Raw genomic sequence first — 42630 nt, 5'->3', positions numbered from 1 at the left:
CGTCCTTAGCTCAGCTGGATAGAGTACCTGGCTACGAACCAGGCGGTCGGAGGTTCGAATCCTCCAGGACGCGCCATTTACTGAAAAAGCCTCGCAATTGCGAGGCTTTTTTGTATCTGGACATCTAGAACTATAACCTGAGTCGTTAGAGGCGATGCCCTTCTTTTCCAAAAGCGAATATGTGCTTATCTAAGCAATTTGGAATAAAGTTTCTGCTGTAGTTTGTGAATCCATCCTTACTATCTCTCCTGTATATTGATTTCCGTTTCTTTCACTTCAATTGTTTAAATGTAACTTCTTTGTTTTTTATTTGTTTGTTAATTGTTATTAAATGACATCCTTTTGTTTTTATTGGCTTTTATGTGTAAATCTCGATTTGGTTTTGAAATCCAAATCGCAGTTTTTATTTATGTCCTCCTTTACTCTGTTCGTAAGGAGATAGCAGATTCGCAGTAATTATTTTGTCATGAACTGTGATCTGGGTAGTGAATAAATAATCATTTATCAGGATTATTACAAACCTTCCTTAAACAAAATTGACAAAATTTAACCAATCGAGATAATCCATTGGTCGGGATTTGACGCTATTAAAGTCCTGCACGTTGTCAGGATGACAAAGAAAGGAAGCAACATGACTAATATAGGAAGCCTGCTAGTAGATGCGGCCACCCTGATGCTAACGGGGATGGCGGTCGTATTTATTTTCCTCACTATTCTTGTTTATCTCGTTCGGCTAATGTCGAAATTGGTACCAGAAGAACTACCAGAGCCGATCGCAGCACCAAAAACAAATACTAATATTCAATCAACCTCTTCAGCTGTTAGTCCACAAGTAGTGGCGGCGATCTCGGCTGCGATTCATAAACATCGCGCCTCATTCGCGAAGTAGCCGAACCAGGATTAAAAAGGAGTTTAAGAGCATGTCTAAACCACTAGCTATTACAGATGTGGTCCTTCGTGATGCCCATCAATCACTATTTGCTACGCGTATGCGTATTGAGGATATGCTGCCTATCGCAGCTGAGTTGGATAAGGTTGGTTACTGGTCTCTAGAGACTTGGGGTGGCGCAACGTTTGATTCTTGTATTCGATTCTTAGGGGAAGATCCTTGGGAGCGTTTACGTGAGCTGAAAAAAGCGATGCCCAATACGCCAATGCAAATGCTACTGCGTGGTCAAAACCTTTTAGGATACCGCCATTATGCCGACGACGTAGTAGAGAAGTTCGTTGAACGCGCGCATGCTAACGGTATGGACGTGTTCCGTATCTTTGATGCAATGAATGACGTGCGAAACTTCCAGAAGGCCGTTAAAGCAACGGTCGATGTTGGCGCACATGCTCAAGGTACGCTGTCTTACACAACAAGCCCTGTGCATAACGCAGACACTTGGGTTGACTTGGCAAAACGCCTAGAGGATTTAGGTTGTCATTCACTGTGTATTAAAGATATGTCTGGCTTACTCAAGCCTTATGAAGCGGAAGAGCTTATCACGCGTATCAAAGCATCTTGTGATGTGCCATTAGCACTTCATTGTCACGCGACGACAGGCTTGTCTACTGCGACAGCGGTAAAAGCAGTTGAAGCTGGTATTGATATTCTCGATACAGCGATTTCTTCAATGAGTTGTACCTATGGTCACACACCGACTGAAACGGTAGTCGCGATGCTAGAAGGAACCGAGCGAGATACGAATTTGAAGCTCGAGCAACTAGAACCTATCGCCGCGTATTTCCGTGAAGTACGTAAGAAGTACGCGAAGTGGGAAGGTCAGTTGAAAGGTGTAGACTCTCGCATCCTGATTGCTCAAGTGCCTGGCGGCATGCTGACTAACATGGAAGGCCAGTTGAAAGAACAGGGCGCGGCGGATCGCATTGATGAAGTCTTAGAAGAGATCCCTCGTGTTCGCGAAGATCTTGGTTTCATTCCATTGGTGACTCCAACTTCGCAGATCGTCGGAACGCAAGCGGTGATTAACGTGCTTACTGGCGAACGCTATAAGAGCATTACTAAGGAAACTGCTGGTCTATTGAAAGGCGAATACGGTCAAGCGCCAGCCGAGTTAAATGCAGAGCTGCAAGCTAAAGTACTTGATGGCAAAGAGCCTATTACTTGTCGTCCTGCCGATTTGCTTGAGCCTGAAATGGAGACGCTTACTGTTGATCTGATGGAGAAAGCGAAATCAGAAGGTATTAAGCTAGCAAGTGAGCGTGTTGATGATGTACTTACTTATGCGCTTTTCCCTCAAGTTGGTCTCAAGTTCCTTAAGAATCGTGACAACCCAGAAGCATTTGAACCTGCACCAACGCTAGAAGCCGCGAAGCCTGCCGTACCTGCGGCGCAACCAGCAACTGGCGGCGTAGAAACTTATAGCGTACGTGTTGACGGACAGGTGTATGAGGTGGAAGTTGGTCCTCAAGGCGAGCTAACCTCTGTCGCTCCTTCTGCGGCGCCTGCAAAATCGACGGCACCTAGCGCACCTTCTAGCGCATCTGCTGAAGCGGTGCCTGCTCCTCTTGCCGGTAACATCTTTAAAGTGAATGTTCAGCCTGGCGCTGAAGTGGCTGAAGGCGATGTACTACTGATTCTTGAAGCAATGAAGATGGAAACAGAAGTGCGTGCGGCGCGTGGTGGTGTGGTTCAAGAGTTGAACGTTAAAGAAGGCGATGCTGTCACAGTAGGTGCGCCTCTGTTGAGCCTGGCGTAAGGGAGTATCATGGACGGATTGTTAACCCTTTGGGCAGAAACAGGGATCGCTAACTTCGAGTTCGGCCAAATCTGTATGATGCTGGTTGGTTGTACCTTGCTGTTTTTGGCAATCAAAAAAGGCTTTGAGCCTTTACTGTTATTGCCGATTGGTTTTGGTGCTATCTTGGCGAATATTCCAAATGCTGGCTTTACTGAGCCTGGCGGCTTGCTCTACTACGTTTACTACATTGGGATTGAATCGGGTGTGTTCCCGTTGTTGATCTTCATGGGTGTGGGTGCGATGACCGACTTTGGTGCTTTGATCGCAAACCCAAAAACGTTGTGGCTAGGTGCGGCAGCTCAGTTTGGTATTTTTGCGACACTGTTTGGCGCTATTTTGCTCAACTATGTACCTGGTATGGAGTTCTCCATGGCGGATGCATCGTCTATCGCTATCATCGGTGGTGCGGATGGCCCAACGGCGATTTTCTTAGCAAGTAAGTTATCACCAGACCTGCTTGGTGCGATTGCTGTAGCCGCGTACAGCTACATGGCTTTAGTGCCAATCATTCAGCCGCCAATCATGAAGGCGCTAACCACTAAGGAAGAACGTGAGATTCAAATGGCGCAACTGCGTCACGTGGGTAAATGGGAAAAGGTATTGTTCCCGATGGCAGTATTACTCATGACGATTCTTTTCCTACCTTCAGCAACGCCTCTTGTCGGTATGTTCTGTCTTGGTAACTTAATGCGTGAAGCGGGTGTGGTCGATCGTCTATCGAAAACCGCACAAAATGAGCTGATCAACATCGTGACGATCTTCTTGGGCTTAGGGGTTGGCTCGAAGCTGCAAGCGGATCAATTCCTGAACTTAGAAACATTAGGCATTCTAGGGCTTGGTGCGGTTGCGTTTAGTATTGGCACGGGTGCTGGTGTGCTAATGGCTAAGTTGCTGAACAAGTTCTCAAAAGAAGACATCAACCCACTTATTGGTGCGGCCGGCGTTTCTGCGGTACCAATGGCCGCGCGTGTGGTGAACAAGGTCGGCTTACAAGCTAACCCGCAAAACTTCTTGTTGATGCATGCGATGGGACCAAACGTTGCAGGAGTATTGGGATCAGCGGTTGCCGCTGGTATCTTGCTAGCACTTGTCGGCTAGTCATTACCGAAAATGGAATGATCAACCAATTTACAAAATCACGATTAACTTCGGTTAACAAAATGGTTTATAGTCAAAGGGATGCTTTCGCATCCCTTTTTGTTTTCTTGCAGGGAATGGTTTATGGAACACAAACAGATCGTTATCACTGAATTTGGTGATGCCAACGTACTCGCGATTCAACATGCTTCTACACCATCACCACAGCCTGGTGAAGTCTTAGTAAAAGTCGCTTTTTCAGGCGTAAATCCTATTGATGTTAAAACTCGAGCCGGACTCGGTTGGGCAGCTGCGCAGAACAAGGATAATTTACCTTGGGTACCAGGTTACGACATCTCAGGAAAAGTCGTGTCCAGTGGAGAGGGAGCGTCGCGTTTTAATGATGGTGATGAGGTGGCTGGATTTATCGGTTTCCCAGTCCGAGGCGGTGGGTACAGTCAGTACGTATGTGTTCCAGAAGCTGAGTTAAGTCATGTTCCCAGTTCAGTTACTTTAGAGGCAGCAGCAGCATTACCGTTGGCGGGACAAACTGCGGCACAAGCTCTCAGTAAGGCTAATGTGACTGAAAACGATCGCGTACTTATCCTCGCAGGAGCCGGTGGCGTTGGACACCTAGCGGTACAAATCGCGGTCGCGACTAAAGCGGAAGTCTTTACAACCTGCAGTGAACGAAATTTAGACTACCTGGCTACCCTTGGCGCTCACGCAGTGAACTATCAATTTGCACCAGTGTCAGAACGTGTTGAAGACGTTGATGTTTTGATTGATTTAGTAGGTGGAGATGCCGCGTTAGATGCGCTTAAATGCCTGAAAGACGGTGCGAGAGTCATCACCGTTCCAACCATCACGGCTGAGCTGATTTGTGAAAAAGCCAAACTCCTAGGCTTTGAGGCTAACGGCATGTTGGTTGAGCCAGATCCAGCGCAATTAGATACCTTGTTGTACATGGTTGGCGTTGGTTTACTGAAGACTGAAATTCAACAGGTTTATCCGATGAGTGATGTGATTGCTGCTCACCAGCAAGTTGAATCAGGAAGAACCAGAGGCAAGGTGTTGCTTGATATGACATGCTAGAAGCATTTAATACGAGCTTTGAAAGTTTAGCGCTTTGGTTTTCAGATTCAGCATTATGGGTGCTTTTCATGACCGGTTTTCTCAGTGCCACTTTGTTACCTGGTGGTTCTGAGGCGGGCTTAGTTGCCACTCTCTCATTAAATCAATATTCCGTTTCGTCAATTATTATGGTCGCCACTATCGGCAATACGCTTGGTGGCTTAACAAATTATTGGCTTGGCTTGTGGATTCCCAACAAAGCGCAAGAAGAAAAGCACGGTCATACCGCATTAAAGTGGCTGTCAAAGTATGGCTATTGGGGATTGTTTTTTAGCTGGTTACCTGTGATTGGAGACCCGCTGTGTTTAGCCGCAGGGTGGCTGAGAATGAAGTTTCTGCCTTGCGTGATTTTAATATTTTTAGGAAAGGCTGCTAGGTATAGCTTACTTGCGGCCATCTATCTCGGATTATTTTAAGGAAAGTACATGAAGATGTTTTGGGTTGGCGCGTGTTCACTTTTGGTGATCACGGGCTGTGCATCAAATACGCCAGTTTCATCACTGCCGAAAGGGGTAACTTTCGTCGAGTCATCGAAAGCGGAAGAAGGCAAAGTTAAGATTCCATACCAAAAGTATAAACTCGATAATGGTTTAACGGTGATCTTAGCTCCTGAAGATTCTGACCCATTGGTCCATGTGGATGTGACTTACCATGTTGGTTCAGCTCGTGAAGAAGTGGGTAAGTCTGGTTTTGCGCATTTCTTTGAGCACATGATGTTCCAAGGTTCAGAGAACGTTGGTGACCAAGAGCACTTCAGAATCATCACAGAGGCTGGAGGTACGTTAAATGGTACGACAAACCGTGATCGTACTAACTACTTTGAAACTGTCCCGGCTAACCAGCTAGAGAAAATGCTGTGGTTAGAGTCTGACCGTATGGGCTTTTTGCTGGATGCGGTTTCTCAACGCAAATTTGAAATTCAGCGTTCTACTGTAAAAAATGAGCGAGCTCAGCGTTACGATAATCGTCCTTATGGCTTAATTTGGGAGCGCATGTCTGAAGCGCTATATCCTGAAGGTCATCCATATTCGTGGCAAACCATTGGTTATGTTGAAGATCTTGACCGTGTTGATGTGAACGACCTCAAAGCGTTTTTCTTGCGTTGGTATGGCCCAAACAATGCGACTATCACTATCGGTGGGGACTTAGACGTTGAACAAACTCTTGAGTGGGTAAATAAGTACTTCGGTTCGATTCCTCGTGGGCCAGAGGTTGAAAATGCGCCGAAACAACCTGCAAAACTGCAAGAAGACAAATACATCACGCTAGAAGATCGCATTCAACAACCGATGGTGATGATCGCGTGGCCAACAACTTACAACGGCGAAGAAAGCCAAGCGTCTCTCGATACGCTATCTGAAGTGCTAGGTGGCGGTACAAACAGCGTGCTCTACCAAGACTTAGTCAAGACTCAAAAAGCCGTCGATGCGGGCTCATTCCATGACTGTGCAGAACTGGCGTGTAACTTTTACGTTTATGCAATGGGTGACTCTGGGGACAAAGGCGACCTATCAAAACTGTACGACGAGCTTTTACAGTCACTCAATCAGTTTGCTGAAAAAGGCGTGACAGAAGATCGCCTTGAACAATTGAAGGGTAAGGCGGAAGCGGATGCTATCTTTGCATTAGAAAGCGTTAAAGGCAAAGTAACGCAGTTGGCTTCCAACGAGACATTTTTCGGCGATCCTGATCGTCTTGAGCAACAGCTTGAGCAGATCCGCGCAGTGACACCTGCATCGGTAGAAAAAGCGTATACGGATTTTATCCAAGGTAAGAACAAAGTGACCCTAAGCGTGGTACCAAAAGGAAAAACTGACCTTGTCGTAAAACCAGCGACCTTTGTGACGCCAAAACGTACGCTACCAGAATACGAGAAGATCACTGATGATCAATTGGCGTATCGTCGTGCGACCGATAACTTCGATCGCTCTGTGCAACCGCCTGTAGGGGAGCCAGTGAAAGCGACGATGCCTGAGTTGTACGAGCTTCATTTTAATAATGGCTCGGAGTTGCTTGGCGCGGTTAGCGATGAAACACCAACGGTCATGATGCAGTTTAGTTTACCTGCGGGAACACGTTTTGTTGAAAAGGGCAAAGAAGGTCTTGCCCAATTGACCGCCGCAATGTTGCAAGAAGGCACAACGAAACGTAGTGTCGAAGAGATTCAAGCTGAGCTCGATAAACTAGGTAGTGTCATCTCCGTGAATGCAACGGGCTACACAACAAACATCAGCGTTTCTGCTTTAGAAAAGAACTTAGAGCCGACGTTGAAAATTGTCGAAGAGATGTTGCTGTCTCCTGCATTCAAGCAAGCAGACTTTGAGCGTGTGAAGATGCAAGCGCTAGAAGGTCTTGTGTATGAGCACCAAAATCCAAGCTGGATGGCATCACAAGCGAGTCGCCAAGTGCTCTATGGAGACTCTGTTTTTGCTCGACCAAAAGACGGCACGCAAGCAGGGGTAAGTGCACTAACGTTGGATGATGTCCGTGAATTCTACTCGAAGCATTACACGCCACAAAGTGCGCAAATCGTCGTTGTTGGTGACATTGAACAACAGGAAATTGAACAGCAGCTGACGTTCTGGAAAAACTGGCAGGATGAAGCTGCGCCATTGTATGCGCCGCAAAGCATCGCTGCATTAGGTGAGCAAAAGATCCATCTTGTTGATAAACCAGGAGCCCCGCAAAGTGTGGTCATGATGGTTCGTCAGGGTATGCCTTACGATGCAACGGGCGATTTTTACCTAAGCCAACTGGCAAACTTCAACTTAGCAGGGAACTTCAATAGCCGCATTAACCAAAACCTACGTGAAGACAAGGGTTACACATACGGCGCTTACGGTTACTTCTCTGGAAATCCAGAAACTGGCTCGGTTGTTTTCACCGCGCAAGTACGAGCGGATGCAACGGTTGCTTCTATCATTGAGATGGAAAATGAGCTAAATGAATACTCGCAGTCAGGAATTACTGATGAAGAGATGAAATTTATGCGTCAAGCGGTCGGTCAAAAAGATGCACTGAAATATGAAACGCCAACACAAAAAGCGGAACTCATTAGTGATATTCTTAAGTACAACCTCGATCAAGATTACTTGCAGCAAAGAAACGCTATCGTAGAAAAAGTTGATAAGCAGACTTTGAATGCACTGGCTCAAAAGTGGTTTGATCCAAATGACTATCAAATTATCGTCGTTGGTGATGCTAAATCACTGCGTCCTCAATTAGAAAAGTTGGGGAAAGACGTAGAAGAGCTTGAAATCATTCGATAGAGTACACATTTAATAGCGGAGAAACGTTTCTCCGCTATTCATCTAGATAAGCGACTTTTCGTGGGTTATTTATCTAGATGCATTAAATATCAATAACTTAGCTTACGCTTGTCCTTTGTGACAAGTGTCCTGCTCCCAATATAAGCGAACCTCATTTTGACTGATTTTGCTGCGCGACTAAAAAAAGTTGCATCAAACCCCGAAGTATTTAAGCAGTTTGGACGCGGTGTTGAGCGAGAAACTTTGCGCTATCGTCAGGATGGACATCTAGCAACAACACCTCATCCAGAGGGGTTAGGCTCAGCGTTCACAAACCAATGGATCACGACTGATTTTTCTGAATCATTGTTAGAGTTCATTACTCCTGTGTCACATGAAATTCCAGAACTGATGGCACAACTGAAAGATATCCATCACTTCACGCAGACAAAAATGGGTGAAGAAAAGATGTGGCCTCTTTCTATGCCATGTTATGTTGGCTCGGAAGAGGATATTCAGCTTGCTCAGTACGGCTCTTCGAATGCAGCAAAAATGAAAACCCTGTACCGAGAAGGTCTAAAACGCCGCTATGGCTGCCTGATGCAAATCATTTCAGGTGTGCATTTTAACTTCTCGTTCCCTGAGACATTTTGGGACGCGCTTTACGGAGAGCAAGATGAACAAGCCCGCCAAGATGCTAAGTCTGATGCCTACTTTGCGCTGATCCGTAACTATTACCGTTTTGGTTGGATGATTCCGTATTTCTTCGGCGCATCGCCAGCGTTATGCGGCTCTTTTATTCAAGGTCGTGAAACCGATCTGCCATTCGAAAAAATTGGCGGCACTTTGTATTTGCCGAAATCGACGTCTTTGCGTTTGAGCGATCTGGGCTACACCAATAGTGCGCAAAGTGTACTGAAAATTGGCTTTAACAGCGTTGATCAGTATCTGGATGGTTTGAGCGATGCGATTCGTCACCCATCAGAAGAGTTTGCGAAAATAGGCGTCAAAGTGGACGGTGAATACCGCCAGCTTAATTCCAATATTTTACAAATTGAGAACGAGCTATACGCTCCAATTCGCCCGAAACGCGTGTCGAAAAGTGGTGAGAAGCCTTCAGATGCGTTACGACGCGGTGGGGTTGAGTACATTGAAGTTCGCTCTCTAGACGTTAACCCATTCAGCGCAGTGGGGTTGGATGAAGAGCAAGTACGATTCCTTGATCTCTTCCTGACTTGGGCGGCCTTGTCAGACTCGGATCCAATGGACAACTGTGAATTAGAGTGTTGGCGCGACAACTGGAACAAAGTCATTGTTTCTGGTCGTGAAAAAGGGCTAATGCTTCAAATTGGTTGCCAAGGTGAACGTCTATCTCTGCAAGATTGGGCGTATCGAGTGTTTGTCGAGCTGCGTCAGATAGCACAGCAAATGGATATGGCTGCTGGTGGCAGTGCATACCAAGATGTGTGTAATAAACTCGAGACATGGATTGATAACCCAGAACTAACGATTTCAGGTCAACTTTTAGAGCTGACGAAAGAGCTTGGTGGGTTAGGTAAAGTCGGCTGTGCGCTTGGCATGAAGTACCGCGAGGAAAATCTAGCTCACGGTTATCAGTACTACTCACAAGATACGATGGAAACGGAAGTGGCGTCGTCAGTAGAAAAGCAAAAGCAAGCGGAACAAAGTGACACGCTATCTTTTGATGATTTTTTGGAAGATTACTTTGCTTATCTGAAGCAGTAGTGAATAGGTAAAGGTTGGGTGGGATTGAACATTAAACCGTTAGTAGTATCGGTACTCGGAAGCATGTTACTTGCAGGTTGTGCCACGGCACCGCCAAAGCAGCAGAATAATTTATGTGAGATATTTCGAGAGAAATCCGGCTGGTATGATGATGCCAAAGATATGGAAGAAAAGTGGGGAACCCCCATTCATGTCGCTATGGCTATCATTAAACAAGAAAGCAGCTTTCGGCACGATGCGAAACCACCCAAAGACTATTTATTGGGATTTATCCCTTGGGGACGAGTTAGCAGTGCGTATGGTTACGCTCAAGCTCAAGATCCTGCTTGGGAAGATTTCCAAGATGCGACGGGTCAGGGCGGTTCTCGTACCAACTTTGATGATTCAATGATGTTTGTCGGTTGGTATACTCACGAAACGAGGCGCCAACTAGGGATTTCGTTATGGGACCCATACAGTCAATATCTGGCTTATCATGAAGGTCGAGGTGGGTACAAGCGAGGTACTTATAAGCGAAAGCCTAGTTTGATCAAAGTCGCTCGACGTGTTGAACAAACTGCAAAAACTTATGGCTGGCAGCTGAAGCAATGTCGTCAGGAATTGGAAGACAACAGCAGCTGGTTCTTTTAACCCACAGCCTGTTTATGTGCTGAAGGGATGAATGACATTTATCCAGTACCGAGAGGTATTGGAGTTACAATCAGGAGAGATGTAATGCCTTTACTCGATAGTTTTACCGTGGACCACACTCGCATGAATGCACCGGCAGTGCGAGTGGCGAAGACCATGCAGACCCCAAAAGGGGACACGATTACTGTCTTCGATTTACGCTTTACCGCGCCAAACAAAGACATCCTTTCTGAAAAAGGTATTCATACACTAGAGCACCTTTATGCAGGCTTTATGCGCAATCACCTAAACAGCGATTCTGTTGAGATCATCGATATTTCGCCTATGGGTTGCCGCACCGGCTTTTACATGAGCCTGATTGGCACTCCATCAGAGCAGCAAGTAGCGGATGCTTGGATTGCGGCCATGGAAGACGTACTAAAGGTAGAAAGCCAGAACAAGATCCCTGAACTCAACGAATACCAATGTGGCACGGCAGCGATGCACTCTTTAGAAGAAGCACAACAGATCGCGAAGAGCATTTTGGATGCTGGTGTATCGGTGAACAAAAATGATGAACTTGCTTTGCCTGAATCGATGCTAAAAGAGCTGCGCATCGACTAGTTGCTAAAAACTTATCAAGAAGCATATTTATCCAGAACTAAAAAGAGCCTGACATGATCAGGCTCTTTTCTTTTTATTTCTTATCGTGAGTTTTTCTCATCGTGATTTGTAGATAGGGGCTATTTTTTCTTTTTAGGATAAACACGAACGAGCTTGATGCGGTTTTCTTCAATCTCAACAAGCTCCATTGGATGACCAGCCACTCTCACGCTTAAATGGCTCTCTGGAATATCTTCCAGGTGCTCCAAAATAAGACCGTTTAACGTTCTTGGGCCATCCGTTGGTAAGTCCCATTTCAGGCCTTTGTTGATATCTCGGATATTGGTGCTGCCTTCAATGAGGAAGCTTCCGTCACCTTGAGGACTGATTTCATCAGAAAGGCTTGGAGAAATCGAGGTCGTGAATTCGCCAATGATCTCTTCCAGAATATCTTCCAATGTCACCAAGCCAATAATGTCGCCATACTCATCAACAATCAGACCAATACGCTGTTTGTTGCGTTGGAACTTTAACATTTGCACGTTTAGTGGCGTACCTTCCGGGATGTAATAGACTTCATCCGCAGCACGTAATAGCGTCTCTTTATTGAACTCGTTTTTTTCCAGCATCAGGCGGTAAGCTTCACGCAGGCGCAGCATGCCAACCACTTCATCAATTTGGTCACGATAAAAAACAATGCGTCCATGTGGTGAGTGGGTAAGCTGACGAACGATGGATTTCCAGTCATCATTAATATCGATACCGGTAATCTCATTACGTGGCACCATGATGTCGTTCACAGTGACGTGCTCAAGATCCAAAATAGACACCAACATGTCTTGGTGTCGGCGAGGGATCAAGCCGCCAGCTTCGTTTACTACGGTACGCAGCTCATCGGAACTAAGATGGTCTTCTACTGAGTGATCGGCTTTTACGCCAAGTAAACGAATAAAGCCATTCGTAATAAAGTTAACGAGCATCACCAAAGGCGATAGTAACTTCATCAATATGGTCAGTAGGATACTGCTCGCGTAAGACACGCGTTCAGGGTACAGCGCTGCAATTGTTTTTGGGGTAACTTCAGCAAAAACCAATACAACCATAGTCAGTGCACCGGTTGCGATAGCGACACCTAAATCACCATACAAACGCATACCAATAATGGTCGCGATGGCGGACGCGAGAATATTAACGAGGTTGTTGCCGATAAGAATAAGACCAATCAAACGATCTGGACGGTCTAATAGCCTTTCGACTCGCTTAGCGCCTTTATGCCCATTTTTGGCTAAGTGCTTTAAGCGATAACGGTTCAGAGACATCATCCCTGTTTCTGAGCCGGAAAAGTAACCTGATATGACGATAAGACACGCGAGTAGCGCAAACAAGATACCCGTAGAGATGTCGTCCAAAACGTTGCTGTTCCTTGTAAGTATTGGGTTATATAACGGTTGAGTAAGTCCGTTAAGTCAAAGGGTTAGGGCGTACTGTATTTTATCTAGCCTAAAATATAAAGGATAGGAGCCCTAGAGCTCCTTAATTCAAGATGATTTCTTTCACAAAGCGACTGCCAAAATACGCCAGAGTTAACAGCGTTGCCCCTGCGACAGCGAACCAAGTAACTTTTCTACCACGCCAACCTTTTTGATAATGACCCCAAAGCAGTATTGAGTACACAATCCAAGCGATGAAAGAAAGAATGCCTTTATGCGCTTTACCTTGAGCAAACATATCCTGCACAAAGACAAAGCCAGTAATGAGCGTGCCAGTTAACAATAAGTTACCGATCAAAATGATTTTGAATAGCTGACGCTCTACCATTAATAAAGGCGGCAGGTTTGGGTTAATCGCCAAAGATTTTTTTGTTTTCAGTTTGTGATCCAACCAAGCCAGCTGAAGTGCGTAGAGTGCACCGATAGTTAAAGTTGCGTATGAGAACAGCGCAAAAGAAATGTGAATGAGTAGCTTAGGGTCATTCTCTAGGTGCTTGATAAACGTGCTTGGCAAAAATGTGGCAGCAGATAAATTGATGGCAGCAAAGCTATAAACGACAGGCAATAAAAACCACAACCGATTTTTCAACATAGCAAGGCTCATGACCAGAGAAATAATAAAACTGATCAAAGAGGCTACGTTGAGAATACTAAGGTTTTGACCTGCACCATCAAAAATCAGATCACTCAAAATCCACGCATGAAAAACAAGCGCACAGGCAGCACTAGCAAACACTGTTTTTGCTTTGATTCCTGACTGCTGTGAGAGTCCGGGTATGATGGTCGCAATCGCCAAAACATAAAGTATGGCGGCCGCGATGGCTATTAAGCTATCCATGAATCCTAAATATTATTGTGCACAATGAGGAAATTATACCTTGCATTACACTTTGGGGCTACGTTATATCCGACATCAATCGTGAGAGATGAGATATTGAAATTAATAAGTTACCGCACCATATAGAAATAGAGACAAGAATAGAGCAGCGGTACGGGTATGACTCAGACCTTGGCTAATGTATACTCACACTAATTAATCGCCATTTTAGCGAAGAGACAAAGATGTTTGAGAATTTAACGGATCGATTATCCAAAACGCTGAAAAATATCAGTGGCAAAGGTCGTCTGACCGAAGACAACATTAAAGAGACCCTACGTGAAGTACGAATGGCCTTACTTGAAGCTGACGTTGCGCTTCCGGTTGTTCGTGAATTTGTTAACCGCGTTAAAGAAAAAGCGGTAGGTGTAGAAGTTTCTAAATCTCTGACTCCAGGTCAGGAATTTATCAAGATCGTTCAAACAGAACTTGAAGCCGTAATGGGTGAGTCGAATGAGGCGCTAAACCTTGCCGCTCAACCACCTGCTGTGCTTCTTATGGCAGGTCTACAAGGTGCGGGTAAAACCACATCGGTAGGTAAGCTATCTAAGCTTTTAAAAGAACGTGACAAGAAGAAAGTCTTGGTTGTGTCTGCCGACGTTTACCGCCCTGCGGCAATCAAGCAGCTTGAAACGCTGGCATCAGACATCGGTGTTGACTTCTTCCCATCATCACCAGACCAGAAGCCTATTGATATCGCCAATGCAGCGATTGACCATGCGAAGAAAAAATTCTACGACGTATTGATTGTCGATACCGCAGGTCGCTTGGCGATTGATGAAGAGATGATGGGGGAGATCAAAGATCTTCACGCAGCTATCAACCCAGTAGAAACGCTATTTGTTGTTGACGCTATGACGGGTCAAGACGCAGCAAATACAGCAAAAGCCTTTGGCGATGCGCTACCTCTTACCGGTGTAGTTCTAACTAAAGTTGATGGTGATGCTCGTGGTGGTGCGGCACTGTCAGTACGCCATGTAACGGGCAAACCAATCAAATTCTTGGGTGTCGGTGAAAAAACTGACGCGCTAGAACCGTTCCATCCAGATCGTGTTGCTTCACGTATTCTTGGTATGGGTGACGTTCTGTCTTTAATTGAAGACCTACAACGCAACGTTGACCAAGAAAAAGCAGAAAAGCTGGCGAAGAAGTTCAAAGAGAAGAAAGGTTTCGACCTTGAAGATTTCCGTGAACAGCTAGGCCAGATGCAAAACATGGGCGGCATGATGGGCATGATGGATAAGCTTCCTGGCATGTCTCAGCTACCAGACAATGTGAAAGACAAAGTCGATGACAAGATGTTCAAGCAGATGGAAGCGATCATCAGCTCCATGACAATGAAAGAACGTCAACGCCCAGAGATTATCAAAGGCTCACGCAAGAAACGTATTGCGGCTGGTTCTGGTGTGCAGGTTCAAGACGTAAACCGCTTACTAAAACAGTTCACCCAAATGCAGAAGATGATGAAAAAGATGCAAAAAGGTGGCATGAAAGGCATGATGCGCAACATGCAAGGTATGATGGGCGGCATGGGTGGAGGCGGTGGCTTCAACCCATTTGGTCGTTAATTAATCGATCACGCATAGATTCAGGGTGTTAGGTACGTCACAAACTTTAAATTCAATTTATGTTGGTGAAAAAGTAACTAAACTCCTTGCATTGCTCCGGGAGAAGAGTAAAATTCCGGAGCTTTATTTTGGCACGAGACCCCAAACTATTTAATTTCTTGAATGGTTTTTGGGGTTAATTTTATTTTTGAGAAAGCAAAGAGGACGACATGGTAACCATTCGTTTGGCACGTCACGGCGCTAAAAAGCGTCCATTTTATCAAATCGTAGTAGCGGACAGCCGCAACGCTGCAACTGGCCGTTTCATCGAGAAAGTTGGTTTCTTCAACCCAACTGCTAAAGGTCAAGAAGAAGGTCTACGTCTAGACCTAGACCGCGTTAACCACTGGGTTGGTCAAGGCGCGTCTGTATCTGACCGCGTTGCTAAGCTAGTTAAAGACGCTCAAAAAGCGGCTTAATTTTTTACTTGAAAAGTAGAAACTAGTTTATGTCGATGAAAGGTAAAGAAACAATGAGCAACGAAAAGATTGTTGTAGGCAAGTTTGGTGCTACTTACGGCATTCGAGGTTGGCTTAAGGTTTTTTCCTACACAGACAATGCTGAAAGCATTTTCGATTACAGCCCTTGGTATATTAACCAAAAGGGCAAGTGGGTTGAGTACAAAGTAGAAAGCTGGAAGCGCCATAACAAAGGTATGGTGGCTAAGCTGGAAGGCATGGATGTTCGTGAAGACGCGCATCTAATGACGAACTTTGAAATTGCTATTGACCCTGCGGTACTGCCTGAATTGTCAGAAGATGAGTTCTACTGGCGCGAATTGTTTGGGATGCAAGTTGTAACCACTAAAGGTTACGATCTAGGTGTCGTTACTGACATGCTAGAAACTGGCTCAAACGATGTTCTGGTTGTTAAAGCAAATCTTAAAGATGCTTTCGGGCAGAAGGAACGATTAATCCCGTTCCTTGAAGAGCAAGTGATCATTAATGTTGATCGCGAAGCTCAACGGATCGAAGTTGACTGGGATCCTGGATTCTAATCTCCAAAATTACAGAGCGAGATAAACATGTGGGTTGGCGTTATTAGCCTTTTTCCTGAAATGTTCCGTTCTGTTACTGATTTTGGAGTAACAGGTCAAGCGGTTAAAAAAGGTCTTTTGTCGATTGAGACTTGGAATCCTAGAGATTTTACTCACGACAAACATCGCACTGTCGATGACCGACCTTACGGTGGTGGCCCTGGTATGTTAATGATGGTTCAGCCTTTGCGCGATGCCATTCATACCGCGAAAGCAGCCTCACCGGGCAAGACGAAAATCATCTACCTTTCTCCTCAAGGTCGCAAGCTCGACCAGAAAGGAGTGGAAGAACTGGCAACGAATGAGAACTTGCTTCTGATTTGTGGTCGTTATGAAGGGGTAGATGAGCGCATCATTCAATCTGAAGTCGACGAAGAATGGTCGATTGGTGATTTTGTGATGACGGGTGGTGAGATACCAGCCATGACGTTAATCGACTCTGTCTCTCGGTTTGTTCCGGGTGTACTAGGGGATTTCGCGTCAGCAGAAGAAGATTCTTTTGCAAATGGCTTGTTAGATTGCCCTCACTATACGCGTCCAGAAGTATTGGATGACAAAGAGGTACCAGCGGTACTGATGTCAGGCAATCACAAGGACATTCGTCAATGGCGACTAAAACAGTCGCTGGGCCGAACTTGGCTTAGAAGACCAGAGCTCCTGGAAAACCTAGCTCTGACTGACGAACAGGAACAATTACTTGCTGAGTTCATTAGTGAACATAACGCAAAGTAACCTAATTTATTTAGTATCAGTTTATTCTAGGAATTTAAAAAATGAGTAACATCATCAAAGCTCTTGAAGAAGAGCAAATGAAATCAGACCTACCTAAATTTGCACCAGGTGACACTGTTGTAGTTCAAGTTAAGGTAAAAGAAGGTGACCGTGAGCGTCTACAGGCTTTCGAAGGCGTCGTAATCGCAATCCGTAACCGTGGTCTACACTCTGCTTTCACTGTACGTAAGATCTCTAACGGTGAAGGTGTTGAGCGTACGTTCCAAACACACTCTCCAATCGTTGATAGCATCGAAGTTAAACGCCGTGGTGCAGTACGTCGTGCCAAGTTGTACTACCTACGTGAGCGTTCTGGTAAGTCTGCTCGTATCAAAGAGAAACTTGCTAAGAAGTAATGCTATAACTAGCGTTCTCATCTTAAACGGAGTCCTTTTAGGGCTCCGTTTTTTTATTTGTGTAATTAGCTTGCTCGTTTCTTTTCACCCGACCTGTACTGTCGATGCTCATGCACTGGCATACTCTCCATGATTCCGCCTTGCTCGAATAAAAATAGCTTTGCTAGATCATCAAAATAGTCAGAGTTGAAAAGAGGGGAATGAATACCGATTGCAGACCGCAATGGTTAAAATTCATCATTCTGGACAGCGACGAAGGAGCGTGATTCAGATTCCCCAAGAAGGAGCCTAGGATATTCCTTTACCCTAGTGCCTCAATTAATACTGGTCTTCAGACCAGCCATCACTGTCGGACATATCAGGGGCGCCTGGGATGGTGTTTTCTTCATCTGCCCATTCACCAAAATCAATCATTTGGCATTGTTTACTGCAGAAAGGGCGATGAGGACTTTGTTCTCCCCATTCTACGTCGGCGCCACACTGTGGGCATTGAACGATGGTAATTTTAGACATAGTTGAGCGTCCCATTACTAATTGGTGTTAAAGGGTAGTATACCTAAATGAATTCAAGATGGCTTATTCAACGCGCTATTGCTGCTACGAAATTTTATCCAATATAAGCGTAATAAAGCGTTATAAGCGTAATAAAGCGTTGAATTTTAGATTGTGGGGGAGGCTTAGTGTCGTCTTAGCTGCACACAGCAAGTTCAAACTCAATATCTTGTGTGCACGCTTGACCGTTTTCAAACGACATAAACTTGATCGCAAAGCGGTTTTTATGGCCAGAAATCATAGGATAAACGCCATATTCCATTGGGATGTGGAGCCTTAGAATATTGGCTTCATCAGCGTCACTTTGGAAGAAACCCGCGCGACCGATTTGAGCTTTGAAATGTCCGGTCTCTCTGGTGAGTTTCAACCATAGCGAAAGCGCATCAGATAAGGGCTTTAAGCTTACTTGCCACTGCTGTGCATCATGCTTTTTACGTTCAATGGGTAGGTGAAGCCAGTAATGTAACGCTGGCAAATCAAAACAACATGAACCACCCGGTAGATTAAAGCGTTGGCGGATAGAGCTTAAGAAGCGATCTTCTTTTAGTGCTTGACCAAAACGCTCTGCACCCATCAGTTGGCTATGAACGACATCTATCTCTTGTAGTAGGGTATTTAATGCGTCTTGATCGACGCCATCAACATTTAGCCAATGGCGGTACGACAGTCGTTGTTTCTCTAAATCTTTGGCCAGTTCACTTTTCAGCTGGATCTGTTCGAAAATTTCAACCATATCGAATAACGCACGGAAAAACAGTTGGTACTGGTGATTTTCGCTAAACCCAGAGGCCAAGTGAGCCTGACGCAGCAGAGACTCCACTCTTAGATAAATACGAGTTTTCTCATTTAACGGATGTTCAAATTTGTGCGTGGTCATCGACATAAGCCTTTGTGAGTTTCGTTCCTATTTTCGCAGATTTTTCTTACACATGGCTAGGTACTTTTCGTGCAAATCTGTGATTTGAAGCAAAAGATCTGGGTCACTTGGATTATTCTTAACCACATCGTCTGCAAGCGCGAGTCTTTGCTCTCTTGATGCTTGAGAGGCAAGGATAGCGCGAGCTTGTTCTTCACTCACATTGTCTCGTTTCATCGTGCGAGATATCTGTGTATTCGGTTCTACATCGACGACAAGAACTCGATCACACAAACTGTCTAGCTTGTTTTCTACGAGCAACGGCACCACAAGTAACGCATACTCTGAGGTGACTTGCTGCAAATCTTCGATCATCTTTTCACGAATTATTGGGTGCAACAGTGCGTTGAGCCATGCTTTTTCATCTGAGTTTGAAAAGATTTTTTCTCTCAGCTTTGCGCGATCTAAAGTTTGGTCTTCACGAACGATATTGTGACCAAAGTGTTCAATAATCGCGTTTAGTCCGGGAGTACCTGGCTCGACAACTTCTCTTGCTACAATGTCGGCATCGACGATATCGATTTTAAATTGTTGTTTGAACAGATTCGCGACGGTTGTTTTACCGCTAGCGATACCACCTGTTAAACCAATAACCAAAGCCATTTACACTCCTAGAACTGAAGTAAAGTACCAGTTTAAAATCTGGTCGCCCCAAATTAAGCTTATCCAACCAGCAATTGCTAAGTAAGGACCGAAAGGAAAAGCTTTTTCAATTCCCTGTTTTTGCAAGCGTAGTTGAATGATGCCAAATACGATGCCAACCACAGAAGAAAGTAGAATGATCATCGGCAGTGACTGCCAGCCCAGCCAAGCCCCTAGTGCTGCTAGTAGTTTAAAATCACCATATCCCATTCCTTCTTTACCAGTAAGTAGCTTAAAGCCCCAGTAAACGGACCAGAGACATAGGTAACCAGCAATAGCACCAATGACAGAATCTTGTAGAGTAACAGGACTTATTTCGACTAATGCTAAGGCAATGCCAGCCCAAGTTAATGGTAATGTTAATTGGTCAGGTAACAACATAGTATCGAGATCGATAAATGTTGCGGCGATTAAGATAAAAGTGAAAAAGAGTAGGGCAACGGTAAAGTAACTAAAACCAAAGTGGTAAGCGACAAAGCCTGAGCAGAACGCAGTGAGCAGTTCAATCAGTGGATAGCGTGCGCTAATGGCTGTCTGACAGTTGTGGCATTTGCCTTTTAAAAGCAGCCAGCTAATCACAGGGATGTTGTCTCGAATACGTATCGGCGTTGCGCACTTCTGACAGGAGGAGCGTGGGACGCTCAACGTCAGCACTTCTTTAGGAGGTTCTATTTTGTATTCAGGAAATGACTCGGCACATTCGCGTCGCCATTCTAGTTCCATGATTTTAGGTAGTCGATAAATAACCACATTGAGGAAGCTACCCACGATCAGACCGAAGATGGTGGCAAACACAACGAATAGCCAAGGGTAGTACTGGAATACTTCCATATTTGTCTCTTGAGCGATGAGTGAAATCAGCAAGATGCTGTTTTAAAGGAGTTAACAGCTCATTCTAGCCCAATACACTCATTAAGTTAAAGATTGGCAAGTACATTGCTGTCACTAATCCGCCAACAACGATGCCTAAAAAAACGATAATTAGCGGCTCTAGAATTTTACTAAGGTTGTCGACGGTGTTATCGACTTCAAACTCGTAGATCGTTGCAACTTTATTGAGCATATCGTCAAGTCGACCAGACTCTTCACCGATCATGACCATTTGTAACACTAATTCAGGGAACACATTACAGTTACGCATGGCAACATACATTGGCATACCTGCGGCGGTATCACGGTAAACTTCTTCTATGGCGAGTTGATAGTGTAAGTTTCCTGAGGTTTTTGATGTGGTTTTTAAACTGGTTAGAATTGGAATACCCGCTGTAAAGCTTGTGGCGAGTGTTCGACTAAATTTGGCGATAGCGGCTTTTGATAATACAGGGCCAAGAACAGGAAATTTAAGCACAGAGCGATTGAGCATTAAGCGAAAAGAATCTGAACGCTTAGAGAGGATTCTCGCCGAGATGAATAGACTGATAGAGCCTAGTGCTATAAATGGGCTCCAGTTTTGTGTCCAGGCGGAAAGATCTAATACTTGCCTGGTAAACCAAGGTAAGTCAGCACCAAAACCAACAAACATTTTTTCAAACTCGGGAATGACTTTGGTGAGCATGATAAACGAGACGCCTAACGCTACTAGCACTACCATGGCTGGGTAAATCAAGGCTTTGATCACTTTCGCACGGAGTTGTTCATTTTTTTCTCGGTAGGTGGCTAAGCGCTCGAATACTTCTGCTAAGTTACCGGATTGCTCACCTGTGGCGATAAGGTCGGTATAGAGTGGGTCAAAGTGTTCACTTGCAGTGCGCATGGCTTTTGACATGGGCGTCCCCGCTTCAACGGCGCGTGTCACACTCATCAAAATGGATTTCATCTCTGCTTTTTTGTGATTTTCTGATACCAATTTTAAAGCCTGAACTAAGGGGACACCGGTTATCAACATCGTCGAAATTTGCCGGGTAAACACCGTGATGTCTCTGCCTTTCACGCGATGGCTGAGTTTAGTGAGAAACGAGATACTGCTTTTCTTTAACTTCTTGATCTTGATGTGCTGTGCGTCTAGACGCTCGCGTACTTCAATTTCCGTCATCGCGAGGGTTTGTCCAGACGTCTTTTTGCCTGAACTGTTGATGCCTTTCCAGCGGAAGTTTTTAAGTTGTGGTGTAGTGGTTTTCATAGAGGTGACTGCTGATTAAAGGATTAAAAATAAAGTACGCGCTGTAGTTCACTAAAACTTGTGATTCCTTGTTTGAGTTTTTCTATGCCCGACATTTGTAACGTGCTCATGCCGTTTGCGATGGCTAGTTTTTCTAACTCATGCACTGATGCGCCTTTTATAAGCGCTTCGGAAAGAAATTCATCAAAGCGCATCACTTCATAAATCCCCGTTCGGCCGGAATAACCATGGGTACACTCATTGCATCCATCGGGATTGGCTTTAAAAATGTTGTCGCTTGCTTGAATTCCGAGATGTTGTAGCTGAACGGTAAGCTCTTGCGACTGTTTGCAGTGCGAGCACAGTTTTCGGGCCAAGCGCTGGGCAATAATCAAACTAAGAGATGAGGCCAAGTTAAAGCTTTCTACGCCCATGTTTGATAAACGAATCACCGTTTCAGCCGCAGAATTGGTATGCAAGGTTGAAAGTACTAAGTGACCGGTTTGCGATGCTTTTATAGCGATTTCGGCGGTATCTAAATCACGAATCTCACCGACCATTACTACATCGGGGTCTTGACGAAGAAAAGAGCGTAACGCCTCTGCGAAGCCAAAGCCGATCTTGGGCTGTACTTGTACTTGGTTAATGCCCGATAAGTTAATTTCTACCGGATCTTCTGCTGTGGAAATGTTGATTTCTGGTTTATTGAGAATACTCAGCCCAGTGTACAGAGAAACGGTTTTTCCGCTCCCGGTTGGGCCTGTCATCAGAATCATGCCTTGTGGGCGACGCAGCGCATCCAAGTACAATTGTTTTTGTTGTTCGCTATAACCAAGCTTGTCGATATCCAGTGAAGCAGAGCTGCTGTCGAGCAGTCGTAGTACAATTTTCTCTCCGAATAGAGTAGGTAGCGTGGATACACGCATATCAATTGCGGTGTCTTGATTCAACTTGAGCTTAATACGCCCGTCTTGTGGTAAACGTCGCTCTGCAATATCAAGCTTAGAGAGGATTTTGATACGAGCGGATAAGCGGCGACTTAAGTGGCTTGGTGGCTGCTGTGTTTCAATTAAGATGCCATCACAGCGTAGGCGCACGCGGTACATCTTTTCATAAGGCTCAAAGTGGATATCGGATGCGCCTTTGCGCACAGCGTCCAGCAGAATTTGGTTTATGTAACGGCTGACGGGTGACTCGTCTTGGCTCAAGTCTTCAATGTTGTCGATTTCATCTGCGTCCACATCAACCAGGTTGGCTAATTCTTCTTGGTTGATCTCTTTTAACCCGGACTTCTCATGACTCAATGAACGACCATATAAGCGTCGAATTGCCGCGCTGAGTTGACGAAAATCAGCGAGAACAAGTTCTACTTGCAACCCTGTCGCAAAACGAAAGTCATCTTCTGCTTGTTGGTTCGTCGGGTCGGCAACGGCTAATAACAAAGTTGAAGGCGTACGCTGGAGTGGGAGTGCGTTATGTCGAGTGATTAATTCACGTAGACCGAGTTGTTGACAAAGCGAAGCGTACTCATACTGAGATAACTCGGGCTGATTTAAACCAAAGAGAGAACTTAAGTGCTCAGCGAGTTCGCTTGATGTCAATAATCCAGAACTGAGTAAAGCCTCTGGCATCGAAATGCCAGAAGCTTTGACTTGCTCTATTAACGATTCTTCTTCGGATAAGGTCAGTAATCCTTTTTGGCGAAGAACCGTGGATAGGTTGGTTTGCATTATCGGGTTGGGCACCAATCACCAGAGTCAACGTTAGCATTCGTGGATGTACATGCTACCGCCCATGTTACACCTGCTGCCCCTAAAGTTGGCGTGATTTCTATGGTATCTGTTGCACTTAAAGACCCTTTTCCATTAGCATTTACTGTTGCTGTTACAACATTGCCTGCAAGAGAAGCAACTGTAAAATCACCTAGGTTTTGTGCCGTTGGAACTCCATTGTTTGCGGTTGCTGATAGACAGTCGGCATTACCGTCCATAAGACAAATACCAACCGCTGTTTTCATTGCAGCAGAAGCGCTTAACATTTCACTGGCATGCGCTCTCATTGTGTAGTTTTGATATGCTGGTACTGCAAATGCAGCCAAAATACCAATAATCGCCACCACAATCATCAATTCAATCAAGGTAAAACCTTGCTGTTTTTTCTGTTTACTGTGTTTCATTTTCTTTCCTTCTTAATGAAATAAATAATGCCCTTGCATTAGCGAAGGATTATGGAGACTTCATAAAGGTTGAAAATGGGGAAGAGATGGGGTCTCGAGTGAGGTAAAACTCTTTGGTAGAAAGTTGCATATCGTATGCAGAGTTTTGCGAGTAGTACTATTTTTTGAGTGGATAAAAAGAAAGGGCCAATTGGCCCTTTTTAATGATGAATTACTCACAACTCACTGAGTTAGTTAAAGTAATTGAGATTGTGTTGCTTTTATTATTTGAAGCGCATCGAAAGATCCATCGCTTTTAGGTGCTTAGTTAAAGCGCCTACCGAAATGTAATCGACACCGGTTTCTGCGTATTCTGCGATGGTCCCTAGCGTAATGTTGCCGGAGTTTTCTAAAGCGGCACGACCTGCGTTAATCGCTACGGCTTCACGCATCATTTCTTTTGTGAAGTTATCTAGCATGATGATGTCGGCACCGGCGTCTATCGCTTGTTTCAACTCTTCTAAGCTTTCCGTTTCTACTTCTACCGGTTTGCCTGGGTTGAGCTCTTTCGCTTTTTGTATCGCTTGAGTAATACCACCACAAGCAATAATGTGGTTTTCTTTAATAAGGTAAGCGTCGAACACACCGATGCGATGGTTAAAGCCACCACCGCAGGTCACGGCGTATTTTAGTGCGCTACGCAGACCAGGAATGGTTTTGCGTGTGTCTAGTAGACGACACTCAGTATGCGCGATTTTTTCAGCGTACTCTGCGGTAACTGTTGCGCAGCCAGACAGCGTTTGGATGAAGTTCATTGCGTTACGCTCACCAGTTAACAAGTCACGAGCAGGGCCTGTCAGCGTACAAAGGGTTTGGTTAGGTTCGACTTTATCGCCGTCCTTTACGTGCCATTCAATGCTGACCTTACCACCGAGCTGCTTAAAAACTTCATCAGCCCATGCTTGACCACAGAACACACCATGCTCACGAGTAATAATCGTTGCGGTATTAACCGCATCGGCAGGGATCAAAGATGCAGTAATATCGTTATCTGCGTCGACACTGCCACCTAGATCTTCTTTTAAGGTATCAGCGACAGAGCGAGTGATCTCTAAAGGGAGTTGTTGTTTAAGGTATTCTAGGCGTTCTTGAATGTTGTGTGTGTTCTTCATCGCAAATCTTGTCTTGAAAGGGAGATGGCAACGAATGATACTCTCCGGTGTCAATAATTTCAGCAGTTAATTTGCAAAGTAGAGAGGTTGATATGCGCCCAATTATCGAGAATGGCTGGCTGACACAGGCAAAGCATGTTCCGTCACCATTTTTTGATGTCCGCTCTGATATAAACGACATCTCTCTGCTGGTGGTACACAACATCAGTTTGCCTCCTGGGCAGTTTGGTGGACCATATATAGAGGACTTCTTCACTGGCAAGCTAGACCCAAACGCACATCCATTTTTTGAAGTTATTCACAAAATGGGCGTTTCTGCACATTGCTTGATTAAGAGAAACGGCGAGGTCGTTCAATTTGTTTCTTTTCTCGATAGAGCATGGCATGCCGGTCAATCCAGTTTCGCGGGCAGGGAGCGTTGTAATGACTATTCCATTGGTATCGAGCTTGAAGGGACAGAATTTACTGCCTACACAGAAGCGCAATATCAATCACTTGCAGAGATCACTGAGGTAATTATGCAGTCTTATCCCCACATCACCCTGCCACGAATTACCGGTCATCAATATATTGCGCCCTTGAGAAAAAGCGATCCTGGTCTAAGCTTTGATTGGGTGAAATATAGACAGCTTATACAGCGTTGATTTGTAGCGAAAGTGTAAATTCAAAAAAGCGAAATAAATAAGGCATACGATCAGGTATGCCTTTTTTTGATACCAGAAATATTAATGATTGTTAAAAGTTAACTACATTTTTACGCTCGTACACGCCGTTTTGGTGAAGAAATAGACTGATAATTTTGTCATTTTCTGTATTTCTTTTCCAAAATTGCTAGCACGTCGACTTCCCATTTGTATGCTTTATGTAATTGGTCATACCAATTCTATTGCTGTTTTAACAGTCGATTGTTATCAGAGTGTTGGAAGTAAGCTCGTTCTATGATTTAGGTCAATTTTCGGCTGGACAGTGGCGTTTTAATTATGTTAATTTCTGCACCAACTTAAAATTGGTATTACCAATTACCTGCAAGAGTAGAAGAACAATAAATTATGGCTTATCAAAGGATTCGTCAGCCAAAACTCTCTGATGTTATAGAACAAGAGTTAGAAAGGTTGATAGTGGAAGGAACATTGTCTCCGGGGCAACAACTGCCTCCAGAGCGTGAACTGGCAAGACAGTTCGATGTGTCTCGTCCTTCAGTCCGAGAAGCCATTCAACGCTTAGAAGCGAAGCGTTTGTTAACTCGTCGCCAAGGTGGCGGAACATTCGTAAGTGAGAATATCTGGAAGAGCTTTTCAGATCCCTTGTTGAATTTGTTGTCTAGTCATTCTGAAACCCAGCTTGATGTGCTTGAGTCTCGTCATGCAATGGAAGGAATTTCAGCTTACTTTGCAGCTTTACGTGGTACCGAAGAAGATTTTGCGCGTATTCAAGGTTGCCTTGAACGCATTAGCCAAGAGCAAGCAAACAACGATATCGAAGCTGAATCTGCGGAAGTGATGCAATTTTTGATCGCTTTGACCGAAGCCGCGCACAACGTGGTTTTGTTGCACATTGTTCGAAGCTTAGCACCTTTGCTTGAGCAAAATATTCTACAAAATTTTAAATTACTACGTCGCCGCCCAGAAGCGGTCGAGAAAGTCAGTAAACACCGAGCCAATATCGTGGATGCGATTGTTTCTGGTCAGCCTGAAAAGGCGCGAGAAATGTCCCACTCGCACTTGGCTTACATCGAAGAAACATTGTTGGATTTGACTCGAGAAGAGTCTCGACGAGAGCGTTCTCTACGTCGAATTCAGCAGGGTAATGACTCGTAAGAGCGTTACTTAAATAAGTAGATCCAACCAACAGAAGGATAGATCGCCATGTCTGATATGAAGCATGACGTAGATGCACTGGAAACTCAAGAATGGCTACAAGCGCTTGAGTCAGTTGTACGTGAAGAAGGTCTAGAGCGTGCTCAATTCCTATTAGAGCAAGTTCTAGATAAAGCACGTCTAGACGGTGTTGATATGCCAACAGGTATCACAACTAACTACATCAACACGATTCCTGCAGACCAAGAACCAGCATACCCAGGTGACACAACACTTGAGCGTCGTATTCGCTCAATTATTCGTTGGAACGCTATCATGATCGTTCTACGTGCATCTAAGAAAGACCTAGAGCTAGGCGGCCACATGGCGTCTTTCCAGTCTTCTGCTGCGTTCTACGAGACATGTTTCAACCACTTCTTCCGTGCACCAAACGAGAAGGATGGTGGCGACCTAGTTTACTACCAAGGTCACATTTCACCAGGTATCTACTCACGTGCATTCGTTGAAGGTCGTCTAACTGAAGAGCAGCTAGACAACTTCCGTCAAGAAGTAGACGGCAAAGGTATTCCTTCATACCCGCACCCTAAACTGATGCCTGAATTCTGGCAGTTCCCGACAGTATCGATGGGCCTAGGTCCAATCGCTTCTATCTACCAAGCTCGTTTCCTTAAGTATCTAGAAGGCCGTGGTCTTAAAGATACTTCAGAGCAGCGCGTTTACGCGTTCCTAGGTGACGGTGAGATGGATGAGCCAGAATCACGTGGTGCTATCTCTTTCGCTGCGCGTGAGAAGCTAGACAACCTATGTTTCCTAATCAACTGTAACCTACAGCGTCTAGATGGCCCTGTAATGGGTAACGGTAAGATCATTCAAGAACTTGAAGGTCTGTTCAAAGGTGCTGGTTGGAACGTAGTGAAGGTAATCTGGGGTAACAACTGGGATTCACTACTAGCTAAAGATACTTCTGGTAAGCTTCTACAGCTTATGAACGAAACGATCGATGGCGACTACCAAACATTCAAATCTAAAGATGGCGCGTACGTACGTGAGCACTTCTTTGGTAAATACCCAGAGACAGCGGCACTTGTTGCTGACATGACTGATGACGAAATCTTCGCACTTAAGCGTGGTGGTCACGAGTCTTCTAAGCTATACGCGGCATACAAAAACGCGGCAGAAACTAAAGGTCGTCCAACAGTAATCCTAGCTAAGACTGTTAAAGGTTACGGCATGGGTGAAGCGGCTGAAGGTAAGAACATCGCACACCAAGTTAAGAAGATGGACATGACTCACGTACTACACCTACGTGATCGTCTAGGTCTTCAAGACATCCTAACTGACGAAGCTGTGAAAGAACTTCCGTACCTGAAACTTGAAGAAGGTTCAAAAGAGTACGAATACCTACACGCTCGTCGTAAAGCGCTACACGGCTACACACCACAGCGTCTACCAAAATTCACTCAAGAATTCATCGTTCCTGAGCTAGAAGAATTCAAGCCACTACTAGAAGAACAGAAGCGTGATATCTCTTCTACTATGGCATTCGTACGTGCACTAAACGTTCTACTTAAGAACAAGAACATTGGTAAGAACATCGTTCCTATCATTGCTGACGAAGCACGTACATTCGGTATGGAAGGTCTGTTCCGTCAAATCGGTATCTACAACCCGCACGGCCAAACTTACACACCAGAAGACCGTGGCGTTGTTTCTTACTACAAAGAAGCGACTTCAGGTCAGGTTCTACAAGAAGGTATCAACGAGCTAGGTGCTATGTCTTCATGGGTTGCTGCTGCGACTTCATACTCGACAAACGACCTACCAATGATTCCGTTCTACATCTACTACTCAATGTTCGGCTTCCAACGTGTTGGCGACATGGCGTGGATGGCTGGTGACCAACAAGCACGTGGTTTCCTACTAGGTGCAACTGCGGGTCGTACAACGTTGAACGGTGAAGGTCTACAGCACGAAGACGGCCACTCGCACATTTTGGCGGGTACGGTTCCTAACTGTATTTCTTACGACCCAACATTCGCGTACGAAGTAGCAGTAATCATGCAAGACGGTATCCGTCGCATGTACGGTCCAGAACAAGAAAACGTGTTCTACTACCTAACGCTAATGAACGAAAACTACGCAATGCCAGCAATGCCAGAAGGCGCTGAAGAAGGCATCCGTAAAGGTATCTACAAGCTAGAAACTTACACTGGCGACAAAGCGAAAGTTCAGCTAATGAGCTCTGGTACTATCATGAATGAAGTACGTAAAGCAGCTCAAATCCTAAGCGAAGATTACGGTGTTGCTTCTGATGTTTACTCTGTAACGTCATTCAACGAACTAACTCGCGATGGTCAAGATGCAGAGCGTTTCAACATGCTTCACCCAGAAGCGGAAGCAAAAGTACCTTACATCCAAACAGTAATGGGTACTGAGCCTGCTATCGCAGCAACTGACTACATGAAGAACTACGCAGAGCAGGTTCGTGCATACATTCCTGCTGAGTCTTTCAAAGTGCTTGGTACTGATGGCTTCGGTCGTTCAGACAGCCGTGAAAACCTACGTCGTCACTTCGAAGTGAACGCAGGTTACGTAGTAGTAGCAGCGCTAACTGAACTAGCGAAACGTGGCGAAGTTGAGAAATCTGTAGTTGCAGAAGCAATTAAGAAATTCGACATCGACACAGAGAAAACAAACCCGCTATACGCTTAATTAAGAAGGTAGATAAGAAATGGCAATCGAAATTAATGTACCAGACATCGGTGCGGATGAGGTTGAAGTTACTGAGATTCTTGTAAGCGTTGGCGACAAGGTTGAAGAAGAGCAGTCTCTGATCACAGTTGAAGGCGATAAAGCTTCTATGGAAGTTCCTGCTTCTCAAGCGGGTATCGTTAAAGAAATCAAAGTTGCAGAAGGCGACAAGGTTTCTACTGGTTCTCTAATCATGATTTTTGAAGCCGAGGGTGCAGCTGACGCTGCATCTGCTCCTGCGGCAGAAGCAGCTCCAGCAGCAGCTCCAGCTCCAGCAGCAGCGGCAGAACTAAAAGAAGTTCACGTACCAGACATCGGTGGTGATGAAGTAGAAGTTACTGAAATCATGGTTGCCGTTGGCGACAGCATCGAAGAAGAGCAATCTCTTCTAACTGTTGAAGGCGACAAAGCTTCTATGGAAGTTCCAGCGCCATTCGCAGGTACTCTAAAAGAGATCAAAGTTGCAGCAGGCGATAAAGTATCGACTGGCTCACTTATCATGGTGTTCGAAACAGCAGGTTCAGGCGCTCCAGCAGCACCAGCAGCACCAGCGGCAACTGAAGCTCCTGCGGCAGCAGCTCCAGCAGCGTCTGCGGCAAAAGAAGTGAACGTTCCAGATATCGGCGGCGACGAAGTTGAAGTTACTGAGATCATGGTTGCCGTTGGCGACACAGTGGAAGAAGAGCAATCTCTAATCACTGTTGAAGGTGACAAAGCTTCTATGGAAGTTCCTGCACCATTTGCTGGTACAGTGAAAGAAATCAAGATTGCAGCTGGCGACAAAGTGTCTACTGGCTCACTAATCATGGTATTCGAAGTGGCGGGCGCAGCTCCAGCTCCTGCAGCGGCTCCAGCTCAAGCAGCAGCACCTGCGGCTCCGGCTCCTAAAGCAGAAGCTCCAGCGGCAGCAGCTCCAGCAGCGACTGGCGACTTCAAAGAAAACGATGAGTATGCTCACGCGTCTCCAGTTGTTCGTCGTCTAGCGCGTGAATTTGGCGTTAATCTTTCTAAGGTTAAAGGTTCTGGTCGTAAGAGCCGTATCCTAAAAGAAGACGTTCAAGCTTACGTGAAAGATGCACTTAAGCGTCTTGAGTCTGGCGCAGGTGCAGCAGCATCTGGTAAAGGCGACGGCGCGGCTCTTGGTCTACTACCATGGCCAAAAGTGGACTTCAGCAAGTTTGGTGAGACAGAAGTTCAACCGCTATCTCGTATTAAGAAGATCTCTGGTGCAAACCTACACCGTAACTGGGTAATGATCCCGCACGTTACACAGTGGGATAACGCAGACATCACGGCTCTTGAAGCATTCCGTAAAGAGCAAAACGCGATTGAAGCGAAGAAAGACACTGGCATGAAGATCACACCACTTGTGTTCATCATGAAAGCGGTAGCTAAAGCGCTTGAAGCGTTCCCAGCGTTCAACTCTTCTCTATCAGAAGACGGTGAGAGCCTAATTCTGAAGAAATACGTGAATGTTGGTATCGCGGTAGATACACCAAACGGTCTTGTTGTTCCGGTATTTAAAGACGTGAACAAGAAAGGCATCTACGAGCTATCTGAAGAGCTAATGGCTGTTTCTAAGAAAGCACGTGCAGGTAAGCTAACTGCTGCTGACATGCAAGGTGGCTGTTTCACTATCTCTAGCCTAGGCGGTATCGGCGGCACGGCGTTTACTCCAATCGTAAACGCGCCAGAAGTTGGTATCCTAGGTGTGTCTAAGTCAGAAATGAAACCGGTATGGAACGGTAAAGAGTTCGAACCGCGTCTACAACTTCCACTATCTCTATCATACGACCACCGTGTGATCGATGGTGCTGAAGGTGCGCGCTTCATCACTTACCTAAACTCATGTCTATCTGACATTCGTCGTCTAGTTCTGTAATAGAAATTAGATGAATGAGAGGCGGCAACTTAGCCGCCTCTGCTAATCATAATTACCGACAATTTGGTTATCAGCCTTGCTTCGTTCAGGGTTTTCACAATCGAATTGTTGTCTAGCTCACAGGCTAAATTGATTTACTTTTCACACCATTAACATCTCTGTAAACTGTTAGCGGTCTGAAAATAACTGTTTAAAACAAATCTCTCTTAAACATAAAAATCGATACCCACTCAGCCTGTTAGGGATAATGACTACAAGAGGTCAAAATGAGCAAAGAAATTAAAGCCCAAGTTGTTGTACTTGGTTCTGGTCCTGCTGGTTACTCCGCTGCATTCCGTTGTGCGGATTTAGGTCTTGAAACTGTACTAGTTGAACGTTACAGCACGCTTGGCGGTGTATGTCTGAACGTGGGTTGTATCCCATCTAAAGCACTGCTTCACGTTTCTAAAGTAATTGAAGAAGCGAAAGCGATGGCTGACCACGGCGTTGTGTTCGGTGAGCCTCAAACAGACATCAGCAAAATCCGCATCTGGAAAGAAAAAGTTGTTAACCAACTAACTGGCGGCCTAAGCGGTATGGCTAAGATGCGTAACGTAACAGTAGTTAACGGTTACGGTAAGTTCACTGGCCCTAACTCTATCCTTGTAGAAGGCGAAGGTGAGCCAACAGTTGTTAACTTTGACAACGCAATCGTTGCGGCTGGTTCTCGTCCAATCAAATTGCCATTTATCCCGCATGAAGACCCACGTATTTGGGACTCTACTGACGCTCTTGAACTAAAAGAAGTGCCAGAAAAACTGCTTATCATGGGTGGTGGTATCATCGGTCTAGAAATGGGTACGGTTTACCACTCTCTAGGTTCTAAAGTTGAAGTTGTTGAAATGTTTGACCAGGTAATTCCTGCAGCAGACAAAGATATCGTGAAAGTATTTACTAAGCGTATCAAAGACAAGTTCAAGCTAATGCTAGAAACGAAAGTAACAGCAGTTGAAGCAAAAGAAGACGGTATCTACGTTTCAATGGAAGGCAAGAAAGCACCAGCTGAAGCTGAGCGTTACGATGCGGTTCTAGTTGCTATCGGTCGTGTACCAAATGGTAAGCTAATCGACGGTGAAAAAGCGGGTCTAGAAATTGACGAGCGTGGCTTCATCAACGTTGATAAGCAAATGCGTACTAACGTTCCTCACATCTTCGCGATCGGTGATATCGTTGGTCAACCAATGCTTGCTCACAAAGGTGTGCATGAAGGTCACGTAGCTGCTGAAGTTATCTCTGGTAAGAAGCACTACTTCGACCCTAAAGTTATCCCTTCAATTGCGTACACTGAGCCAGAAGTAGCTTGGGTTGGTAAGACTGAAAAAGAAGCGAAAGAAGAAGGCATCAAGTACGAAGTGGCAACATTCCCATGGGCAGCATCAGGTCGTGCAATCGCATCTGACTGTGCAGACGGCATGACTAAGCTAATCTTCGACAAAGAAACTCATCGCGTAATCGGTGGTGCTATCGTTGGTACTAACGGTGGTGAACTACTTGGTGAAATCGGCCTTGCAATTGAGATGGGCTGTGATGCAGAAGATATCGCTCTGACTATCCACGCTCACCCAACTCTACACGAGTCTGTAGGCCTAGCTGCTGAAGTATTTGAAGGTTCAATCACTGACCTGCCAAACAAAAAAGCAGTTAAGAAGAAGTAAGCTTTTTCTGACTTAATGATAGAAACCGCTGCATTGCAGCGGTTTTTTTATGTTTGTTAGGTAGGAATATAAACTTGTGCTCGGCTGACAGCAGACAATAAAAAGCCCACCAAACGGTGGGCTGACATATATTGCGAGCTAAGCTTTAGTGTTCACGGTTGTAAATGCAAAGCATGTCTAAGTATGAACTAACAAGGTGCTTAAGTTCCGCTTCACTTTTTGCACGGTTCGCTTGGACAAACAGTGAGTAACAAATACCGTGGAACAGGTTTGCCAAGTGTTCTGAATCGTGCTGGTCACACACTTCGCCACGTTCAATCGCTTTAATGAACATGTTTTGTACCAGCAACTGGTTAGTACGGTTAGTTGAAACAAACAATGGCCATACTTCGTCACGTGTTGAAGCACTCCACTCGAACCAAACTTTTAGCCAGTGACAGTCTTGACTGACAAGCTCGATCATTGCATTAGTAATATTGGCGATGTTTTCACGTGCGTGTAAGTCTAAGTCAATGTTATCCGATAGGAAGTTCGAGAACTGACGTACGACGTGGTTGAGTACTTCATCCACTAAGTCTTCACGAGTCGGGAAGTAGTTAAAAACGGTCGCCACAGAAACTTGAGCAATTTCTGCGATATCTGCGTGACCACCACGACCGATGCCGCGGCGCGCAAACACTTCCAATGCGATTTCCATTAACTGTTGCTTACGCTTAATCGGGGAAAGCCTAGTTCTAGGTCTCTTTGCAATTGAGTCCATATCCATTTTCCTTGCCATTTGAGTTGATATTGGGGGTAACCCCCTAATTGATTATTTTAATAGTTGCTTAAAGCAGTGATGAGTGTAATGGTGCATATCAACAAGGTCAACATCTGTAGAACAATTTATATACAGTAATGTCATTATTATTGATAAAATTAGCTATGAACTTTATAAAACTAAGACCTTCTTCCAAGATTTTTTGGCAACAGGATGTGACTTTCAACCCAATGAACGTGGTGATACACTACACGCCGTAAGATTAGGTGATCGTTTGCGTGCGACTTACCTCAACCCACAAATTAGATTGAGCACAGTATGAAACATACAATAGAAGTCATGATTTCTGAGCAAGAAGTTCAGGAACGAGTTCGTGAATTAGGCAAACAAATTACAGAGCGTTATCAAGGTAGTGAAGATCTTGTGTTGGTAGGCTTATTGCGTGGCTCATTTGTATTTATGGCAGACTTGGCACGTGCTATCGAACTGACTCACCAAGTTGATTTTATGACAGCGTCAAGCTACGGCAACACAATGGAAAGTTCACGTGACGTTCGTATCTTGAAAGATTTGGATGATGACATCAAAGGCAAAGACATTTTGCTTGTTGAAGACATCATTGATACAGGTAACACACTAAATAAAATCCGTGAGATCTTATCGCTGCGTGAGCCGAAGTCTATCGCGATTTGTACGCTCTTAGATAAACCATCTCGTCGTGAAGTGAATGTTCCTGTGGATTGGATTGGTTTCGAAATCCCAGATGAGTTTGTCGTTGGTGTGGGTATTGATTACGCGCAGAAATACCGCCACTTACCATACATCGGTAAAGTTGTACCTCAAGAATAATCATTGAGAGCAGCATTAAAAATACAAAAAAACGCCCATCTCAGATGGGCGTTTTTTGTTCAACTTTTAGATGTAGCTTAGCGACAAAGCAGCTTATTGTCTGTATTTAGAATCGTCGAAAGGGCTTTCTGATAAGACGCTTCTACGGTTTCCTTAGAGTTAGAACGAATGCCTAAGTACTCTAAACGACCATCTTCAATTCCGTATACCACGCCATGAATTTCAACATCTTGCCCACGCTCCCAAGCGTTTTGCAGGATGGTTGAGTTACCCAAGTTGTACACTTGCTCTGCGACATTAAGCTCGCCTAGTTTATCTGCTCGATCTTGCTGCGGCATTTGATCTAGGTAAGTGCGGTGTTTGAAATAGATATCTCTGATATGTAACAGCCAATTATTAATAAGACCTAGCTTAGGGTTATCAATGGCAGCGTTTACGCCACCACAGCCATAGTGTCCACAGACAATGATGTGCTTAACCTTAAGAACGTCTACGGCGTATTGAACGACGGACAGACAGTTGAGATCAGTATGGATGACTTGGTTTGCAACATTCCGATGAACGAATAGTTCACCCGAGTATAGTCCGGTTAGTCGCTCGGCAGGGACACGGCTATCAGAACAGCCAATCCAAAGAAAATCGGGCTTTTGACCCTCTGCGAGTTTTGCGAAGTATTCAGGTCGATCAGATTTGATCTCTTGAGACCATTTTGAATTGTTTTCAAATAACTGTTTAATTTCCGGCATCTTGCAAACTACTTCCCTTAAAAGACAAAAGCGCTGCCGCTTATATGAACATGCAAGCGATCAGTGTTGTAACTATACACAATGTTACAATTTCAATCTCGTTAAATATTCGTCAGACAGGACTCATCTGACTAGTTTTCATCAATAAAAACGTAAAATTAGGCCTAATTATTTGTGGTGTGAATTTAGCCTTAATCTATTTATGGTTTAAATTTTCGCCTGGCTCGTTAAAGTAATGACATTTTACTTTTTAAAATTGAATGCAGGGAAATCAGCAGTGTTCGGTAGTCGTTTTGAAGATATTAATTTCAAAGGGGATGTATTTGGCGGGGTAACCACAGCGATTATCTCTCTTCCTTTGGCGTTAGCGTTCGGTGTTGCATCCGGTGCAGGGGCAGAAGCAGGCCTCTGGGGCGCAATAATGGTCGGTCTGTTTGCTTCGTTGTTTGGTGGTTCTAATACGTTAATATCAGAACCAACAGGGCCAATGACGGTAATCATGACCGCTGTATTAACCAGTATGATGGCGAAGTATCCAGAAACGGGCATGGCCATGACCTTCACGGTTGTTATGATGGCTGGCGCGTTCCAAATCCTATTAGGAACGTTAAAACTGGGTAAATACGTTACCTTGATGCCTTATAGCGTGATTTCGGGCTTTATGTCAGGGATTGGCGTGATTCTTATCATTTTGCAGCTATCACCTTTGATGGGGCATGCCGCGCCTTCTGGAGGAGTGCTCGGAACATTATCTGCTTTGCCGGAGACTATTTCTAACCTTAAGTTCAGTGAACTGTTTTTAGGTTTACTGACTTTGGGGATTCTCTTTTTCTTCCCTAAGCAATATCGAAAATATGTACCAGCGCAACTCGTGGCGTTGGTTGCGGTGACTTTGTTGTCTGTGATGCTCTTCGATACGGAAGATATTCGTCGTATCGGTGAAATCCCGGCTGGATTGCCTTCTCTCGTTGCACCTCATATTGATCCAGATATGTTTGTTGAGATGGTTATTGATGCGTTGGTGCTCGGCACCTTAGGTTGTATCGATACTTTGTTAACGGCGGTTATCGGTGACTCCTTGACTCGTAAAGAGCACGACTCAGACAAAGAACTGCGAGGCCAAGGTCTTGCCAACATGATCTCAGGCTTGTTCGGTGCACTACCTGGCGCGGGCGCAACGATGGGCACGGTGACTAACATTCAAGTTGGGGCTCGTTCGCCATTGTCCGGTGTGATTCGTGCACTTATGCTTGCATTGGTCGTATTGGTTGCTGGTGGATTAACGGAGCCGATCCCAATGGCTGTGTTGGCTGGCATTGCAGTATATGTCGGCTTTAACATTTTGGATTGGAGTTTTATTCAACGAGCACACAAGGTTAGCTTTTCCGGAATGGCGGTAATGTATGGCGTTATGTTGCTCACAGTGTTTGTTGATCTTATCGTTGCCGTGGGCTTGGGCGTCTTTATTTCCAACATTATTATCATTGAGCGTCTGAGCCGAGAACAGGCGAGGCAAGTGAAAGCGATCAGTGACGCGGATGAAGACGATGTGCCGCTAACTGACAGCGAGCGTGGCTTGCTTGATCGCGCCAATGGCAAAGTATTGTTCTTTTATCTTTCGGGTCCAATGATCTTCAGTGTTTCTAAGGCAATTTCACGCCAGCACTCCAGTATTTCGGATTATGATGTGATGATTCTCGATCTTACCGATGTACCTATGATTGATGTCACCGTCGGTTTAGCGTTAGAAAACGCGATTAAAGATGCGCTTGATGCTAATTGTGCCGTGTATTTGTTGTGTCCAAATGAGCGCACGCGAGAACAGCTAGAAAAGTTCCACGTCATTGATCTTGTCCCAAATGACAATATGTACCAATTCCGTTATGAAGCATTAAATGCGGCGGTAGCTCATGTCGAAGCGGACCAGTATCAGCGTATAACGACGTAATCACTCTGATCGTTAAAAACGCAACAGCGCTCTGTTGCGTTTTTTATTCCCTAACTTTTCCTTACTTGCAGATAACCTTTACGTTGATAGGGACTATATTTCCAATATTATCGAAAGGTTTAATTGTAATCATCGTTATTCAACGATAAACTGATGGACCTCCAGTACAATACCCAAGGCGATTTCGTAGTAAACCGCTGATAAACATCGAGTCGGTATTAGTAATCACAAACAAACGGCAATCACGACCTTATGTACGCATTAGAAATTGAACAGCTGCGCAAGACGTATGCAGGTGGCTTTGAGGCGTTAAAAGGTATTAGTCTCCAAGTGAAAAAGGGTGACTTCTACGCGCTTCTAGGTCCCAATGGTGCAGGAAAATCGACCACGATCGGCATCATCTCTTCCTTAGTGAACAAAACTTCTGGGACGACGAAAGTTTTCGGTTATGACATTGATACCGACCTTGAGTTGGCCAAACAGAATTTAGGCTTGGTGCCACAAGAGTTCAACTTCAATCAGTTTGAAACTGTTGAACAAATCGTGATGCAGCAAGCGGGCTATTACGGTGTGTCTAAAGTATTAGCCAAAGAACGAGCTGAAAAGTACCTGAAAAAACTCGATTTATGGGAAAAACGTAAAGAGCGTGCCCGTAATTTATCTGGCGGGATGAAGCGCCGTTTGATGATCGCCCGAGCTTTGATGCACGAGCCGCAGTTGCTCATTTTGGATGAGCCAACGGCTGGGGTGGACATTGAACTACGCCGCTCAATGTGGGAATTTCTGAAAGAGATCAACCAAGAGCAAGGGATTACGATTATTTTGACGACGCACTACCTAGAAGAAGCGGAGATGCTGTGTCGAAATATCGGCATTATTAACCGAGGTGAGTTGATCGAAAACACCACCATGAAGGCGTTGCTAGGTAAGTTAAGCGTCGAGACATTTATCCTAGACATTGAATCTGAAGGCGAGGTGCCTGAGCTTGAAGGCGTCAATCGACAAAGTATTGTTGATGGCTCTTTAGAGATAGAGCTAGATAAAAGCCAAGGATTGAATTCAGTGTTCAGTCAGTTAACAGAGCATGGTATTAGAGTTCTTTCAATGCGTAACAAAGCCAACCGACTGGAAGAGTTGTTTGTTAGCATTGTAAGAGAAGGGAGTAAGTAAATGTACGGTTTATATTGGACGGCATTTCGTAGCTTGCTGAGCAAAGAGATCACCCGTTTTACGCGTATTTGGGTGCAAACTTTAGTTCCGCCTGCAATCACAATGACACTGTATTTCATCATTTTCGGTAATCTTATTGGCTCTCGAATCGGTGAGATGAGCGGCTTTAGCTACATGGAGTACATAGTTCCAGGTTTGATCATGATGTCGGTGATCACCAATTCATACTCGAATGTGGCGTCTTCGTTCTTTAGTGCAAAACTACAGAAGAACATTGAAGAGCTGCTGGTGGCACCAGTGCCAAATTACGTGATCATTGCTGGATACGTCATGGGCGGTGTGACTCGAGGTTTGTTAGTTGGCGCTATTGTTACCTGTGTGTCTCTATTGTTTGTGGATCTGCAAGTTGAACACTGGGGCATTATTGTTGCGACCGTCTTCATGACATCCGTTGTATTTGCTCTAGGCGGGTTGATCAATGCGGTCTATGCAAAAACGTTTGATGATATTTCGATCATTCCTACATTTGTGTTGACCCCGTTAACCTACTTGGGTGGTGTTTTTTATTCCATCAGCTTACTGCCTGAATTTTGGCAAGGTGTCTCTAAGATTAACCCAATCGTCTACATGGTGAATGCGTTCCGTTATGGTTTTTTGGGCGTATCGGATGTGGGTATTGTCACCTCATTCAGTGTGCTTGCGGTGTTTGTGATAGCGCTGTATGCCGTTGCTCATTACTTAGTAACGAAAGGTATTGGGCTAAGAAGCTAAGACTCTCCCACACAACAAAGAGCAGCGAATCATGCTGCTCTTTGGCATGCATAACATTACATACCCATACAATCTTTCAGTTTTTATCATGATAGGTTTCAATCATTTGTAATAAATGAGTGATCCTATGAATATTGTCCCGCCGCCGCCTTTCTCCTATCAATTACTTAAGCCCAAATATTGGTCTGTATGGTTGGCATTTGGATCTTTAGCGATTCTTGTTAATGTACTGCCATACGTAGTATTACGAATCTTAGGTAGAAGCATCGGCTGTATTGCGATGCATGTAATGAAGCGCCGACACAAGATCGCTCTGCGTAATCTCCAGCTGTGTTTCCCTGATTTTACGGATTGGCAATGTAAGGACGTAGTACGAAAAAACTTTCAATATACGGGAATGGCGATCATCGAAACGGGGATCGCCTGGTTTTGGCCAGGTTGGCGGATACGTCGGATAACCTCTATTGTTGGAAAAGATCGTTTACTCTCTGAGGAAAAGAATGGACGTGGTGTGTTGGTGGTGTGCAGTCACCATTTAAACTTGGAGATAACCGCTCGTATTTTTAGCCAGTTTGCCAAAGGTTATGGCGTTTATCGCCCAAATTCGAACCCTGCTTATGAGTTTATTCAACATCGAGGTCGAACTCGTTTTGGGCATCAAATGATTGATCGAAAAGACGTGAAATCAATGCTCAAAGTTCTGAAGAATGGTCATCGACTTTGGTATTTGCCCGACCATGATTATGGCGTTAGCCATTCTGTTTTTGCGCCGTTTTTTGCTGTTGAACAAGCGGCGAGTACCGTCGGGTCTAGTGTTCTCATAGACGCAACAAAGTGTGCGGTCATATCTGGCGTCACAGTGAGCAAGAATCACCATTACACGTTGTATATTGGAAAAGATATCAGTGAGCGTTTCGAGAGGCGTAATGCGATTAAAGCGGCAAGTATCTTGAATCAAGAACTCGAGAAAATGATAAAACGTGATATTCCAGCGTGGATGTGGCTGCACAAGCGGTTTAAAACACGCCCTGAAGGGTTAGATTGCGTCTATACGTAGAACATAAAAAAGGTCGACTAAGAGTCGACCTTTTTACGTCTTGATGGCTCAGAGCTTACTCTGCGCTCTCTGAGTTTGTATTACTAGACTCTGCTTCTTCCTTCGCTTCGACAACCATATCTACCGTTTGGTTATCGATAAGACGAGCTTTGCCTAAGAACGCAGACATCAGAATGACGGCTTGTGTCGTTTCTGGTGTGATCACTTGTAATGTGCGAGCATCACGAATGAAGATCTCATCAGGGTGCAAACCTGCAGCTCGCAGTTGGTCGCTCGCATCTTCGATGATCGATGCGTAGTCATCACGGCCGCCACGAATGGCACTGCTGATCCAACGCATTGTACGAGCAAGTACTGGCGCACGTTGACGTTCGTCAAGTGTAAGCAGACCATTACGTGAGCTCATTGCTAAACCGTCCATTTCACGTACGGTTGGTACACCGATGATTTCAATGTCCATCGCAAGATCGACAACCATCTTGCGGATAACAGCAAGTTGTTGAAAATCTTTCTCACCAAAACAGGCCACATCTGGCTGAACGATGTTAAATAGCTTGTTTACGATGGTTGTGACGCCACGGAAATGACCAGGGCGTGAAGCCCCTTCTAAAATAGTCGATAGACCCGGAACATCAACAAACGTTTGTTTATCAAGCCCTTCAGGATAGATAACTTCTGGTGTCGGCGTAAATACCACATCGACCCCTTCAGAGGTTAACTTGCTTAAGTCTTCCTCTAGCGTACGCGGGTAATTATTTAAATCGTCTGCACGATCAAACTGCATCGGATTAACAAAGATGCTTACGACAACGATATCAGCGTATTCGCGTGCTTTACGCACTAAAGTTAAGTGACCTTCGTGAAGGTTGCCCATGGTTGGGACAAACGCAATTTTACGACCTTCACGTTTAAAGGTTTTAAGGTGTTCACGAACTGCTGAGATTTCCGCAAAAGTTTGCATGCATTTATCCTCTAGGCAATGGTATGAGCGTCGTCTGGGAATACACCGTTGGCTACATCTTCAATGTATTTAGCAACGGCTTTGCGCATATCACCTGTTTCAGCAAGAAAGTTTTTGGAGAATTTCGGCATGTAGTTGGCAGAGATACCGAACATATCATGCATCACGAGAATTTGACCATCTGTCACGTTACCCGCACCGATACCGATAACTGGGACGTCGAGCACTTGCGTAATACGCTCAGCAAGCTCAGCAGGCACGCACTCTAGTAAGACGATTTGAGCGCCTGCTTCTTGCAGTGCTAACGCATCTTTCACCATGCGGTCCGCTTTTTCTTGATCGCGACCTTGGACTTTGTAACCACCAAAAATATTCACGGCTTGAGGAGTTAAACCAAGGTGAGCACAAACTGGAACCGAGCGTTCAGTGAGCATTTTTACAGTGTCGACTAGCCAGTCACCACCTTCAATTTTCACCATATTGGCACCCGCACGCATCAGTGTAGCCGCATTTTCGCAAGCTTGCTCTGGCGTGGTGTAGCTCATGAATGGCATGTCAGCCATCAACAAACAATTTGGGCTACCTGCGCGTACGCAACGAGTATGGTAAGCGATATCATCGACCGTTACTGGCAGAGTATCGTTGTGACCTTGCAAAACCATACCTAGAGAATCACCAACAAGAAGTACTGGCATTTCTTGGCTTTCAAACAGTTGGGCAAAGCTCGCATCATAAGCGGTTGAAGTAGCAAATTTACGACCTTCTTGCTTCCACTTGATTAGGTCGTTGATGGTCATTTTTTTCATGGTTTTATCCTTACTAGGAGTTGGCTATGACTGCCAGATACTGAGGCCGTTTCTATCTACTTGTTCCAGTAGTTTAGAGACCTCGGTCCCATCGGGGAGTTGTAAACTTGGTGCAATTTCCGCAAGAGGGTAGAGTACGAATTCACGCTCTTTCATTCCATAATGAGGAACGATCAGCCTCTCGGAATTAATCACCTCATTGCCATAAAGAACAATGTCGAGGTCCAAGGTTCTTGGTCCCCAACGTTCGTCTTTACGGACACGCCCTTGTTCTTGCTCAATGGCTTGTGTGCAATCGAGCAACTCAAGAGGCGTCAAACTGGTGTTAATCGACACAACCGCATTAATGTAATCCGGTTGGTTTTGTGGTCCCATTGGCGTGCTGCTGTATAGCGAAGAAGCCTGAACAAATTCTGATTTAGGCAGCGTTTTTAACGCTTCAATCGCTTGCTTCGCTTGGCTGACAGGATCAGCCAAGTTACTGCCTACCGCAATGTACGCTGTGATCATGACTTAGGCTTACTCTTTTTCTTGCGATAGGTTTTACGGCGGCGCTGACCACTCTTCGGTGATTGACCGTCT

40 protein-coding genes (1 of these 40 cut by a window edge) are annotated in these 42630 nt (G+C 45.0%); 24 read left to right on the top strand and 16 right to left on the bottom strand.

Annotated elements, in window-relative coordinates; genetic code table 11:
• Positions 1-631: 631 nt before the first annotated feature.
• From ACWYVB_RS12345 to luxS, 9 genes are all read left to right on the top strand, one after another.
• Complete coding sequence (locus ACWYVB_RS12345; RefSeq protein ID WP_395222265.1) at positions 632-889, top strand: oxaloacetate decarboxylase subunit gamma; 258 nt, start codon at positions 632-634, stop codon at positions 887-889.
• A gap of 31 nt (positions 890-920) precedes the next feature.
• Entirely contained in the window at positions 921-2705 is a 1785-nt protein-coding gene (gene oadA / locus ACWYVB_RS12340) for a sodium-extruding oxaloacetate decarboxylase subunit alpha (RefSeq protein WP_109169452.1), read from the top strand.
• 9 nt (positions 2706-2714) lie between these two features.
• The gene (locus ACWYVB_RS12335; RefSeq protein WP_005396706.1) at positions 2715-3845 is read left to right on the top strand and encodes a sodium ion-translocating decarboxylase subunit beta; all 1131 of its coding nucleotides are present in this window, start codon (positions 2715-2717) and stop codon (positions 3843-3845) included.
• A 123-nt stretch (positions 3846-3968) separates the two neighbouring features.
• Complete coding sequence (locus ACWYVB_RS12330; protein ID WP_237312421.1) at positions 3969-4919, top strand: NADP-dependent oxidoreductase; 951 nt, start codon at positions 3969-3971, stop codon at positions 4917-4919.
• Positions 4913-5374: a YqaA family protein gene (locus ACWYVB_RS12325; RefSeq protein ID WP_005396704.1), complete on the top strand. Its 462-nt coding sequence runs from the start codon at positions 4913-4915 to the stop codon at positions 5372-5374. Before ACWYVB_RS12330 ends, ACWYVB_RS12325 begins: the two co-directional genes overlap by 7 nt.
• A gap of 9 nt (positions 5375-5383) precedes the next feature.
• Positions 5384-8227: a M16 family metallopeptidase gene (locus ACWYVB_RS12320; RefSeq protein WP_170903317.1), complete on the top strand. Its 2844-nt coding sequence runs from the start codon at positions 5384-5386 to the stop codon at positions 8225-8227.
• Positions 8228-8383: 156 nt separating this feature from the next.
• Positions 8384-9952, top strand: coding sequence for a glutamate--cysteine ligase (gene gshA, locus ACWYVB_RS12315; RefSeq protein ID WP_457529061.1), 1569 nt, complete (start codon positions 8384-8386; stop codon positions 9950-9952).
• Between the two features lie 24 nt (positions 9953-9976).
• On the top strand, positions 9977-10582 hold the full coding sequence (locus ACWYVB_RS12310; protein WP_170903315.1) for a transglycosylase SLT domain-containing protein: 606 nt from the start codon (positions 9977-9979) through the stop codon (positions 10580-10582).
• Between the two features lie 84 nt (positions 10583-10666).
• The gene (luxS, locus tag ACWYVB_RS12305) at positions 10667-11185 is read left to right on the top strand and encodes an S-ribosylhomocysteine lyase (RefSeq protein WP_005396698.1); all 519 of its coding nucleotides are present in this window, start codon (positions 10667-10669) and stop codon (positions 11183-11185) included.
• Between the two features lie 119 nt (positions 11186-11304).
• Here the strand turns inward: luxS and ACWYVB_RS12300 are convergent, their stop codons facing one another.
• Entirely contained in the window at positions 11305-12573 is a 1269-nt protein-coding gene (locus ACWYVB_RS12300; protein WP_005396696.1) for an HlyC/CorC family transporter, read from the bottom strand.
• Between the two features lie 124 nt (positions 12574-12697).
• Positions 12698-13492: a cytochrome C assembly family protein gene (locus ACWYVB_RS12295; protein ID WP_047008980.1), complete on the bottom strand. Its 795-nt coding sequence runs from the start codon at positions 13490-13492 to the stop codon at positions 12698-12700.
• A gap of 224 nt (positions 13493-13716) precedes the next feature.
• On the opposite strand from ACWYVB_RS12295, the gene ffh reads away from it, so the two are divergent.
• The 5 genes from ffh to rplS all read left to right on the top strand — a co-directional run bounded on the left by ffh (position 13717) and on the right by rplS (position 17301).
• Positions 13717-15099: a signal recognition particle protein gene (gene ffh, locus ACWYVB_RS12290; RefSeq protein WP_005385423.1), complete on the top strand. Its 1383-nt coding sequence runs from the start codon at positions 13717-13719 to the stop codon at positions 15097-15099.
• 209 nt (positions 15100-15308) lie between these two features.
• Complete coding sequence (gene rpsP, locus ACWYVB_RS12285; RefSeq protein WP_005379962.1) at positions 15309-15557, top strand: 30S ribosomal protein S16; 249 nt, start codon at positions 15309-15311, stop codon at positions 15555-15557.
• A 29-nt stretch (positions 15558-15586) separates the two neighbouring features.
• Complete coding sequence (rimM, locus tag ACWYVB_RS12280; protein ID WP_005379964.1) at positions 15587-16135, top strand: ribosome maturation factor RimM; 549 nt, start codon at positions 15587-15589, stop codon at positions 16133-16135.
• 27 nt (positions 16136-16162) lie between these two features.
• Positions 16163-16906: a tRNA (guanosine(37)-N1)-methyltransferase TrmD gene (gene trmD, locus ACWYVB_RS12275; protein WP_395222262.1), complete on the top strand. Its 744-nt coding sequence runs from the start codon at positions 16163-16165 to the stop codon at positions 16904-16906.
• 41 nt (positions 16907-16947) lie between these two features.
• Entirely contained in the window at positions 16948-17301 is a 354-nt protein-coding gene (gene rplS / locus ACWYVB_RS12270; RefSeq protein ID WP_005379971.1) for a 50S ribosomal protein L19, read from the top strand.
• Positions 17302-17619: 318 nt separating this feature from the next.
• Here the strand turns inward: rplS and yacG are convergent, their stop codons facing one another.
• The 8 genes from yacG to nadC form a co-directional block, all read right to left on the bottom strand.
• Complete coding sequence (gene yacG, locus ACWYVB_RS12265) at positions 17620-17814, bottom strand: DNA gyrase inhibitor YacG (RefSeq protein WP_005396692.1); 195 nt, start codon at positions 17812-17814, stop codon at positions 17620-17622.
• A gap of 175 nt (positions 17815-17989) precedes the next feature.
• Positions 17990-18730: a cell division protein ZapD gene (gene zapD / locus ACWYVB_RS12260; RefSeq protein ID WP_012841416.1), complete on the bottom strand. Its 741-nt coding sequence runs from the start codon at positions 18728-18730 to the stop codon at positions 17990-17992.
• Positions 18731-18757: 27 nt separating this feature from the next.
• Entirely contained in the window at positions 18758-19372 is a 615-nt protein-coding gene (gene coaE / locus ACWYVB_RS12255; RefSeq protein ID WP_124008502.1) for a dephospho-CoA kinase, read from the bottom strand.
• Positions 19373-20242: a prepilin peptidase gene (locus tag ACWYVB_RS12250; RefSeq protein WP_012841418.1), complete on the bottom strand. Its 870-nt coding sequence runs from the start codon at positions 20240-20242 to the stop codon at positions 19373-19375.
• Between the two features lie 64 nt (positions 20243-20306).
• Positions 20307-21530, bottom strand: a complete 1224-nt coding sequence (locus ACWYVB_RS12245) for a type II secretion system F family protein (RefSeq protein ID WP_074191781.1) — start codon at positions 21528-21530, stop codon at positions 20307-20309.
• A gap of 23 nt (positions 21531-21553) precedes the next feature.
• Positions 21554-23239, bottom strand: coding sequence for a type IV-A pilus assembly ATPase PilB (gene pilB, locus ACWYVB_RS12240; protein ID WP_395222261.1), 1686 nt, complete (start codon positions 23237-23239; stop codon positions 21554-21556).
• On the bottom strand, positions 23239-23685 hold the full coding sequence (locus tag ACWYVB_RS12235) for a pilin (protein ID WP_025795214.1): 447 nt from the start codon (positions 23683-23685) through the stop codon (positions 23239-23241). Before ACWYVB_RS12235 ends, pilB begins: the two co-directional genes overlap by 1 nt.
• A 263-nt stretch (positions 23686-23948) precedes the next feature.
• Entirely contained in the window at positions 23949-24836 is an 888-nt protein-coding gene (gene nadC, locus ACWYVB_RS12230; RefSeq protein ID WP_301610329.1) for a carboxylating nicotinate-nucleotide diphosphorylase, read from the bottom strand.
• A gap of 92 nt (positions 24837-24928) precedes the next feature.
• On the opposite strand from nadC, the gene ampD reads away from it, so the two are divergent.
• The 5 genes from ampD (at position 24929) to lpdA (ending at position 32980) form a co-directional block, all read left to right on the top strand.
• Complete coding sequence (gene ampD, locus ACWYVB_RS12225) at positions 24929-25480, top strand: 1,6-anhydro-N-acetylmuramyl-L-alanine amidase AmpD (protein ID WP_104970938.1); 552 nt, start codon at positions 24929-24931, stop codon at positions 25478-25480.
• A 405-nt stretch (positions 25481-25885) separates the two neighbouring features.
• Positions 25886-26653 (top strand): pyruvate dehydrogenase complex transcriptional repressor PdhR, encoded by a 768-nt coding sequence (gene pdhR / locus ACWYVB_RS12220; RefSeq protein WP_005396680.1) that lies wholly within the window; start codon positions 25886-25888, stop codon positions 26651-26653.
• Positions 26654-26701: 48 nt separating this feature from the next.
• The gene (gene aceE, locus ACWYVB_RS12215) at positions 26702-29365 is read left to right on the top strand and encodes a pyruvate dehydrogenase (acetyl-transferring), homodimeric type (RefSeq protein WP_005396679.1); all 2664 of its coding nucleotides are present in this window, start codon (positions 26702-26704) and stop codon (positions 29363-29365) included.
• A 19-nt stretch (positions 29366-29384) separates the two neighbouring features.
• A complete protein-coding gene (aceF, locus tag ACWYVB_RS12210) occupies positions 29385-31286 on the top strand; it encodes a pyruvate dehydrogenase complex dihydrolipoyllysine-residue acetyltransferase (RefSeq protein WP_395222260.1) in 1902 nt (633 codons plus the stop codon).
• Between the two features lie 266 nt (positions 31287-31552).
• Positions 31553-32980, top strand: coding sequence for a dihydrolipoyl dehydrogenase (lpdA, locus tag ACWYVB_RS12205; RefSeq protein ID WP_005379993.1), 1428 nt, complete (start codon positions 31553-31555; stop codon positions 32978-32980).
• Positions 32981-33125: 145 nt separating this feature from the next.
• Here the strand turns inward: lpdA and opaR are convergent, their stop codons facing one another.
• Positions 33126-33740, bottom strand: a complete 615-nt coding sequence (gene opaR, locus ACWYVB_RS12200; RefSeq protein ID WP_031780576.1) for a transcriptional regulator OpaR — start codon at positions 33738-33740, stop codon at positions 33126-33128.
• 318 nt (positions 33741-34058) lie between these two features.
• Here opaR and hpt point away from each other — a divergent pair, with 318 nt between their 5' ends.
• Positions 34059-34589 (top strand): hypoxanthine phosphoribosyltransferase, encoded by a 531-nt coding sequence (gene hpt / locus ACWYVB_RS12195; RefSeq protein ID WP_005379995.1) that lies wholly within the window; start codon positions 34059-34061, stop codon positions 34587-34589.
• A gap of 77 nt (positions 34590-34666) precedes the next feature.
• Here hpt and can read toward each other — a convergent pair whose 3' ends face one another.
• Positions 34667-35335 (bottom strand): carbonate dehydratase, encoded by a 669-nt coding sequence (gene can, locus ACWYVB_RS12190; RefSeq protein WP_005379996.1) that lies wholly within the window; start codon positions 35333-35335, stop codon positions 34667-34669.
• 277 nt (positions 35336-35612) lie between these two features.
• Here can and ACWYVB_RS12185 point away from each other — a divergent pair, with 277 nt between their 5' ends.
• The 4 genes from ACWYVB_RS12185 (at position 35613) to ACWYVB_RS12170 (ending at position 40281) form a co-directional block, all read left to right on the top strand.
• Entirely contained in the window at positions 35613-37283 is a 1671-nt protein-coding gene (locus ACWYVB_RS12185; RefSeq protein ID WP_457529052.1) for a SulP family inorganic anion transporter, read from the top strand.
• Positions 37284-37535: 252 nt separating this feature from the next.
• Positions 37536-38453 (top strand): ABC transporter ATP-binding protein, encoded by a 918-nt coding sequence (locus ACWYVB_RS12180; RefSeq protein ID WP_047008973.1) that lies wholly within the window; start codon positions 37536-37538, stop codon positions 38451-38453.
• Positions 38454-39224 (top strand): ABC transporter permease, encoded by a 771-nt coding sequence (locus ACWYVB_RS12175; RefSeq protein ID WP_005396714.1) that lies wholly within the window; start codon positions 38454-38456, stop codon positions 39222-39224. It begins immediately after the preceding gene.
• 127 nt (positions 39225-39351) lie between these two features.
• Positions 39352-40281 carry a Kdo(2)-lipid IV(A) acyltransferase gene (locus ACWYVB_RS12170; RefSeq protein ID WP_395222258.1) on the top strand — a complete coding sequence of 310 codons (930 nt, stop codon included), beginning with the start codon at positions 39352-39354 and terminating at the stop codon, positions 40279-40281.
• 55 nt (positions 40282-40336) lie between these two features.
• On the opposite strand, the gene panC is transcribed toward ACWYVB_RS12170, so the two are convergent.
• The 4 genes in view from panC to pcnB are tightly spaced (at most 24 nt apart) and all read right to left on the bottom strand, a layout consistent with a single transcriptional unit that may run on beyond the window.
• Positions 40337-41242 (bottom strand): pantoate--beta-alanine ligase, encoded by a 906-nt coding sequence (gene panC / locus ACWYVB_RS12165; protein WP_005396717.1) that lies wholly within the window; start codon positions 41240-41242, stop codon positions 40337-40339.
• Between the two features lie 11 nt (positions 41243-41253).
• Positions 41254-42048, bottom strand: coding sequence for a 3-methyl-2-oxobutanoate hydroxymethyltransferase (panB, locus tag ACWYVB_RS12160; RefSeq protein WP_005396718.1), 795 nt, complete (start codon positions 42046-42048; stop codon positions 41254-41256).
• A gap of 24 nt (positions 42049-42072) precedes the next feature.
• Positions 42073-42558, bottom strand: a complete 486-nt coding sequence (gene folK, locus ACWYVB_RS12155) for a 2-amino-4-hydroxy-6-hydroxymethyldihydropteridine diphosphokinase (protein ID WP_005396720.1) — start codon at positions 42556-42558, stop codon at positions 42073-42075.
• Positions 42555-42630, bottom strand: partial view of a polynucleotide adenylyltransferase PcnB gene (gene pcnB / locus ACWYVB_RS12150; protein ID WP_046875073.1) — the 3' end only. 1292 nt of this gene lie beyond the right edge of the window; only the last 76 of its 1368 coding nucleotides appear in the window; the start codon falls outside the window, past its right edge; the stop codon is at positions 42555-42557. The genes folK and pcnB overlap by 4 nt, the downstream gene beginning before the upstream one ends.

It is taken from the genome of Vibrio sp. JZG10 (genome assembly GCF_054064075.1).
Note: the sequence above shows the minus strand (reverse complement) of the source record. Positions and strands in the feature narration are given on the sequence as shown.

Bases quoted from the DNA above. Each gene is read 5' to 3' on its own strand.
- aceF (WP_395222260.1), top strand. From the start codon at position 29,385: ATGGCAATCGAAATTAATGTACCAGACATCGGTGCGGATGAGGTTGAA.
- pilB (WP_395222261.1), bottom strand. From the start codon at position 23,239: ATGCAAACCAACCTATCCACGGTTCTTCGCCAAAAAGGATTACTGACC.
- ACWYVB_RS12295 (WP_047008980.1), bottom strand. From the start codon at position 13,492: ATGGATAGCTTAATAGCCATCGCGGCCGCCATACTTTATGTTTTGGCG.
- ACWYVB_RS12235 (WP_025795214.1), bottom strand. From the start codon at position 23,685: ATGAAACACAGTAAACAGAAAAAACAGCAAGGTTTTACCTTGATTGAA.
- ACWYVB_RS12180 (WP_047008973.1), top strand. From the start codon at position 37,536: ATGTACGCATTAGAAATTGAACAGCTGCGCAAGACGTATGCAGGTGGC.
- trmD (WP_395222262.1), top strand. From the start codon at position 16,163: ATGTGGGTTGGCGTTATTAGCCTTTTTCCTGAAATGTTCCGTTCTGTT.
- oadA (WP_109169452.1), top strand. From the start codon at position 921: ATGTCTAAACCACTAGCTATTACAGATGTGGTCCTTCGTGATGCCCAT.
- panC (WP_005396717.1), bottom strand. From the start codon at position 41,242: ATGCAAACTTTTGCGGAAATCTCAGCAGTTCGTGAACACCTTAAAACC.
- opaR (WP_031780576.1), bottom strand. From the start codon at position 33,740: ATGGACTCAATTGCAAAGAGACCTAGAACTAGGCTTTCCCCGATTAAG.
- ACWYVB_RS12250 (WP_012841418.1), bottom strand. From the start codon at position 20,242: ATGGAAGTATTCCAGTACTACCCTTGGCTATTCGTTGTGTTTGCCACC.
- ACWYVB_RS12175 (WP_005396714.1), top strand. From the start codon at position 38,454: ATGTACGGTTTATATTGGACGGCATTTCGTAGCTTGCTGAGCAAAGAG.
- panB (WP_005396718.1), bottom strand. From the start codon at position 42,048: ATGAAAAAAATGACCATCAACGACCTAATCAAGTGGAAGCAAGAAGGT.
- pdhR (WP_005396680.1), top strand. From the start codon at position 25,886: ATGGCTTATCAAAGGATTCGTCAGCCAAAACTCTCTGATGTTATAGAA.
- lpdA (WP_005379993.1), top strand. From the start codon at position 31,553: ATGAGCAAAGAAATTAAAGCCCAAGTTGTTGTACTTGGTTCTGGTCCT.
- hpt (WP_005379995.1), top strand. From the start codon at position 34,059: ATGAAACATACAATAGAAGTCATGATTTCTGAGCAAGAAGTTCAGGAA.
- aceE (WP_005396679.1), top strand. From the start codon at position 26,702: ATGTCTGATATGAAGCATGACGTAGATGCACTGGAAACTCAAGAATGG.
- ACWYVB_RS12245 (WP_074191781.1), bottom strand. From the start codon at position 21,530: ATGAAAACCACTACACCACAACTTAAAAACTTCCGCTGGAAAGGCATC.
- nadC (WP_301610329.1), bottom strand. From the start codon at position 24,836: ATGAAGAACACACACAACATTCAAGAACGCCTAGAATACCTTAAACAA.
- ACWYVB_RS12345 (WP_395222265.1), top strand. From the start codon at position 632: ATGACTAATATAGGAAGCCTGCTAGTAGATGCGGCCACCCTGATGCTA.
- ACWYVB_RS12170 (WP_395222258.1), top strand. From the start codon at position 39,352: ATGAATATTGTCCCGCCGCCGCCTTTCTCCTATCAATTACTTAAGCCC.
- zapD (WP_012841416.1), bottom strand. From the start codon at position 18,730: ATGACCACGCACAAATTTGAACATCCGTTAAATGAGAAAACTCGTATT.
- ACWYVB_RS12335 (WP_005396706.1), top strand. From the start codon at position 2,715: ATGGACGGATTGTTAACCCTTTGGGCAGAAACAGGGATCGCTAACTTC.
- ampD (WP_104970938.1), top strand. From the start codon at position 24,929: ATGCGCCCAATTATCGAGAATGGCTGGCTGACACAGGCAAAGCATGTT.
- ffh (WP_005385423.1), top strand. From the start codon at position 13,717: ATGTTTGAGAATTTAACGGATCGATTATCCAAAACGCTGAAAAATATC.
- coaE (WP_124008502.1), bottom strand. From the start codon at position 19,372: ATGGCTTTGGTTATTGGTTTAACAGGTGGTATCGCTAGCGGTAAAACA.
- ACWYVB_RS12320 (WP_170903317.1), top strand. From the start codon at position 5,384: ATGAAGATGTTTTGGGTTGGCGCGTGTTCACTTTTGGTGATCACGGGC.
- ACWYVB_RS12325 (WP_005396704.1), top strand. From the start codon at position 4,913: ATGCTAGAAGCATTTAATACGAGCTTTGAAAGTTTAGCGCTTTGGTTT.
- ACWYVB_RS12330 (WP_237312421.1), top strand. From the start codon at position 3,969: ATGGAACACAAACAGATCGTTATCACTGAATTTGGTGATGCCAACGTA.
- folK (WP_005396720.1), bottom strand. From the start codon at position 42,558: ATGATCACAGCGTACATTGCGGTAGGCAGTAACTTGGCTGATCCTGTC.
- luxS (WP_005396698.1), top strand. From the start codon at position 10,667: ATGCCTTTACTCGATAGTTTTACCGTGGACCACACTCGCATGAATGCA.
- rplS (WP_005379971.1), top strand. From the start codon at position 16,948: ATGAGTAACATCATCAAAGCTCTTGAAGAAGAGCAAATGAAATCAGAC.
- yacG (WP_005396692.1), bottom strand. From the start codon at position 17,814: ATGTCTAAAATTACCATCGTTCAATGCCCACAGTGTGGCGCCGACGTA.
- rpsP (WP_005379962.1), top strand. From the start codon at position 15,309: ATGGTAACCATTCGTTTGGCACGTCACGGCGCTAAAAAGCGTCCATTT.
- can (WP_005379996.1), bottom strand. From the start codon at position 35,335: ATGCCGGAAATTAAACAGTTATTTGAAAACAATTCAAAATGGTCTCAA.
- rimM (WP_005379964.1), top strand. From the start codon at position 15,587: ATGTCGATGAAAGGTAAAGAAACAATGAGCAACGAAAAGATTGTTGTA.